Here is a 54,550-nt window from a genome sequence, read left to right as displayed (position 1 = left end):
TGTTTGGCAAGTTCTAATAATCCTAACTTTGGTTTGATGATCTTTTCTTCTGTACTCATCTGACAAATCTAATTTAAGGGTTAAACTAATTTATTAAGATTGTCAGATTAAGTCTTAACTATTACAGTTCATTTCAGATGATTTAAGTTTATGCTTATGTGAGGCCACCCTTTCAGTTCCTATTTATCCAAAATAGCACCCTCTATATCGAAATATTTTAATCACGAGCACTGTAACCTTTTTCTTTACTCCATATTTAACCAAATCTTTTATCTAATGGGGATGCTGTTTAAAATATTCAATTGGAAAAGAGTGAACATCATTACTTTCGCCATTTTATTGGTGTTAATTGTTCTCAACTTTTACGGTGTTTACACGAATAGATTCTATTTTTTAAAGCCTTATAATTATATTATTCCCGTTTTGGCCGTGATACACGCCCTGTACCTTTACGTTATATGGTTTAAAATCAAGGAAAACGAGCTTCCTGATCCGAAGATGCGAAATTTGGAATATATTGTCTACGTAATTCTTTTAGTATATCTGTTCAAAATATATGATAGTGTCAATGTTGTCAATTCTTATTCCCAATTTCAAGAACATGTATTACCCTCATCATTTCGGTTTATAAGTATTTTGAACCTTGTTTTGTACTGTTCAATGCCGCTGCTGACCCTATTGTCCTTTTGGTATAGAAAAAAACTTATAGGCGAATACAACTTTGAGAATTACAACAACAATCTTAACATTTGGCAGGAATAATCTTAGAGTCCTCGAATATAACTTCCATATAAATCTTTAAACTGAATTCCCTGAACAAAGCGATGTTTGCTCAGTTTTTTATGGGCGACAAGTCCCCAAAGCAGAAGTTCTTTCATAAAATATGAATCTTCTTTTGGGATATCCGGTAGATTGTCATCCAGAAGTGTATTTAAGGGCAATATGGAATCCAATTTCTTTCGGTATTCGTCATCGGTGTCTTCATCAAGCAATTCGAAGCCCTGCCCTTCAAAGAACCAGCTTACTAAATCATCATAAACCGTAACCGCATCCTTCCGCTGTAACTTGTCAATTTTAGGAAAATAGTTTGAGAACAATGTTTTTATTGCTTCCTCTATTAGATTTTCGGCAACGGAACCAGCTCCCTCCTGCTCTCCTTCATAAACCAATTCAATTTTTCCCGTTATCGAAGGGATAACACCGATGAAATCAGTCAAACGGACTGTTGTTTTTTTATCGCCAGACTTTATGATTCGCCTTTCGGCAGTACTCAGTAGGTTTTCAAAAGCCGTAATGCTCATTCTAGCACTTACTCCACTTTTTGCATCCACATATTCACTGTTTCTTGCCTCAAAACTGATTTGCTCCAAAACATCCAATGCAATTTCAGGTATATAAACCACATCGGATTGCCTTTTATCCAGGAGAGCTTCCTGCTTTGTGATTTTTTTTGCAGTTTCAATATTTTCCGGATAATGGGTCAAAATCTGAGACCCAATCCTGTCCTTCAACGGAGTAACGATACTTCCTCTATTGGTGTAATCCTCTGGATTGGCGGTAAAAACAAATTGAAGGTCCAGCGGTAATCTCAATTTAAATCCTCGAATCTGTATATCTCCTTCTTGCAGTATATTAAATAAGGCTACTTGAATTCTTGCTTGAAGGTCGGGAAGTTCGTTGATCACGAAAATACATCGGTTTGCTCGGGGAATCATTCCGAAGTGAATTACCCTGTCATCAGCATACGAAAGTTTAAGATTAGCGGCTTTAATAGGGTCTACATCCCCTATTAAATCTGCTACGGTAACATCTGGTGTGGCCAGTTTTTCATAAAACCGTTCATCCCTATGTATCCAATCTATTGGAGTTTCTTCGCCTTTTTCTTTAATTAGCTCAGTAGCATAACGTGATATGGGCTTCAGAGGATTATCATGTACTTCTGATCCAGCTACCATGGGAATCCATTCATCCAACAGTTGAACCATTAACCGGGCCAATCGCGTTTTGGCTTGTCCCCGAAGTCCTAATAGATTGATATTATGTCTGGAAAGTATTGCTCTTTCCAATTCTGGAATCACCGAGTTTTCATATCCCCAAACTCCTGGGAAAGTTTCTTCATCATTCGACAGCTTTTTAAGCAGATTATCCCGAAGTTCATCTTTGATGCTTTTACTTTCATATCCTGCCGCCTTTAACTGACCTAATGTGCTAATCTTAGTAGGGTTCAATTTCATTATACCAATACTATCCTTTGATGCGTTTCTTTCTATTTTGTTCGTAATCTTCAAAAATCATTTCACCCAAGCCTTTTAAACCTGTGTAGAAAGCTTTTCCTTTATTTGCTTGGGTAAACTCCCTTACAAATTGCATTAGATAAGGGTCTTGGGCAATCATAAAAGTGGTTATGGGAATATGCAATTTTCTGGCTTGCTGTGCCATAGCATAACATTTCTCTACAATGTAATCATCGAGTCCTACACTGTTTTTATAGTAATCTCCATTTGGGAGTCGTAAACAGGAAGGTTTCCCATCTGTTATCATAAAAATTTGTTTGTTGGTATTCCGTTTGCGTCGTAACATATCCATGGCAAGCTGTAGACCAGCCACCGTATTGGTGTGATAGGGTCCCACCTTTAAGTACGGTAAATCTTTTATCGGAATAGGCCATGCATCATTTCCAAAAACCAAAATGTCCAAGGTGTCCTTTGGATATCTTGTCGTAATCAACTCCGCTAAAGCCATAGCCACTTTTTTGGCGGGTGTGATTCGGTCCTCGCCATACAGAATCATGCTGTGGCTGATGTCTATCATCAATACTGTGCTCATTTGGGCCTTGTATTGAGTGTCCTCGACTACTAAATCTTCCTCACTCAAGGAAAAATTTCCAATTCCATGATTGATTTGGGCATTTTTCAGGCTTTCGGTCATGGAAATATGTTCTAAGGCATCACCAAAACGATATTCCCTGAATTCTCCTGTGTGTTCATCTCCCCTGCCCGACTTGCCGGTTTTGTGATTTCCTGCACCGCTTCGTTTTAACTTTCCGAAAATTTGATCCAACGCCCTTTGTCTTAGCATGCATTCCAGTTTTGCCGTGATGGAAAGATTGCCACTACCTTCACCATCTCCTTCTTCTCCCTCGCCTTGTTGTCCATCCGTATCAAATTCTTCACGAATAAAACCTTTGGCTTTTAAATCTTCGATAAAATCATCGATGGTGTAGTCCTCATCGGTAAGCTCATATTCTTTGTCGAGTTCCCGAAGCCAATCCAAAGCTTCCTCAACATCACCGGAAGTATGTGTAATGAGTTCTTGAAAAATCTCAAAGAGCTTTTCAAATGGAGTCTGATCAGGAGCTTCGTATGTAGTGAAACGAAACCCTTTTCTTGTATTCATAGCCATCACATAAAGTTAAGCTATTTCACTTTAAAGGCTACGTATTTAAATAAAAGTTAACGGTCTTGTTCAACGATTACTTGTGTCGATCTTTCAGCGTTTTTATGATATCTTCCAATCGAAAGCCCTTGGCCTGCAAAAGAATAAGATAATGGAAAAGTAGATCGGCACTTTCGTTGAGAAAGAGCTCGTCGTTGGAATCCTTGGCTTCGATAACGGTCTCTACGGCCTCTTCACCAACCTTTTGGGCTATTTTATTGATTCCTTTTCTAAACAGGGAAGCCACATAACTCTTTTGGTTTTCCATGTCATTTTTTCTGGAAGTTATTACCTCTTCCAACTGGGACAGAAAACCGTATTCTTGCTTGTTTGATTCTCCCCAGCAAGTATCTGTTCCCTTATGACAGGTTGGGCCGATGGGCTTCACAAAAACCAACAGGGTATCGTTGTCACAATCGTTTTTTATGTTTACCAATTCCAGAAAGTTTCCGCTTTCCTCACCCTTTGTCCATAAACGTTGTTTGCTCCGGCTATAAAAAGTTACTTTTTTGGTTTGCTGCGTAACATCAAAGGCCTCTTGATTCATATAGCCTAACATCAAAACGGTTTTGGTCTTCGCATCTTGAACAATTGCAGGTACCAGACCGTCTTGGTTTTTATTGAAGTCTATTTTCATTTTATAATCTGACGGGAATCCCATCTTTTTTTAGTTCTTCTTTCAATTGCTTTATTTCTATCTCCTTAAAGTGAAAAATGCTTGCGGCCAGAGCTGCGTCCGCTTTTCCGTCCATAAAGGTATCGGTAAAATGGGATACCGTACCTGCCCCACCTGAAGCGATGATAGGAATATTGAGTTCAGTGGACAGCCTTGCCAAAGCCTTATTGGCAAATCCGTTTTTGGTGCCATCATGGTCCATAGATGTGAACAAAATCTCTCCTGCACCCCTTTCCTCAACTTCCTTGGCCCATTCAAAAAGATCAATTTCTGTAGGAACTTTACCCCCTACCAGGTGCACTTTCCATTTTCCGTCTATCTGTTTTGCATCAATCGCCACAACAATGCATTGGGAGCCAAATTTAGCAACCAATTCATTGATCAATCCTGGTCTTTTTACTGCTGAAGAGTTAATGGAAACTTTATCCGCGCCATTTTTTAACAAAATATCGACATCTTCAACCGATGAAATCCCGCCACCTACTGTAAAGGGAATATTTACCTTTTCAGCCACATGATAGACCAAATCGGCAAGCGTCTTTCTTCGTTCTTCCGTTGCAGAGATATCCAAAAAAACCAATTCATCTGCGCCTTCTCTAGCATATATTTCTGCCAATTCAACTGGGTCACCGGCATCACGTAGATCCACAAAGTTCACCCCTTTAACGGTTCTTCCGTTTTTAATGTCCAAGCAAGGTATGATTCGTTTTGTCAACATAAGCTAAAGTCAGATGTACAAAGTTAAAGGTTGGAAGTTTTTGTTTTTTGATTTTTTCGTGCTGTATTGATAGATGCAACAATTATGGCCAAAATTTCATTGGCTTCTTTATGTAATTCTTTTATCTCAGATTGATTTACGTCAGATACCTCTAAAAATATTTCCAACCAATATGCAGATTCATCTATTTCTTCTTCAACAATCTTTAATTTATTAATGAAGTCTGCAGTCGATTTTGCTCGTTGAGAAGCTCTATAGTTTGCACCGACAGAACTAGAACTTCGTAACAGTTGATTGACATAATTAGAGAATTCTCTTGTTTTTGGAAATTTTGTGCAAAGATTCCAACATGAAATGGCGAATACCTTGGTTCTTGACTTTAAATCTTGCATAATAACACTTCGTACTTTTAACCTTGTACTTCTCTAACTTATCAGTTTTTGTTTTTGGCATTAAGGTTTACACCATCATAAAATCCCAAACCTGTGTTGTTCAACAGTTTCGTCCAAAGTGCAATTTGCCCTGTATGATAGGAAAAATGCTCTACTACATGAAGAATATTTCCAATTCCGGAGAATTTAAACCCTTGTACTTCTCTTTTACGAATTAATTCGTTTTCAGGTGTATTGGAAAAACTTGCTTTTGCTTTTTCAACAGTTTCTTTAAGTTTCAAAAAAAGCTCTTGTTTCGAATATCCTGAAAGGGTTTCAAATTCTTTATCTCGATTTCTATTATCTTCCAAACCTTCCAATGATGCAATACCATATTGGGTAATATTACCACAGAGGTGCAAAATCAAGTTCCCTATACTGTTGGAAGACGCATTGGGCTTTTGCCAAACAACAGTTTCTTCCAATTTATCCAGGCATATTTTTATCATACGCAGGCTCTCGTCCATACGATAGCAGGCGTTTTGAATGAATTCGTCTTTGAAAATGTTATCACTGGCCATTTTCCAAAATATAATTTTCCAGTTGCTTTAGACTAATTCTGTCTTCATAAATGGCTTTACCAATTATAGTTCCTTCACAACCCAATTCTGCTAGTTTAGGCAGTTCGTCAAAACTGGATATGCCGCCACTGGCTATCAAATTGATTCCCAAAACCTCCTTGTCCTCTACTCCGCTACCAGTTACCAAAGTCTCTATTTTCTTGGTCTTGTCCAATATTCTTTTGTAGAGTTGAAAAGAAGGCCCTTCAAGCATCCCATCTTTGCTGATATCGGTACAAATCACATATTTAACACCCTTTTTCTGAAAAGATCCAATGAAGGGTAACAATGCTTGGTCCGATTCCTCCAACCACCCCGAAACAGCAACTTTTTCATCCTTGGCATCCGCACCCAAAATGATTTTATCAGCACCGTATGTATTTAACCAACCCAAAAATGTATCCCTATCTTTTACAGCAATACTTCCACCAGTTATTTGGCTAGCTCCACTTTCGAATGCGACATGTAAATCTTCATCTGTTTTTAATCCTCCCCCAAAATCAATCTTTAGATTGGTTTTTGTTGCAATAGTTTCCAATATCCTATGATTTACAATATGTTTGGATTTTGCGCCATCTAAATCAACCAAATGTAAGTGTTGGATACCATGATCTTCAAATTGTTTGGCTACTTCCAAGGGGTTTTCATTATACACTTTTTTGGTATCGTAATCTCCCTTTGAAAGTCGCACGCATTTTCCTTCAATAATATCTATGGCGGGAATAATTCTCATTTTCAATTGTATTTTGCTTTATCTTTTGCCATCCACATATCTGAATTGCCCACCTTTTGAAATCCGAACGTTTCATATAACCCATGAGCATCTTTTGTTTTTAAGGCTACGGTTTGTACTTGTTTGATCTCTGGATACTCCAAAATATGTTGCATCAGTCTTTTTCCAAGTCCTTTGCCCTTAAAAGGGTCAAAAATAATAACATCCATAATGTAGGCGAAAACCAGTTTATCCGTTATTAATCTTGCAAATCCGATTTGTCCTTCCTTTTCCGAATACATTCCAAAACACCATGAATTCTCAATGGTCATCAACGTCATTTCTTTGGTTCGATAGTCGCCCCAATAAGAATTTTTGACTTCTTTGTGAACTCTGTCAATATCCAACAAACTTTTATCGTCAGAGATATAAAAATCCATATTAAACTTTTTCAAGAAAGTTCTGCAAAATTTTCGCTCCTACTACTCCACTTTTCTCTGGATGGAATTGTGTCCCATAAAAATTGCCCTTTTGTAAAGCTGCGCTATAGGGTAAAGCATATTTACTTGTTGCAATCGTATCCTCTCCTTTAGGAGCATAATAACTATGAACCAAATAGATATGGGATTTGTCTTCAACTTCTCCAAATAAGTCCGATTTTAAGCCTTCTATTTGGTTCCATCCTATTTGAGGGACTTTGACTGTGTTTGGAAATCTCACGACATCCAAGTCAAAAATACCAAGGCCATCGGTATTTCCTTCTTCGGAAGAGTTGCACATTAGCTGCATACCCAAACAGATGCCCAAAACAGATTGTTTTAACTTCGGAATGAGTTTATCCAACCCACTATCTTTCAGCTTTCGCATGGCAGAACTGGCCTCGCCAACTCCTGGGAATATGACTTTATCTGCGTTTCGGATTTCTTCAACCCGGTCACTCAATATAGCCTCATATCCCAAGCGCTTTATGGCAAATTTGATACTTTGAATATTGCCAGCTCCATAATCGATAATCACTATCTTCATCTACAACATACCTTTAGTGGATGGTAACACCATTTTCTCTGGATCTCGTTTTACAGCCATTTTTATGGATTTGGCAAAAGCCTTGAATATTGCCTCAATCTTATGATGCTCGTTGATTCCTTCTGCTTTGATGTTCAAATTTGCTTTTGCTCCATCTGAAAATGATTTAAAGAAGTGTAAGAACATCTCGGTGGGCATATCCCCTACTTTCTCACGTTTGAAATCAGCATCCCATACCAACCAGTTCCGCCCTCCAAAATCTATGGCCACTTGAGCCAGGCAATCATCCATGGGTAGACTGAAACCATAACGCTCCATTCCAAGTTTGTTTCCCAGTGTATTTGAGAATACTTCACCCAAGGCAATAGCCGTGTCTTCAATAGTGTGGTGTTCATCTACATTCAGATCACCATCGACCTTAATGTCCAAATCCATCTGGCCGTGTCGTGCCAGTTGGTCAAGCATATGGTCAAAAAAGGATAAGCCTGTGTTGATATTGCTCTTTCCCGTTCCGTCGAGATTGAGTTTAATTTTAATATCGGTTTCATTGGTTTTCCTTGAAATTTCGGAAACTCGGGACTCCAATTTTAAAAACTCGTATATCTTTTCCCAATCGTTACTTTCCACAGCGATAAAACTATCAAGCTCCTCTCGTTTAACCGTAATCTCACTGGTTCCCAAATGGGTCTCATCATTGATAAAAATGCCTTTTGAGCCTAAGTTTTTGGCAAGCTCAATATCGGTTAATCGGTCACCTATTACGAACGAATTTTTCAAGTCATATGCATCAGAAAAGAATTCGGTAAGCATCCCTGTACCTGGTTTTCGGGTATCTGCATTCTCCTTTGGGAAGGTTTTATCAATAAATACCTTATCAAAAACTACCCCTTCATTTTCAAAGGATTTAAGAATGAAATTATGAACAGGCCAAAAGGTGTCTTCTGGATAAACATCCGTACCTAATCCATCCTGATTGGTTATCATGACCAGCTCAAAATCCAGTTCTTGGGCAATTTTACCCAAAAAGGTAAATGCCTTGGGATAGAACTCCAATTTGTTAAATGAATCAATTTGCTCGTCGGCCGGTTCTTTGATGATCGTGCCATCACGGTCAATAAAAAGTACTTTTTTGCCCATTAGTTCATTTCTTTTAAAATGGCTATCAATTTTTGATTTTCTTTAGAGGTTCCAACCGTAAAACGTAGGGTGTTTTCACATAACGGTTGGTTAGTTCTGTTCCGAACGACAATTTGAGCCTTTAATAACTCATTATATCGCTTATCTGCATTGTCTACTTTCGCTAACACAAAATTGGCATCACTGGGATACACTGTTTCAACAAAATCTAGCTTGTTCAAAACCTTAACAAGTGAATCTCTCTCTTCCAAAATCCGTTCAACCTCCGACTGAACCATTTTTTGGGCCACAACCCTATCCATGGCTCTATCTTGGGTCAATTGGTTTATGTTGTAGGGCGGTTTTATTTTATTGAGGATTGTTATTATTTCTTTGGAAGCATAACAAATTCCCAGACGAATTCCCGCCATACCGTAAGCTTTGGAAAGTGTTTGCGTTACCAATAAATTTGGATATTTGGATAAGGAAGCCACCCAACTTTCGATTCCTGAAAAATCAATATAGGCTTCATCAATTACAACTAGCCCATTGAATGCCTTCAATAAAGCTTCAATATTCCGTTTGGAAAAAGCATTTCCCGTGGGGTTGTTAGGAGAACAAATGAACATTATTTTAGATTTTGTATCCACTGCCTCTAAAATTTTGGCGACATCCAATTCAAAATCAGCTGTCAGCAAAACTTCACGGTTTTCCACGTCATTTATTCCACACAAGACCTTATACATGCCATAGGTTGGTGGCATTGTAATAACATTGTCCTGTCCAGGCTCACAAAATGCCCTAAAAATCAAATCAAGAACTTCATCGCTTCCATTGCCTAATAAGATATTTTCCTCTTTAACATTGTTCTGCTGGGTTAAAATCAATTTCAGGCTTCTCTGTTGAGGGTCAGGATAACGGTTTACCCCATTCTCAAAAGGATTTTCATTGGCATCCAAAAAGATCATTTCAGAACCGTCGGAGACATACTCATCTCTAGCTGAAGAATAAGGTTTGAGGGCTTTTACCGTTTCCCGAACCAAGTTTTCCAGATTAAATTCTTTCATGGTTATAATTGATGTCTTGACTTTGCTCGACATGATATTCAATTTTCTTTTAAACTGTCCAGCCGCAACGTCATGGCATTTTTATGCGCTTGCAATCCCTCAGCCTCTGCCATTACCTCGACCGCTTTGCCAATACTGACAATACCTTCCTTGCTAATTTTTTGAAAGGTCATGCTTTTCATGAAACTGTCTAGGTTAACACCGCTATATTGTTTGGCATAACCATTTGTAGGCAATGTATGATTGGTCCCAGAGGCATAGTCACCAGCGCTTTCAGGGGTATAATTCCCTAAAAATACGGAACCTGCATTTTGGATATTGTTTATGTAAAAATCTTCATTCTTGGTGCAGATGATGTAGTGCTCAGGACCATATTCATTAATCAGGTCAACTGCGGTCTTATCGTCTTTGACCAAAATCAATCTACTATTAGCGATTGCCTTTTCTGCAATCTCCTTTCGGGGAAGTTCCGCAATTTGAACTTCAACCTCCTTTTCAACTACATTGAGTAAATTTTCTGAAGTGGAGACCAAAATGACCTGGCTATCCACTCCATGTTCCGCTTGACTCAATAAATCTGAGGCTACAAAAGAAGGTTCTGCAGAATCATCTGCCATAACTAATAGTTCACTTGGACCGGCAGGCATATCAATAGCTACACTATATTTTGTTGCCAATTGCTTTGCAACGGTTACATATTGATTACCTGGGCCAAAAATCTTATAGACATTAGGAATGGTTTCTGTGCCAAAGGTCATCCCTGCAATGGCTTGAATTCCTCCAACTTTAAAGATTCGCGTTACTCCACATAGCGTTGCAGTATATAAAATGGCGGGATTCACTTCTCCATTCGCATCTGGTGGTGTACACAGTATGATTTCTTGACACCCCGCCAATTTTGCCGGAACGGCCAGCATCAAAATGGTTGAAAATAATGGGGCAGTTCCTCCCGGGATGTACAGCCCTACTTTTTGAATGGCCCTTTTTTCTTGCCAGCATAGCACTCCAGGTAAAGTTTCGGTTTTTATCCTTTCCGTTTTCTGTGCGGCATGAAACTTTTCAATATTGTTTTTGGCCAAGGAAATGGCTTTCTTCAGATCATCGGATACTTTTTCTGATGCGTTTTCCAACTCCTCTTTTGAAACCAATAATGAGCCTAGTCGTACTTTGTCAAATTTTTCAGTGTATTTCTGAATGGCTTCATCTCCTTTATTTTTGATCTCTTCAAAAATGGATGTAACGGTGGCTTCAATATCGGCAACGGTTGATGTAGGCCTCTTTAAAATCTTAGCCCAGTCCTCATTTGATGGATAATCTATCCGTTTCATTATAGTACCATTTTTTCAATTGGACACACCAAAATTCCCTCTGCACCCGCTTGTTTAAGTTCATCAATAACTTCCCAAAAAGTATCTCTGTTGATGACCGTATGTACCGAACTCCACCCTTCTTCTGCCAATGGCAAAACCGTAGGACTGCGCATCCCAGGTAAAATGGCTATGATCTCCTCCAATTTTTCATTAGGAGCATTGAGCAGGACATATTTGTTTTGCCTTGCCTGTAAAACGGATTTGATTCGAAATTGAAGGCGCTCAAGAATTGCTCTTCTTTCTTCTGAAATTGTAGGGGAGACAGCAAGCACCGCTTCACTTTTAAGCATTATCTCTACCTCCTTAAGGTTATTTTTGAACAAGGTACTTCCACTGGAAACAATATCACAAATGCCATCAGCTAATCCAATATTTGGTGCAATTTCAACAGAACCATTGATGATGTGAAGATCCGCAGTAACTCCCTTCGATTTTAAGTAATCATTAACCGTATTGGGGTACGAAGTTGCGATGCGCTTTCCTTCAAAATATTCCACAGACTCATACTTTACTGACTTAGGTACAGCCAATGAAACCTTGCATTTTGAAAAGTTGAGTTTTTCGCTAATGGAAATATCCTTGCCTTTTTCTACCAAAACGTTTTCTCCAATAATGGCAATGTCTACTACCCCATCTCTCAAGTACTGCGGAATGTCCCCGTTTCTGAGATAAAACACCTCTAATGGGAAGTTGCGTGCCGTGGCTTTGAGCTGATCCTTACCATTATCTATGGAAATGCCACAATCCTTTAAAATTTTGAGTGAATCTTCGTTTAAACGTCCGCTTTTTTGAACCGCTATGCGAATCTTGGTCATTTTAATCTTAAATTTTGTTTGGAAACCAAACCGATTTAAAAACAAAACCCGTTTGATTTCTCAAACGGGTTAGAATATATTTTACAAACAACAATACATCTCTATCTCGCTTGAGGGCAAGTATAAAAATGGTGATGATGTGTGTTTTTGTTTATCATTTCGATGTCAAAAGTAGAATTTATTTTTATATCAAAAAAGAGGAAATTAGTTATTTCCTAAAATCAGGGGTAATCCATCTCCACTTGACCCTACCACAACCACTTTAGAATTAGGCGATTCAGAAAGTTTTAACGTAGCCTCGATACCCTTGTCCTGAAGGATTTTATCTGTTAAAGACGCACTCAAAATTCTGTTAGCATCAGCTTTACCCTGTGCCTCAATCCGTTGTCTTTCTGCTTCCTTCGAAGCTTTGTCAAGCCGAAACTCATATTCCAGGGCTTCCTGTTCTTGCCTTAGCTTTCTTTCTATCGCTTCCTTTATCGTGGTCGGTAATTTAACATCTTCAACCAATATTCGTTTTACATTTAAGTATTGGCCTTTTAGTTCTTTTTTTACTTCAATCAAAATTTCTTGTTCTATGGCATCTCGTTTGCTAGAGTATAACTGTTCTGGGGTATACCTACCCACTACACTCCGTGCTGCTGAGTTAATTGCTGGGTCAAGTAATTCCACAACAAAATCCTGTCCTTTGGTTTTTATCAAATTTCCAAGGTTCTCATATTCTGGCTCAAACCAAATGGTTCCGTTTACAGTTACTTGAAGTCCATCCACGGATAGAACATTCATTTCATCTGTAATGGACTGTTGCCTTACTTTATGAATCAACATGTCATTCCATGGTGCCACAATATGCCATCCTTCGCCGTAGGTTTGATCGGTAACAACCCCTCCGGCAGCAGGCCTAAACAAAACGCCGCCCTCACCTGGGCCAATCCGTACAATTGTTTTTGTTATTAAAATGATTAAAACTATTGCAATAAAAACTGCGGGTAATGCAATTCTAGGTAATCTATCCATTATCTAATATTTTATATTAATCCGTTATATTTTCTCAAGAACCATTCCAGTGCAAGTGTTACTGCTATTAGACCCAATAAAACCCTGAAATCGATTAAAGATACAACATTTTGTCTGCTCTTTTGAACAGGAATGAATTGAGTTGAAGCGACCAGTTTTTCACGTAGGGGCGCTAAGTTATCAAAGTAAAAAACTTCACCATTAGCCCTTTTTGATAAACGCTGTAGTTTTTTATAATTGGCTGAAAACAATAGATTCTCAGGATTGTACTCTAAAATTCTAAAAGAACCTGAATGACTGGTATTTTCTATTTTTTTTGTCACGGTAAAGCTATATTCCCCGGACGGGAAGTCACTCAAGTCTGCCTCAAAATATCCACCTTTCAATAACATGGGAAGTTCTCTGGTAAAACTACCATTTTTGGCGCTACATTGAATTGTTAAGCTGGAGTTCGGGTCAAAATTATAGCTTTCATCAAAACTATAAGCACGAATTTTTGCATCACTTGAATTCTCAAAAATGAGTTTATGCTCTACCTCTAACCTACTTTTTCGGCCATCGCTGGTCAAAAACACCATGAGCTTTCCGATAAGTTCATCAAATATTTCAAAATTTTGTGTGTTTCTATAGGTTTGGACCCTCCACCTCCATATGTTTTCTCCAAAAACCACTGCTTCCTTTTTTGAGGATTCGTTAAAGACTGAGAACAATGGTTTGTCCAAATCCACCCCCTTAATTCTTTGAAACATCAAGATGTCATGTGTTGCCTTGAGTTCAATATCTCCAAGATTGTCCATAAGAGGCGGAAAATTTTCTATGGAAAAATCAGAAATCCCAAAAACACGAAACGCCTTGTTAAGAACAGGTAAAATATCTTCCGTTTGATTGAAATTTTCCTTGGAAAATTTATCTTGAATGTTATTTAAAAAATTCCAATCTGTCTTTGTACCTGCTATCGTTAGCACGCCTACTCCGCTCTTATTAATCCTATTGTATAACGGTCTGAAATTACCAGTTGGTTGATAAAGAATGAACAAGTCAGTGTCATCAATTTCTTTTAGTGCCTTATCAGGTGTTTTTATAGAAACTTGGCGCTGCTCATTGGACTCAATGGATTTTTTTAAAGCCCCAATATCAGGATGAGGCATATTGGAAACAATGGCTACCTTGGTTTTCTCATCGATTACCTCAATAGCGACTTCTCTTTTATTATTAAATGTGTTCTTTTCTGTTGGGAGGTTTTCAATTTGAACTACGATATTTTTAACTCCAACCGACTTCGCTTCCAATAATGCATTAATGGTTTGGGAGTTGTTATCACCATCAAAGTCTAACCGTTGACGGAATATGGTTTTACCATTCATTGAGATTGTGACATTTTTTGAAATCTCACCCTGCCCTGTATAATTAATCGAAGCTTCAACTGGAAACTGGTTGTTGAGAAAAGCATATAAATTACAGTTGATGTAACTAATGGCAATATCTTCATACTGTGTTGTATCACCGACAACAACCGAGTTTACTGAAATTTCTGAATCTAAATCAAGAAATTCATAGTCTCTTCCCAAAGTTTGGTTTCCGTCGCTAAACATCACAATGGCGGTAGCTCCATTTGAATAGATTTCATCAATTTTTTCTAAAGCCACTGCTAGGTTGGAATTCTTTTTATCAAAATTTAAGGAATCATTGTAATCCAATTGAGAACCGAAAGAATACTGTGCAATGTCGAAACGATCAATAAGGTCTTGGTCATTCACAAGGTTCTGTAGCTTAGATAAAAAAGCATCTTGGTCAACTACATTGCCTATAGAAGAAGAATTATCTGTTAAGAGAACAAGATTTGCCTTTTCTAAAAAGTATTCATTGGTGGTGAACTTGGGATTAATAAGCAACAAAAAAGCAGCTAACAAGGTACAGAAGCGCAACCCTGCTAAAATTTTATGCGTTGAACCTTTACGGGAATTTTTATAAAAATACTGATAGTATACAATGGCTGAAGCCGCTAAAATGGCCAAAACAATCCAAAGTACCGTCAATATTTCCATTCAGTTTTAGGTTAACATGCCTCCATCAACGTTAAGTACTTGACCGGTTATATAGGCAGACATATCCGAGGCCAAGAATATACATGCGTTGGCCACATCTTCGGGCTGCCCCCCTCTTTTTAATGGAATGGCGTCTCTCCAACCCTGAACTGTATTTTCATCCAATTTATCGGTCATTTCGGTTTCGATAAATCCAGGGGCAATGGCATTACAACGAATGCTTCGAGAACCCAATTCAAGAGCAACAGATTTTGTGAAGCCAATCATACCAGCTTTGGAAGCAGCATAATTTGTTTGTCCAGCGTTTCCTTTTACACCTACAACACTGCTCATATTAATAATGGATCCTTTTCTTTGCTTAAGCATTGTTCGCTGTACCGCCTTGGTCATGTTGAAAACGGACTTCAAGTTGATTTCAATAACCTTATCGAAATCTTCTTCACCCATACGCATTAGGAGGTTGTCTTTGGTAATTCCAGCATTGTTAATCAACACATCGATGGAATCAAAATTCTCCAAAACCTGTTTCACCAATTCTTCGGATTCCGAAAAACTTGCCGCATTGCTTTTAAAGGCTTTTGCTTTAACACCCATGTCTAAAAGCTCCTTTTCAAGTTCAAGTGCTGGTGCTTCGCTCGAGCTATAGGTAAAGGCCACATTGGCTCCGTGTTGTCCGAATACCTGTGCTATTCCTCTTCCAATCCCCCTACTTGCTCCTGTTATGATTACATTTTTGCCTTCTAAAAGTTTCATGCTCTTCAGTATTTGTTGTTTGGTTATTCAACCAAATATAGTTTTTGTTTTATGTTTCAACACAAAAAAATCCCGTATAAAACGGGATTTAAAATAGTTTTAACGAATGGCTACGCCATTACTTCTTTTACTTTGGCTCCAATTTCTGCAGGAGAATCCACAACATGGATTCCACATTCGCTCATTATGCGTTTTTTGGCCTGAGCTGTATCATCGCTTCCTCCAACAATTGCACCAGCATGACCCATAGTACGTCCAGCAGGTGCAGTTTCACCGGCGATGAAACCAACAATTGGTTTTGTACTGCCACTTTCTTTGTACCATTTAGCTGCATCAGCCTCCAATTGACCACCAATTTCCCCAATCATTACCACACATTCGGTCTCTGGGTCGTTAATCAATAACTCTACAGCTTTTTTCGTTGTTGTTCCAATGATAGGATCACCGCCAATTCCAATTGCGGTTGTAATTCCCATGCCTTGTCGTACTACCTGATCAGCGGCTTCATAAGTCAGTGTTCCGGATTTAGAAACAATACCTACGTTTCCTTTCTTGAAAACAAAACCGGGCATGATGCCCACTTTAGCCTCTTCCGGAGTGATAACCCCAGGACAGTTTGGTCCAACCAAGGTACAATCCAAATCTTTAATATAGTCATTAGCCTTGACCATGTCCGCTACGGGAATTCCTTCTGTAATGGTAATGACAACTTTAATACCAGCACTTGCAGCTTCCATGATAGCGTCTGCAGCAAAAGCTGGCGGCACAAAAATAATCGTAGTATCAGCACCAACCTGCGTTACCGCTTCTTCAACTGTATTGAAAACAGGTTTTCCCAAATGTTCTTGCCCTCCTTTACCTGGAGTTACTCCGCCAACAACATTGGTTCCATACTCAATCATTTGAGTGGCATGGAAAGTCCCTTCACTTCCCGTGAATCCCTGGACAATTATCTTTGAATCTTTGTTTACTAAGACGCTCATATTTTTTATTTAATAGCCAAGACAAAAGTATGCCATTGACTCTAAAAGTTAAAAGATTTTATTAGCTATTTCTTGTATTCTTTTTAAGTATTTCGGGTAGGTTTTTAAGTGCAGTTATTTCTCTCATTTTGGTTCTTGCTTCTTCAGCGGGGCTTCCAAAATAGGTTTTTCCACCTTCCAAGCTCTTGGCTACACCAGATTGGGCGTAAACTATTGCGCCTTTACCTATGGTAATGGCACTTATAACACCTACTTGTCCCCATAATACAACTTCATCTTCGATAACCACGCAACCTGCGATTCCTGTATGGGAGGCGATTTGGCACTTTCTACCAATTACCGTATCATGCCCCACCTGAATTTGATTATCCAGCTTGGTCCATTCTTTAATAGTTGTGTCACCTGTGACTCCACGATCTATTGTGCAAGAGGCACCAATATCAACATTGTCCTCTATGACTACCCGACCACTTGAAATCAACTTTTCAAAACCTTCCGGTCTTTTTTTGTAGTAAAAAGCATCAGAACCTAATACGCTACCACTGTGGATGGTAACATTATCACCGATGATACAGTTGTCATAAATGGAAACATTGGCATGAATCAGGCAATTTTCACCTATCTGAACGTCGTTTCCTATAAAAACATTAGGTTGAATAATCGTACCTTCTCCTATAATGGCTGATTCTGAAATGGGTGAACTCGAACTTTTAAATGGTGAAAAGAAACGGGTCAGTTTGTTGAAGTCGCTAAAAGGATTATCTGAAATTAGAAGCGCTTTGCCTTCAGGGCATTCGACATTTTTATTGATGAGTACGACTGAAGCGGCACAATTTAACGCCTTGTCATAATATTTAGGGTGGTCAACAAACACGATATCACCCTCCTCCACTACATGGATTTCATTCATTCCCAATACAGGAAAATCATCACTCCCTACATATTCGGAACCAATTATGCCAGCAATCTCCTTAAGGGTATAAGGTTTTGGGAATTTCATCCTTGGCTATTCTTTTGCCCGTTCGATATAACTACCTTTTTCCGTGTCGACCTTTATTTTGTCTCCTTCGTTTATAAAAAGTGGCACATTTATTCTAGCTCCGGTTTCAACGGTAGCCGGTTTGGTCGCATTAGTGGCGGTATTTCCTTTTACTCCAGGTTCGGTATGTGTCACTTCAAGAATGACACTGGCTGGCATTTCAACGGATAAAGGCATACTGTCCTCAGTGTTAAAGAGAATGGTAACAACTTCTCCTTCTTTCAATAAATCAGGAGCATCCAATGAGCTTTTCTGCAACGAAATCTGGTTGTAGTCATCAGTGTTCATGAAATGAAAAGTGTCCCCTTCAGGATACAGGTATTGATACGATCGAGTTTCGACTCTTACATCTTCAATTTTATGTCCAGCAGAAAAAGTGTTGTCAATAACCTTTCCTGTTGTTACGCTCTTCAATTTAGTACGAACAAATGCTGGTCCCTTGCCTGGTTTTACATGAAGAAACTCCACAATTTTATAAATATCGTGATTGAACTTGATGCACAATCCTTTTCGTATGTCCGAAGTATTTGCCATAGTCTTAGTTTGAACTGAAATAACCTTTCATGATTCCACGCTGGGAGTCCCTGATGAACTGAAGAATTTCATCCCGTTCAGGGGTCGCTTCCATTTCAGCTTCTATTATTGAAGCGGCCTGGGAATTGTTATAGTTTTTCTGATAAAGTATTCTATATATATTCTGAATTTCTCTGATTTTATGCGATTCAAATCCGCGACGTCTTAATCCAATCGAGTTAATCCCAACATAAGAAAGTGGTTCGCGAGCAGCTTTCACATAGGGAGGTACATCCTTTCTTACTAAAGAACCACCTGTAACGAATGCATGATTTCCTATAGAAACGAATTGATGCACGGCCACCATTCCTGCTAAAACTACATTTTCACCTATAGTCACGTGACCTGCAAGTGTAGAATCATTACTGAAAATACAGCCATCTCCTACCAAACAATCGTGTGCTACGTGACAATAAGCCATAATCAAACAATTGTTTCCGATTACGGTTTTCATTCGATCCGCGGTTCCTTTATTGATGGTGGCACATTCACGAATAGTAGTATTATCACCAATGTGTACCGTAGTCTCTTCACCTTGATATTTAAGGTCTTGTGGCATGGCAGAAATAACGGCACCTGGAAATATGTTGCAATTTTTTCCAATACGGGCACCCTCCATAATGGTAACGTTGGAACCTATCCAAGTACCTTCACCTATGGTAACATTATTATGTATAGTGGTAAATGGTTCAATGACCACATTTTTCGCAATTTTGGCACCTGGGTGCACATATGCAAGGGGTTGATTCATGTTACAATCCTTTTACTTTAGTAATTTGAGCCATAATTTCTGCCTCCGAAACCAACTTGCCGTTGGCATAAGCACGCCCCTGCATTTGACAGATACCTCTCCGAATGGGAGCCAACAAATCCAATTTAAAAATTAGCGTGTCGCCTGGTACTACCTGATGTTTGTACCTTACATTGTCTATCTTTAAAAGATAGGTGAGGTAATTTTCCGGATCTGGCACTGTGCTCAACACCAATATTCCACCGGTTTGAGCCATCGCTTCTATCTGAAGAACCCCTGGCATTACGGGCGCACCGGGAAAGTGTCCTACGAAAAATGGTTCGTTCATGGTAACGTTTTTGATACCAATCACATGTTGCTTTGATAATTCCAGAATCTTGTCAACCAAAAGAAATGGTGGTCTATGCGGAAGCATATCCATAATTTGGTTTATATCCTTGACCGGAGTCGCTGCCAAATCAACATCAGGAACATAATTGCGCTTTTCTTGCTTAATGATTTTCTGGATTTTCTTGGCGAACTGTGTGTTGACAAAATGACCTGGCTTATTGGCAATCACTTTTCCCCTGATACGTGTACCGGCCAATGCCAAATCTCCAATGACATCCAATAATTTATGACGAGCAGCCTCGTTTGGGTGATGCAATGTGAGATTATCCAATATGCCATTTGGTTTTACGGATAGCTTCTCTTTTTTGAATGCCTTCTCCAGCTTTTTCATGGTGGATTCAGAAATCTCCTTATCCACATAAACAATTGCATTGTTTAAATCACCTCCCTTGATCAGACCGTGCTCCAACAGCATTTCCAATTCATGTAAAAAACTGAATGTACGCGCATCGGCTATTTCAGTCTTAAAATTAGAAATCTCTTCCAGCGAAGCATTTTGAGTTCCCAGTACCTTGGTTCCAAAATCTACCATGGTAGTAACTTGGTAGGTGTCAGATGGAATAACTGTGATTTCACTCCCTGTAGCCTCATCCTTATAAGTGATGACATCCTTGACCACGTATTCTTCGCGATCCTGTTCTTGTTCAACGATTCCAGCTTTTTCCAAAGCCTCAACGAAGAATTTCGAGGAACCATCCATGATTGGAGGTTCGGGAGCATCAAGCTCTATCAGGACATTGTCAATATCCAAACCGACCAGTGCTGCAAGAACATGCTCTGAAGTTTGAATCTTGACCCCATTTTTTTCTAGATTGGTACCACGTTGGGTGTTTACCACATAGTTGGCATCCGCCTCAATGATGGGTTCACCTTCCAAATCCACTCTTTTAAAAGCAAATCCGTGGTTTTCCTTTGCAGGTACAAATGTCATCGTAACATTTTCTCCTGTATGCAACCCTACACCCGTTAGTGTCACATTTTCCTTGATTGTACGTTGTTTCGTGCTAGTTTTGCTCACCTTCGACCTTTTTTTCTATGTCGTTGATTTTGTTTACCAGTTTTGGTAAGTTTTTAAAATGAACATATGATTTGTTGTAGTCACCATAATTCAATGCTGGAGACCCCTGAAGTACTTCACCATCCTTTACATTACGTCCAATTCCTGATTGCGCTTGTATTTTAACCCTATCACCTATAGTAATATGACCAACAATACCTACCTGTCCACCTATCAAGCAATGTTTTCCAATTTTTGTGGAACCTGCTATTCCAGTTTGGGCTGCAATTGCCGTATGTTCCCCAATTTCCACATTATGGGCTATTTGAATTTGGTTGTCCAACTTAACCCCTTTTCTTAGAATGGTTGAACCAAGGGTAGCTCTATCAATGGTTGTTCCGGCGCCAACGTCTACATTGTCCTCCAAAATAACATTTCCGGTCTGTGGCACCTTACTGTATTCTCCATTGGCGTTGGGGGTAAACCCAAAACCATCAGCTCCAATAATGGCACCACTGTGAATAACACATCCCTTACCTATGATGGATTCTGAATAAATTTTTGCTCCTGCAAAAATGAGGACATTGTCACCAATGGTCACATTGTCACCAATGTACACGTTGGGATAAACCTTTACATCCTTGCCAATCTTAACATTATCTGCCAAATAGGAAAATGCACCTAAATAAAAACCTTCTCCATATTCGGCCGTTTCTGAAACATAGGATGGGTTTTCGATACCCACCTTATTGTTTTTGACCTGATTATAGTACTCTAGTAGCTTGGAAAAAGATTTATACGCATCATCTACCTTTATCAGGGTTGTGGACAAAGATTGTTCGGGAACAAAATCTTTGTTGACAATAGTAATGGATGCTTTTGTGGAATAGATATAAGAGGTGTATTTCGGGTTTGACAAAAACGTCAGTGAACCTTTTTCTCCTTCTTCAATCTTAGATAATTTATGAACAGCAATTTGAGGATTACCCTCAACTTCTCCCTCTAAAATTCCGGCAATTTGGGTGGCTGTAAACTTCATTTGTGCAAAAGTAACAAAATTTGTTAAACGGCTTCTTTAGGGAAGCAGCAATAATATTTGATCACTGTTTTAGAAAGTGCTTTTAGGCTCAGTTGGTCTGATTCTTTCAATACATCCGTTACCTTTCCACTCTTTTTAAGAATATTTATAGCTTGATGTTCTTGATTGTAAGCCTTGTTTGAAATTTCTCCTTTGAAAACAAAGTAGCAAGCTTCCAACTCTGATATGCCCAGTTCTATTGCCAGAGCCATCAATCTTTCATTCATTTTTTCATCGGAAATGGGTTTGTTCTTAATCTTGACGTGCAATAACTTTCTATTCAGAAGCATTTGGCAGAGTTTTGAGAGCACAAAATCGTCGTGGAACTGCCAAGTTTTGACCGCTCCCAGAACATCAATATCATCCAACGATGCAAAATCTTGTAACAGCCTTGAATCAACCACAACTTCATCTGCCAACTTCATAAAAGATAAAATTGTTTGACCTCCATTTATCTCATTGTTTTCTTGGAGTAATTGTTGGGCTCTCTTCATAATCCTGACGAGTAATTGTTCTGCCATAAGGCCAGTTTTGTGAAGATAAGCCTGCCAATACATAAATCGTCGCGCCATCAAAAACTTCTCTACCGCATAGATTCCTTTCTCCTCAACCACCAAATTACCCTCTACCACGTTCAGCATCGAAATCAATCTTTCCGAATTGATATTTCCTTCGGTCACTCCAGCATAAAAACTATCACGCTTGAGATAATCCAAACGATCCATATCCAATTGACTGGAGACTAATTGATTCATAAAAGGTTTATCGTACTCTCCTTTGAAAATAGAAATTGCGACATCTAGTTTGCCATCGAACTCTTTATTAAGGTACTCCATAAATTTCAAGGACAACTTTTCATGCGAGATTCCTTTTATAAAAAACCCTTCAAGGGCGTGGGAAAAAGGACCATGTCCTATATCGTGTAAAAGAATAGCGCAAAGCAGTCCAGTTTCTTCATCTTCGGTAATTTCAACATGTTTCCATCGTAACACTTGAATCGCCTTGGTCATTAGATGCATGCTACCCAACGCATGGTGAAACCTAGTATGGTGAGCCCCAGGATACACCAAGTACGACATGCCCATTTGGGAAATTCTTCTCAAGCGTTGAAAATAGGGATGGGCAATCAGATCAAAAATAAGTTGATTTGGTGTTCCAATAAAACCGTAAATTGGATCGTTAAATACTTTGAGCTTATTGGTGTTGGCCAAGGAAGTCTGTTTTTAGTAGCGCAAAGATAACCACTATATGAACAAGATCACAATTCTTTGGGTCGATGACGAGATCGACCTATTAAAACCCCATATACTTTTTCTTGAAAACAAGGATTATAAGGTAGTTACCAGCCAGAGTGGACAGGATGCCTTAGAGGAAATGCAAAATTCTTTTTTTGATATCATTTTTCTGGACGAGAACATGCCAGGAATCTCAGGTTTGGAAACATTGAATGAAATTAAAAAGATAGATGCCTCCATACCTGTGGTAATGATTACAAAAAGTGAGGAAGAATATATAATGGATGAGGCCATAGGCTCCAAAATAGCAGACTATTTGATCAAACCTGTGAATCCCAACCAAATTCTTCTGTCTTTAAAAAAGAGTCTGGATAACTCACGTTTGGTTTCAGAAAAAACGGCTTCAAATTATCAGCAAGAATTCAGAAAAATTGCCATGGACCTTTCTATGGTAAATAGTCACGAAGAATGGGCGGATTTATATAAAAAACTGATTTATTGGGAGCTTCAATTAGAAGAAATTGAGGATACCGGTATGACAGAAATATTGGAATCCCAAAAAGTTGAAGCCAACTCACAGTTTAGTAAGTTCATCGACAAAAATTATCCTGACTGGTTTCAAAATGGAGATGGTCCTGTGATGTCACATACCTTATTCCGAAAAAAAATTCAACCTGAACTGGAAGGAAATAAAACGCTGTTGGTTGTAATTGATAATCTTCGCTATGACCAATGGTTGGCTTTTGAAGAAACCTTGAACATGCATTATAAGAAAAAGCAAGAATGTTCTTTTTATAGCATTTTACCCACCGCAACACAGTATGCCAGAAATGCAATCTTTTCAGGTTTGATGCCACTTGACATGGAAAAAAAACACCCTGAATGGTGGAAGAATGACACTGACGAAGGTGGTAAGAATTTGTTTGAAGCAGAGTTTTTGGGATCGCAATTGAAACGGCTTGGGTTGAACTTAAAGTGGGAATACCACAAAATCAGTAATTTAAAACAAGGCAAGCAACTTGCACAAAACTTCCGCTCACAAAAAGACAATGATCTTACGGTGCTAGTTTATAATTTTGTGGATATGCTTTCCCACTCCAAAACAGAAATGGAGGTAATCAAAGAACTGGCTTCGAATGACAAGGCCTATCGTTCCCTTACCCTAAGTTGGTTTAAGAACTCTCCATTGTTGGAAATAATTCAGTCTGCCCAAAATATGGGAATGAAATTGATTTTGACAACCGATCATGGCACCATAAATGTAAAACAACCTTCAAAAGTAATTGGTGATCGAGACACCAGTCTTAATTTAAGGTATAAAACAGGAAGAAGTCTTACCTATGAAAAAAAGGAAGTTCTTGCTGCTGAAAACCCGCAAACTCTACATTTGCCCAATATCAATTTGAGCAGTTGTTTCATCTTTGCCAAAAATGATATGTTCTTTGCCTATCCGAACAACTACAACCATTACGTCAGTTACTACAGAAATACTTACCAACACGGAGGTGTTTCCCTTGAAGAAATGATCGTTCCTTTTGTAGTTTTGGAGCCTAAGTAGATTTTGATATGACCTTTCGTAAAGAAGAGCTCCATTTGGCTGCCAGTCATGTTCTCGAAAACGCTCCAGGAAAAATGTTATGTTTTTTTGGAGATATGGGTGCAGGCAAGACTACCCTTATCAAATCGATAGTAAAAGAATTGGGAGCATCGGATGAAGCCAATAGCCCCACTTTTGGTTTGGTAAATGAATACCATGACAATTCTGGGAATCTTCTAGCGTATCATTTCGATTTTTACCGCTTGGAAAATGAGCTGGAAGCTCTAGATCTGGGACTGGACGATTATTTAAGTTCGGGAGCTTGGATTTTTATAGAATGGCCAGAAAAAATACAGTCATTATTACCTCAAGATTCGGTTTCCATTTTCTTACACTTTATCGATGAAAATACTCGTTCAATCGATTTTAGTACCGATTGAAAGTATTTACGGCTATCTTTTTTCAAGTTTCGATAAACGGCAATGAAGTCGATAAAAAGCATTTGTTTTAGGATGAAATGCAAATTTTATCGATGAAATGCATGTAGGGTAAGGAAAATTTCCTACATTTGTTATTGAAATGAATTCATTTATTAACCAAAAACTCTTTTACGATGAACACTAAAAGATTATTTTTTGGAGTACTTGCTGTAGCTTTTTTAGCGATGACCGCTGTATCTACAACGTTAGTTAACACTGATGATGTTCAGACTGATACGCAAATCAAAAAGCGTAAGCTTGTAAAACTGTAAAACAAAAATCATTTTGTTAACCCCCTTTCGAAGGGGGTTTTTTTATACAATAAATTTTGGTCTTGTGAGTTAACACTAGTATGAGATCAAAATTACAGATAAGGAAAAGACTTGTTATCGAAGGCTTGATCACGCTCTTTATTGCCCTATCCCCAGTTCTGTTCTATTCATATAAATACACCCCAACTGGAACCAAAACCTTAGATTTCATTTTATTCGAACTTGGTTCCAATGGTTTTGAAGATGCTAGTACTTTTTATTGGTATATCCTTTCCAAAGGAACTCCACTTGCACTGCTTGTTATATGGTTTATCACTACTAAGCAATGGTGGTATCATGCCATTTTGATACCTATTGCCATGTATAGTTTTCAATTATTTACAGTAATCAACTATGATTCTGATGCTGTTGACGAAAATGAAATCTTTTATATCATCGCGGTTACTATGGTTGTTGTACCTGTGGTCTATTTCATCAGGGTTAAGCTAGTTGACAAACATGTGCACGGTATAGATTTGGACGCTATGGATACGGAGCTTCAAATATTAAAGGAGAAAGAAGAGCTCCGTAAGGAACGTGAGAAACTAGAACAGCGCCAAGAAACCCTTGCGAAAAAAATGTAAATTTGTTCCCACACCTAGGGATTATCAACAGATTTACATTGTATGAGTCAACCGTCCTCTCCTTTTAGCAAACAACAACTTTTACCCCAAGAAGAAACTTTAGAAATCCTAAAACAAAAAGGAGAGCTTTTTATAGGCATTCCAAAAGAAAACCAATATCAGGAAAAACGAATCTGTCTTACCCCAGATGCAGTCAATGCCATAACCGCCCATGGACATAGGGTCTTGATTGAATCTGGTGCCGGTGAGGGGGCAAATTTTTCCGATACCGATTACACCAACGCCGGAGCTGAGATAACTCGAGATACAAAAAAGGTTTTCTCATGCCCTCTAATTCTTAAGGTAGAACCACCTACCCTCTTTGAAATAGATTTGCTAAACCCGCAGACAACAGTAATTTCGGCGTTACAAATTAAAACACAGAGTAAGGAATATTTTGAGGCAATGGCCAAAAAACGGCTTACGGCAATTGCTTTTGAATATATTCGGGATGAAGATGGAAAATATCCCGCGGTTCGTTCATTAAGTGAAATTGCAGGAATCTCTTCTATTCTCATTGCTTCTGAACTTATGGCCACAACTAACAAGGGAAATGGTTTAATGTTCGGGAATATAAGTGGAGTCCCTCCTGTTGAAGTAGTCATTATTGGAGCGGGCACCGTAGGCGAGTTTGCTGCACGTTCGGCCATCGGACTTGGAGCTAACATTAAAGTTTTTGACAATTCGATCACCAAATTGCGAAACATTCAAACCAATTTGAATCAGACCGTCTATACCTCCACCATACAACCTAAAAATTTATTAAAAGCTCTTAAAAGGTGTGATGTAGCAATCGGCGCAACCAGAGGCAAAGACAGATCTCCAGTAGTAGTTTCGAGTACTATGGTGGAAAACATGAAAAAAGGTGCCGTAATCATCGATGTCAGTATTGACATGGGTGGATGTTTCGAAACTTCGGAGATCACAAGCCATGACAAACCCACTGTGGAAAAATATGATGTGATTCATTATGGAGTTCCCAACATTCCATCACGATATCCTAGGACTTCATCCATTTCAATAAGTAATATTTTCACCCCGTATCTGTTAAAACTAGGCGAAGATGGTGGTCTTGAAAACTCGTTACGTTTTGATAAAGGACTACGTAACGGATTGTACATGTATCATGGCATTTTAACCAATAAATCCGTGGGAGATTGGTTTGGGCTTACGTACAACGATATTAACTTTCTTATTTTTTAATCTTAATGGCCTTTTTAAAACGCTTAGGGTGGTACCTAGTTGGACTATCCATCGGAATTGTTTTTCTTGTTTTCTTCTTAAAAAAGAAATCCGGGGACAAAGGAATTGAATTTTGCTATTTTCCCAATTGTAGAGTACTCAAAGATATGCGCTCCAAACCGCTGCATTTCTCAGAAGATTTCCAATTTAAAAAAGATACCATCTTAATTAAGACATTTTTGACTGATGGGGATATTGATTTTGGAAAAAGCGACACCAAGTCAGAACCGTGCAAAACGTATTTTATAAGTAATGAAACCGAAAACGGTGAAATCGTACTAAAAGCCCAAAATTGCCCTAATAAAGTATTGATAGTTGCTATCGAAGATAATTAAAGGTCCAATTTTCTTCTTTTCTTTTCTTTTTGCAATAAAGAAAGTTCCCGGGTAGTCTGCCCAGCAACCGAGGTATTTTCCTCTGCTCGGCGAATCAAATATGGCATTACGTCTTTCACAGGTCCATAGGGAACATACTTGGCCGCATTAAATCCCTCTGCTGTGAGATTATAGGTGATATGGTCACTCATTCCATAAAGCTGCCCAAACCAAATATTTTCCTGATTGGCGGTCAAGCCCTTTTCTTGCATCAATTTGATCAACTTTAGGCAACTATCTTCGTTATGTGTTCCAGCAAATATGGAGATAGTATCCAAGTTATCCATCATGTAGGCAATCGCCATATTAAAGTTTTTGTCGGTTGACTTTTTGGAAACACAAATAGGGCTTTTATACTTCATTTCCTCAGCTCTTTCATTTTCCTTCTCCATATAAGCTCCCCTTACCACTTTGAGCCCAATTTTAAATCCTTCCAATCTGGCAGTTTCATGAAGTTGCTTTAAATAATCCATTCGATCCCAACGGTACATTTGTAGGGTATTGAAAACTACGGCCTTCTGCTTGTTGTATTTGCGCATCATATCTAAAACAACATTGTCAGCAGCATCCTGCATCCAACTCTCTTCAGCATCAATAAGCAAAGACACTTCCAAATCATGTGCCTTTTTGCAGACTTGATTAAAGCGGTCGATCACCCTTTCCCATTCCTTAGATTCCAATTCATTTAGGTTTTTTCCCGAGCTTACTTTCTCATAAAGTTCAAATCGACCAAAACCTGTAGGCTTGAATACCGCAAAAGGAATTGCATCTTTTTCTTTCACAAAATCCAAAACCTCAAGTGTTTTGGCAAGTGCAAAGTCAAATTGACCCTCCACTTCCTTACCTTCCACAGAATAATCCAAGATAGAGCAGACTCCTTTTTCATACATTTTATCTATAATGGAAATGCAATCTTCTTCGTTGACCCCTCCACAGAAATGATCAAATACGGTTGCTCTGATCAGACCTTCAATGGGCAGGTGCGCTTTAATGGCGAAATTGGTGACCGCGGTACCAATCCTAACTAAAGGTTCGTTGGCAATGAGCTTGAACAAAAAGTACGCACGTTCCAACTCGGAGTCCGTTTTCAATTGAAATGCTATTGCAGTATTCTCAAAATTTGGATGCATTATTAGGAATCTTTTAAAGATTCAAATATAAGTCGGTCTTTGGGAAGATTATCAATTAAAATAGTCTTTATTTTGTGTGTCAAATCAAATTATGAAATCCATTAAATCGCATTCTTACGAGGTACATATGGAGGAGTTGGCAGAAGCTTCCCTTAGCCAACACATCAACAAAACGGATTACTCTAAAATATTTGTTTTGGTTGATGAAAATACGAAGGAACACTGCCTTTCCATATTTGTTTCGAAACTTGGTCTGGAACCGGATGCGGTTTATATAATAAGACCTGGGGAAGAGCATAAACATATTGGCACATGTTCCTTGGTTTGGGAATGGTTATCTGACCAAGGTGCAGACCGTAACAGCCTTTTGATCAATCTAGGAGGCGGTGTATTGACCGACCTTGGGGGGTTTGTCGCATCAACATTTAAAAGGGGAATTGATTTTATAAATGTACCTACGACCCTCTTGTCTATGGTAGATGCATCCGTTGGTGGAAAAACAGGGGTTGATCTTGGCCCTCTTAAAAACCAAATTGGTGTAATCAACCAACCTGTAATGGTTTTGATATTTCCCATTTTCCTGAAAACCCTGGAAGCAAGACAGGTGAAAAGTGGATTTGCCGAAATGTTAAAGCACGGGCTTATCATGGATTTGGATTACTGGAAAGCTCTTCAAAATACCGAGGACTTTGCAAACACAGCATGTATTCAAAAATCCATCGCCATTAAAAATGATGTGGTAACCCAAGATCCAACAGAGAAAGGTCTACGGAAAATTTTAAACTTTGGGCATACTTTGGGCCACGCTATTGAATCATACTTTCTTGATAGTGTTGACAAGCCCACCTTGCTTCACGGTGAGGCCATAGCCATAGGGATGATTTTGGAAGGTTACCTTTCACACGAACTAAAAGGACTATCCAAACTATCACTCGAAGAAATCAAAAAGACCTTCCTAAAGCACTTTAAACGTGTGAAATTCAGTCAGGAGGATATCGACATCGTTCAAGAATTGTTGATTTATGACAAGAAGAATTCTCATGGTCAAGTAAATTTTGTGTTGCTTCAAACCATTGGAAAAGCTGTCACAGATGTAAAGGTTCCAGAAAATCTTTTGCGAAAGGCCTTCGCTTACTACAAAGAACCTTAAGTACATATACTAAAACACTTCGTTTACAACTCTTTGAACCCATCGAGTTCAAAAATTTATAGCTTAGGATAAGAAATCAAAAACCTAATCTATCATGAAACGAATCCTAATCGATTACAAAAAGTTAGATCGAGATGCTGCTGCAGCACTCATAGATTCATATCCCTATGGTTATGGGGATGAAGACATTATAACACTAAAAAAGCCTAATGGTGAAATTATTGAAGCGGTTGAGGTGAAGATGTCAAATACCATTTATCTGGTTAAAATCAGTAAGAGCCTATCCAATTTTATTTCAAACTTTGAAGAAAACATCGAGAAAGAACTCGACAAAAACCCTAGTTTAGAAATGGCCTTAGACTCTGAGGAAGAAAATCAATTGCAAAAGGAAGTTGAGCCAGATGATAATTCGGGAAATGAAGGAGCCTAGTATTGCGGTAATTTGAATCCCATATGCTTTAGGTTATAAATCAGAATAAATAACTGATTGCTGATGCAATTGTTCAGGAAGGTAACAGGTAATCAATACTTCTCGCTAAAACTTCCTGAAAATTTCATTCCTCAATTGAAAAGGTGTATTCCTCAATTGAGATGAACAAGAAGTGTCTCAATTCTTAATTTTTGAAATAAAATTATAAAGTCGACTTTCATCTCATTAAAGCAATTGTCTTTAGAGTTCTATAAAAACTTCTTGAGATTTCTTTTGAAATAGTTTGCACTATGTGTGATGCTCTGGATTGAATTGTGGGCAAAATTTCCTCCTTGCTCCAAATAATAAAATTCCAAGCCCGACTTATCCAATTCAGGAAGCATCTTAACGTAATCAATAGATCCATTGCCTAGCTCAGAATAATCCTGGGTGACTTTATCCATATCTTTAATATGCCACATTACAAAGCGCTCAGGTTGTTCTGCTATTATCTCAATTGGACTTTTTTGTGCTGAATGCATTACCCAATAAAGGTCTATTTGCAATTTGACCAAAAAAGGGTCTGTTCCACTAATTATAATGTCATAACCATTCTCCCCACCTAGGTCTTCAAATTCGAATCCGTGATTGTGATAGGCAAAACGCAATCCACTCTGGATTACACGCTCCCCTATCCTATTCAATTTTTCAGCCAACGTTTTAAAGCCGTCCTTATTTCTATACATTGAATCCAGCCATGGCCAGGTAATAAAATCTTGTTTTAGTTTATGGGCACCTTCAATGCATTGATCCACATATCGTATTAAATCCGATTCTGGTTTATCAAAGAAGTTCATCAGTCCATAATGTCCGCTTGATGTAGTTAAATTATGGTCTTCCAATATCTTTTTAAAATCTGAGGTTTTGTATCCATAATATGTGTCTTTTTCTCCATCATATCCATAAATCTCTAAGTCTTGATATCCCAGATTTTGTACTGTCTTCAAACTTCCAATTGGATCCTTTTCCATTGCATCACGAATTGTGAACAATTGAAGTCCCATTTTATATTTCCGTTTGGTCTCAAGGGAAATTCCGGATACGGAAAGTGGAATTGCTGAACTGGCCATTACTAAGGAGGTTTGTTTTATAAAATTTCTTCTTTGCATGAGTTTATTTATAGAATGTGAGATTCAATTATAGGTCACACGATAAATGGCGTCTGCAAAATCATCAGAGATAAGCATGGAACCGTCTTCTAAAAACAACATATCCACTGGCCGTCCAAAAGCTTCTTGTTTTTCCTCATTAAGCCACCCATCTATAAAGGTTTCATAACCAACCGTTTTGTTGCCGTCAAGTTTTACCAAAGAAATACGATACCCAACTTTTGAAGACCTGTTCCATGAGCCATGTTCAGCCACAAAGGCATAATCTTTATATTTCTCTGGGAACATTTTACCGCTATAAAATTTTACTGCTAAAGGAGCGACATGTGCTCCCATTTGCTGCGCAGGTGGCACAAAATCCGAGCATGGGTATTGATCTCCGAATTCGGGGTCTTTGATTGTTCCTCCATGGCAATATGGATATCCGAAATGCTGACCTGCTTCTGAAACTCTGTTCAGTTCGCATGGTGGGATATCATCTCCCATCATATCACGACCATTATCTGTGAACCATAACTCCTCCGTTTCCGGGTGCCATGTAAAACCTACCGTGTTCCTCACCCCTTTCGCGTATATTTCTCTGTTGCTTCCGTCTTGGTCCATTCGCGTTATGGTTGCAAAACGTTCATCTTCCGATGAGCGCTCACAAATATTACAAGGTGCTCCGACCGGGACATATAGTTTATCGTCTGGCCCAAAGGCAATATACTTCCATCCGTGATGGAATTCAGTTGGGTAATCATCATAAATCACTTCAGGTTCTGGTATATCAGATAGTTGATTTTCGATATTGGGATATTTTAAAAGTCGACTTACTTCCGCAACATATAATGCGCCATCTTTAAATGCAACCCCGTTTGGTGCCTCTAGAGTTGTATCTAAAACCATTATTTTTTCGGCCCAAAAATCACCATCTAAATCTTGAAGAGCGTAAATGGTATTTTCGTTTCGTGTACCTACAAATAGTGTCCCATCATCCCCCATGGCCATAGAGCGGGCTCCGTCAATTCCTTCGGCAAATACGCTTATTTTGAATCCGTCAGGAAGATTTAAACTATCAAGAGGTAAATCGGTCGGGTGCTCTACAATTACGGGTTTTTCTATCGGTTCTTTTGATTCTTCCCTTTTCTCCTTGCAAGAGAATACCAAGAAAGATAATGCAGTAAAGAGCAATGTTTTTTTAATCATGTTCTATAGCTGGGTTATTTGGTTAGCCATTTTGTCGACATATTTTGAATACTTTACAGCAGAAGTATTGTTTATCGATTTCTAAAATACTGAAAAACTTAAGTTAATTGAATAATAACATTGGGACTATTAGTACAATTTTAACTATTTAGCAAAGTAAAAGAAGTTGGCCATGAGAAACAGCCCATTATGGATACTCAACGGAGTCATATTTTGAGACCAGTCCATTGTACCAAATAGCCGTTCTATGAGAACTGTTCACATTAATAGCGCTTGACAAGTCAGGAAGCAATCTAACCGTGACATTAAAGGATTCGGTTGCATTATTGATGATGAAGTTTACGATATACCCAGAAGTTTTGGCATTAGGTATAACCTCAAATTTTTGGGGCACACCCTTAAATAAGATTCCCGCTCTATCCTGGTTATAAGGAGCTCCCATTTGTCTTTCTCCATAATAAGGAAGGTCAGCTGCGACGCTATCGTTAAAAACCCTTAAGTAGCTGGCAGTATCCACAAGATTAATTCGGCCAACATTACTTCCTCGAGGCAACAAACCTGAATTCGCAATTCTATTAATTGATCCAGTTGCCAAAGGTCTGGCGGTATTAACGTTGATTCTATACGAACCTTCAGAAACCAAAGCATTCAGGTCTTCTATTTGATCCTGAGTTGCCAAAGGTTGACGATTGGCCCCGCAAGCGAACAACAGCAGTGCCAGTGGTAATAAAGTGATTTTCTTTAAAAAGGACATCTTTTTTATATTTCACCTGTATACAAGATAAATGAATTTCAAACAGTTTTCTAATTAGAAGCCTTCTTTAACTTTTAAATCTTAACTGAAAAAAAGAAAATCTGAATACAAGAGAGACTCCAAATATTAGGGCAAGCTCATTTCTTGAACCGTTCAAAAATGGCCAAAGTCTTTTTGGTGTTTATAAAATAAACCCCCGTAAGCAATATCACTGCAGCAATGATAGATTGCAAGGTGATTTTTTCATCCAAAAAGTACCATCCCAAAATCAAGGCCACAATAGGATTGACGTAGGTAGAAGTTGCAACTTTTTCTGGAGAAACCGACTTTAATAAATAATTGAAAGAGGTGAATGCCAGAATACTTCCAAAAACCACGAGTAAAGCCATTGACAATTGTACTTCTGTACTCCACTTTAGTGGAGATGCCCATTCCTCACCAAATCCCAGACTCATTAAAGCCAAAATAATTCCAGCGGTAAACATTTGGTAACCCGTGTTGACAAAGTAATTGGAAGGAAGATCTGCTTTGGCCACGAAAAGACTCCCATAGCCCCAACTAAGCATACAGGCAAAGATCATTATCATTCCCAAAATCGAGTTCTCTTTTGTGATGATTTCTTTTTGACTGACCAATAGATAAATACCTATGACACCAAAAATCACCCCGATTATTGACATAGGTTGAATCTTTTTTCCTTGCAATACCCACATCATCAATAAAATAATAAGTGGCTGGGCGGATATTTCCAAAGCTGCAAAACCAGTATCCACAAACTTAAGGGCCCATACCACTACTCCATTTCCAAAGCTTAAAAACAGAAAACCAGCTATTACAGTATTTATTAACTGCTTTCGAGTAATTGTTATTTTTTTTCCCATCATCCTCGCCAGAACAAAAATCAGTATCCCTGCAGTGGTAAACCGAAATGAAGCCAACATGAATGGAGGAAGCTCCAAAACAGCAATCTTATTTAGCAAATAGGTAGATCCCCATATCACGTAGATAGCAAAGAATGCGAGAATGGTCAAGGTGGTTTTGGAAGATTTGCCCATAGCCTTTTAAGGTATCGCTTGCAATATTACGGATGTTTGAAAGAGTAAAAAAGTTTTGAAAGCTTGTAAGCGAGTCGTTTGGAAAATTAAAAATGCTTATTCGTAGAAAGTAAATAGGATGCGATATCTGTCTCCAATTGGAGGAATCTCGCAAATTGTTTCTTCATTTCCGCATCCAACAATTTGGGATTGGCATTTTTCTCTTTGAGCAAAGTTTCGATATGGTTTTGATGGGTTGTAAAGAGTCTAAAACTTTGTTTTAAGTTATAGAACTTTTCAAAACAAGATGAATCGTGAGGTTCACAGGTATAGGAATTCAGTTTTTTAAAGAGAGATTTGACCGTAGTGTTCCTGCGTTGCAAGCGAATCCAAGCTTCTTGAATCTGAGAATCCTCTTTATGTGTTAAACTGCCCATAGTTTCGGTTTGAAGTTTATCAAAACACCACTATTAAGTTACTAATTATCTTACAACTCTACACAGATTCAACTACATTTTTGACTATTTTATAAAACCTTAATATGAAGATTGAATGTTACGATGATTTCGTAATCAAAAATTTACATTGATACTTTCGAAAAACGTGAACAACTTATTATCAAGCGTAAAATACCACAAGAATGAAATAGTAAGTATTTTACGGTGGCAAAGACAAAATGATTGTCCAAAACACCTCAAAACATGAAACTTCCTTCAGTTGTGTTCTTCCTTCTAATTGCATTGTGTCCCTTATTGTCATTTGCACAGGAAATGTCCATTGTGCAGAGTGAGGTTTCTTTTGTTTTTGTATCCAAAGATGTTCACGGCACAATTTCAGGATTTGAATCATCTTCCAAAATTGATTGGGACAATCCAGAGAATTCTATTTTTCAGGGTTCCGTAAGGTCCAAAACCCTGGATACCACAATGGACTTCGCAATTGGTCATTAAGAAATGGGAAGTACTTTGATGTTGATGATTTTCCAAAAATCTTATTCAATAGCAACGAGGTCAAACTAGAAAATGGGAAATTTATTGTCAAGGGAGATTTGACAATCAAAGAGACCACCAAAGAAATTGTCATAGTTTTTGCGAAAAACCAGAATCAATTGATTGGAACCACTTCTTTATATTCCATTGATTATGGAATCAAAATCAAGAAGAAAAGGGAAGATAACCTAGTACAAGTTAAAATGGTATTCGACTTGAAATAGTTAATTGTTTTTGAAAAGAAGATCATAGATTTTCCCAACTCCCCAATTACCTACAGGGAAATAGAGGGCAAAAAACAAAGCCATTCCCAGGCTAAAATTTCTGATGTTGAAAAATTGATCCAAAATGTTATCTGGAAACGCATAGGAAGTTTGAAGTGCATAACCCCCAAATTCCAACAATCCCATAGCAACTAGGCCATAAGCGTACTGCGCATGAAATGGTAATCCTCGAAGCAGCAATGAGATGGGAACCATATATAAGATGTAACAGGTAATCACCTGCCACCAATAGGTGAATTTGGCAATCTCTACCTGAGTGCCAAACCAGTCCATTCCTGTCCCCCATAAAAAATAAACGATGCAATAAATTAAAATCAAGCGTTTATCCACATTCAATTTCTGTCTGGCATAGTTTAAAAACTCTTTCATCGCGTATCAGGTTTACGGGTTGGCAATCTTGCTATCTATAATTTTAAGCGCGTCCTCCATGGTTTCCATACCATCCATATCTTCATTTTCCAACATAATATCAAAGGCATCTTCCACATCCAAAACAATATCCACCAAATTGGCCGAATTAATGTTGAGCTCCTGCGTGAAATTGCTTTGTATGGTTATGGAATCCGCGGAAACATCATCCGGCAAATAGGTCTGTACAATCTCCTTTAATTTTTGGTATCGTTCTTCCAAGGTCAATTTTTATTTAGCAATTAAGTATATCTTTTAAAAATAACGCAAGCATTTACATCTCCAAAACCAAAACTGGCCTTGGCCATTATTTTAGGAGTGAAGTTTATTGTTTTTCCGGGTATTCGGGATTCATCCACAATGCGAGTTATTTCAGGGTGTGTGTCCTCACAATTGGCATTGCCAAAAACCTCATCTTCTCTGAACTGGAGTAAGGTTCCCACACATTCGATACTACCTGCAGCAGCCAAACAATGTCCCATCAATCCTTTAAATGAATTGATATATGGAAAGTTTTTTCCTGAAAGATTCAATGCGGCACTCCAATTTTCAATTTCGATTGGATCCTTGGCGGTAGCCGTTAGATGTCCATTTATAGCGTCAATTTGAGAGGATTCAATGCTTGCATCCGTCATAGCTTCCCGGATACATTTAATTACAGCTTTGTTATTTGGAGCCGTCATTGTCCCACTTGCTCTTTGTCCTCCACTATTTATATTACCTCCAATAATTTCCCCGTAGATTTTGGCACCTCTTTGCAATGCGCTGTCCAGAGATTCCAAAACCAATGCTCCCGCTCCACTCCCTGGAACGAACCCTGTTGCTGAAGCACTCATAGGTCTGCTTGCAGCTTCTGGATTCTCATTATAATTTCGGGGAAGAATACGCATGGCATCAAAGCCTCCCCAGATATAAGGGCCACTATCACTACAGCTTCCTGCCAACATTCTAGTTGCCTTTTTTTGTTTGATCCGCTCATAAGCCATAATTATGGCTTCCGTACCGGTAGTGCAGGCAGAAGAATTTGTGGTTACTTGATTTCCACACCCCAACATTCCACCTAAATACGCACTTATGCCACTGGCCATGGTTTGCACAACGGATGTGCTTCCCAAGCGCCTTACGTTGCCCTCATCTACTTTGTAGATAGATTCTCTGAACTTATCAACACCCAAAATACCAGTGCCGAAAATGATTCCACTTTCCCAATCTGGATTATCGTCTGTTGGAATAGGCAATCCTGCATCTTTCCAAGCATCTTTGCCTGCAATTACTCCATAAATTAAACCATTTGCACTAAGCCCTTTTAACTGAACATTGGTGAAGTAATCATTTAAATTGAATTTATTAATGTTCGGTTTTCCAGATATTTGACATCCAAATTTTAACTCTTTGAGTTTAAAATCAAATTCAATGCCACTTACCTGTTCTTTTAGGCTTTTGGTAAATTCATTCAGCCCAACACCATTCGGAGCACATACACCCATGCCTGTCACCACTACCCTATCTCCCATTCTTATCCATTTTAATCATACCGGATAAAACTCCTCTACAAACCAATTTCCTCTCAGTATTGTACATTTTGACCTTACACTTTAGCTTGTTAAATCGGAAATATACCTTCTCTGAAATCACTTGGACCTTTTCTTCTGGAAAAACTGGCAGGTAAAAATCCATTTCCGAACTGGAAAGGGCTATGGAAGCGTTCGAATCTTGATTTTGTCCGGCTTCATTGCTCAAAAGAAAGATGCCCAGACAAACCAACCCTATTTGGGCACAACATTCGGTCAAAATCACCCCTGGCGTAACAGGTAGTTTCTTAAAATGCCCTTTATAAAACTCAAGGTGTTTATGGAATGTGAACGCGCCCGCTACTCCATTCTCATCAATACTGGTTAATTCATCCACAAAAAGAAAAGGTTGGGAATAGGGAAGCTTGCTAAGAATGGTATCTTGACTTATCATTTATCGTAAACTTTCACCTCCATCTGCTTTAACAACGGTGCCCGTGATCCATTTAGCTTCATCCAAGGTGAGCAAATAGGCCACATTGGCTATATCCTCGGGCCGTGTCAGTCTTTTATTCGGATTTCGCTTAAGTGCTTCATCCTTTAATATTTCATTGTTGGGAATCATACGGAAAGATTTGGTGTCGGTAACCCCAGCTTGGATACAATTGGCTTTAAGGCCCAAATGCGCAAACTCTAAGGCTATATTTCGCACAATGGCTTCCAATGATGCCTTAGCGGCAGAAACGGCGGCATAACTTTTCCAAGCTTTGCTGCTGCCTTCGCTTGTATAGGCTATTATTCTGGTATCTCTGGCAAACAAATTATAGTCAGCTAAACCCTTTACCCAATCGTACAAACTGATGGCCATGGCGTCAATGGTCAATTGGAAATCGGAATTATTCAAGGTAATGTTTTCGCTGTCCTGCATGGGTTTCAGATTACCTTTCGCAATACTGTGAACAAGAATATCAATTTTATCTTCTCGGGTACATTCCGTTATTTTTACTAGCAATTCCCTTCTTTTTTCAGGATTGGTCGCGTCAGCGTTAAAATGATGAAGTATTGTCGTTTGGGAAATCTTTTGAAATTCTTGGTGGATTTGCTCCAGCTCAATCTTCCGATCTCTATGTAGTATGATAAGTTTATAGTTGTGACGAGCAAATTTTTTGGCCGTTGCCAGTCCAAGTCCATTGCTGCCACCAATTATTAAAGCCCATTTTGACATATTACTTTTTCATTCTGTTTACCATTCCAATAACACCCTTTGTGCTGAAAATCCTGGGCCAAAACTTAAAACCAAACCTTGCTCACCCGCTTTTATTTCTTTCTCCAGGAATCTTTCGAGCACGTAAAGTACAGTTACACTGCTCATGTTTCCATAGGCTCGAAGCACTTCGCGGGTATCATCGATATTCTTTCCCAATTTACCAAACAATTCCTCAACGGTTCGGACAATCTTCTTGCCACCTGGATGAAAAATCAGATGATCCACCTTTTGAATGGATGTCCCCAATTTTCCCAGAAAAGGATGGACAATGTTTGGGAAATGGTCTGCAATCACTTCAGGTACAGCAGGGTCAAGAATCATCTTGAGTCCAGTATTGGTCAAATCAAAACCCATTAGGTGGGTTGCATTGGTAAAGTGATACATTTCTTCCCCTAAAATCTTGGGGCCGGAAGATGATTTTTCTGAAGATAATAGCGCACACGCGGCTCCGTCTCCAAAAATAGCTGCACTTACCATGTTCGCCATGGAAAAATCATCCAATTGAAAAGTTGCTGTAGGGCTCTCAACGGCTACAATAGCAGCTCGTTTCCCAACGTTGGCCCTTAAAAAGTTGGCGGCATAGATTAAACCAGAAACCCCTGCTGCGCAGCCCATTTCGGTAACCGGAAGGCGTATAATATCCTGTCTCAACCCAAGAGCATTGACCAGATAGGCGTCCAGTGAAGGAATCATGATGCCCGTACAGCTTACAGTAATAACAAAATCCAAGGATTCAGGACTCCAATCGGCTTCTTTTAACGCTTTTTGAAGTGCTTTCTCTCCTAATTCCTTGACTTCCCTGATATAGATATCGTTCTTATCCTCAAAAGAGGTAGCTGTAAATACTTCTTCGATATCCATTATCCCATAGCGATGGTCAACCCCTGCTCCTTCGAAAATCTTAACCACCTTTCTTCGAAAACGATCTTCTTGTCCTTCCAGCCAAAGGTTCACAAATGGAATAATATCCGAGGTCTTCCGATTGTATTTTGGAAGTTGTTTGGAAACAGCTGATATGTGCACATCTACCATTATGTTCTCTGTCGGTTGAATTTCATAACCCATACATACCTGAAGGCCCATTTCCACTTGATCTCGTGCATAACACCTGGTATTTTTTTTGAAAGACGCACCAAATCTTTCTTTTTAAAACCTTTCAGTATGGATACAAGCCCGTCATATTTAGCCACTTGAGTTTGAATGAAAAAGACACTGAAAAGTTTGAACAGGTAATACGCCAACCTACTTCGGTGCAGATCATTTATGACCACGCCAATGTTGGCCAATCGCACAAATTGATTCAAAAAGGCTTCAATACGTTCTTCCTCAAAATGGTGCATGGTCAAGGTGTTGATTAAAATGTCACATTCGAAACTGGAATCCGCCTTTAGGATATCCATTTTCTTGAATGAGATGTTGGGAAAAGCAGCTGTATTCTCTGCCGCAATTTTTAAAACATCGTCCCTCAAATCTATTCCGACCATAGTGTGTGAAACATGATGTTTGCTGAGAAACTTCGATAACTTGAGCAACATACTTCCATCTCCACATCCCATATCTAAAATCGTATACGATTTTTCGGGTTCATTCTTTACTAATTTCCAGACCTCTCGTATTGTATTAGATTCTCCTCCCAGCCAAAGGTTACATTTGTTGATATCCTTATAAGCATTTTTCAACACCTCAAACTCCATGTTTGGGTCGTCCATTAATTCAAGGTCACGACTTCTAACTGATAAATCCATTAGCTATAAATTGGAGTTCCATGAGTGGTCCTTATCAAATTTCTCAGTAAGAATTTGGATTGGGCCAATGTCCGGATGCCAAAATCAAACCATTTGGTATGCATAAATATACCTTGTAATCTCCTACCCGCCCATAAGCGTTTTTCAAAATTCATTTTCCAGGCAGTCGCGTAATTCATCTCCATTTCTTTTCTGGTATAGCTAGGGTTTTTCAAAAACAAATTGACCTGCGTGGAAGCTAATTTGGCACTATGAATTGCCATGGCCATACCATTGCCACACAAGGGATGAATCAACCCTGCGGAATCTCCACACATCAACATGTGATTTTCAATAGGATGTTTCTTTGCGAACGAAATTTGACCTATGGCCATGGGTTTTGTGAACACGGCATGTGCATTAGAAAGAAAATCTCTTAAAAAGGGATTTTGGGACACTACATTTTTATTAAAACTATCTATATCCCTTTCTTTTTTAAAATCACTATAGCGAACCAAATAACAAAAATTCACATTTCCATTTTCAATTTGGGAAAGTCCTCCATATCCTCCCGGAAAGTTATGCAATGCAACCAAATTCGGAGGATATCCTGGATTATCAAAATGACTTTTAACAGCCAACCAGGGGGATTTTCTTGTCATGAAATGGCGCTCCAATTTTGAATCCAATTGTGAACGCTTTCCATGCGCTCCAATCACCATTCGCGCCTCTATTCCATCATTGCGCCCTAATTCAATTCGAAAATCACTTCCTTGGAAATTCACTTGGGTCACCGCATCATGCAGAAAAACAACTCCCTTTCTTTTAGCAAGATTGTACAATTGATTGTCAAAGGTATATCGGCTGATTCCAAAACCACCCAGTGGTAGCTCGACCTCCACAGAATTGCCTTTGGACGTGCTAATTTGTAAAGTGTCGATTTGCGGAAGCTGCCCGTTATCAACGGTTAATCCCAAACTTTGTAAATAGGGTTTCACTTCGTTGGAGACATATTCTCCACACACCTTATGGTTTGGATAGGTGTTTTTTTCTATCACCAGCACTTGTTTGCCCTTACTGACCAAATCAAGCGCAGCTGTAAGCCCTGCCAAACCACCTCCAATGATGACTACCTCAAATCTATTCACAGTTTGAAGATAGTCGTTTGGAAATAAAAAAACCGACATTAAAATGCCGGTTTTTAAAATCTTATGATAAAAAGATATTATCCCTTTGTTTTATCGTAGGCTTCTTCTTTAAGTTCATCACTTGCAACGATGGCTAGCTCTACTCTTCTATTTTTTGCTTTTCCTTCTGAAGTCTCGTTGCTTTCCCTTGGTTGAGTTTCACCATACCACTTGGTTGTAAACCTTCCGGGAGAAACACCTTTGCTGATTAAATAATTGGTAACCGACTCCGCTCTTTGCTGGGATAATTTCCAATTGTATTCGTCACTACCGGCGCTATCTGTATGACCTTCCACTAGAATGTTTGATTTTGGATATTCTTTAAAGATTCCGGCCAATTTGTCCAATGTGCTAGCTGAAGTACCCTTTACATCAGATTTGTTGGTGTCAAAGTAAACACCAGCGTCTTCATTAAAGGTAACATTGATTCCCTCTCCTACTCTTTTCACTTCTGCACCTGGAATCTCTTCTTCAATTCGTTCCGCTTGACGGTCCATTCTGTTTCCGATATAACCTCCTGCAGCACCACCAACTACGGCACCTATAATGGCGCCAAGAGCTGTATTACCTTTCTTTCCAACATTGTTTCCGATAATTCCTCCGATAACAGCACCTCCAGCAGCTCCTATTGCAGCTCCTTTTTGGGTGTTATTGGCATTTTTGACAGTGTTACAGCTAATGATTAAACTGAGCGCCATTACAAATGCCGCACTTCTTGTAAATATTTTTTTCATTTTTTATTTTTTAGTGAATTCGTAAACGATGGTCACAGGTTCTCCATCAACTGAGACATTTGATTTTAAGGTCATGGATTGTTCGTTGATACTAGCAATGTTCAAACGATAACCGTAACCTCCGGAAATGTCTTTTCTTTTATCATCGATGAATTTAAATTGCAATTGGCTGCTGTAGTTTTGGGAAGGTTCAACCACGGACCATCTAAAAAAGCGATCTCCCCCTTGACAAAGCGTGCTTTGAGAAATGGTATACCTCCCAGTACTATTATTATCTCGAAAGAACCAGTCACTGCCTTCAAAGCAGATGTCCTCTGCATCGTTAAAGATTACGGATTTGAAATTTCCTGTGTTGTTTTCATAAGAAACATTGTCTAAAGTCCAAGAACCACTAAATAGATTTCGTTGTGTTCTCGCACTTTTAGAAACTGAGCAAGACATCAGTAAAACACTGACTAATGCTGTAAAAAAAAGTGTTTGTTTTGCCATAAGAATTTGGTATTAGATTTCAGTATATACGAGTAAGACACCTTATCTATCTTTTTGAGTTGTTAAATTTTTGTTAAATCAAAAAGATCAATAGGCGTTTAGCTCCAATAATGTGGTTTCGAATCTTTTCTTGGGAAGGTAATTTTCCTCCAATCCCTTTGCGAAAGGAACCGGTGTTTCCAAACTTCCAACCCGCTTGATCGGTGCATCCAAGTATTCAAAGCAGTTTTCTATGACCATTGCAGAGATATCGCTTGCGATACCACCAAACAATGTGTCTTCATGTAAAACGATTAATTTTCCTGTCTTTTTAACCGAAGCATAGACAGTTTCTATATCAAGAGGTTGAAGTGTGCGCAAATCTATCAGATCCGCGTCAATTTCTGGATGTTTTTCTAAAGTTTCAACGGCCCAGTGCACCCCAGCGCCATAAGTAACAACTGATATGGACTCACCTTCTTTTATAAGACTTGCTTTTCCCAGCGGCAAAGTGTAATAATCGCTGGGAACATCCCCATATACGCTTCGATACAGCCCTTTATGCTCAAAGAAAAGCACCGGGTTTGGGTCGTTGATTGCAGTAGACAAGAGTCCTTTGGCATCTACCGGAAATGCCGGGTAGACCACCTTTAACCCTGGAGTTTTGGTAAACCATGCTTCGTTGGTCTGGGAATGGAATGGACCTGCTCCTACTCCACCTCCACAAGGCATGCGAATCACTACATCGGCATTTTGACCCCATCTGTAATGGGTTTTGGCCAAGTAGTTCACGATAGGGTTAAAGCCTGAACTTACAAAATCCGCAAATTGCATTTCTACCACTGCTTTCATTCCGTTGATGGAAAGTCCCATGGCGGCCGACACTACGGCAGATTCGCAAATAGGGGTATTTCTTACGCGACTCTTGCCAAACTTGGAAACAAAGCCTTCGGTAATTTTAAAGACGCCACCATATTCTGCAACATCCTGCCCCATGATGACAAGCTCATTATAGCGTTCCATGGACTGCTCCAACCCTTGGGAAACCGCATCAACAAAACGAATATTTTTTACATTTTCATTATTTGTAATTTTTTGATATTCAAATTCTTGAAATATATCATTTAATTCTTTAGTTTTATTATAAACTACGGTAAGCTCGTCAAAAGCAAGCTTTAGATTCTCATTGATTTCTTTAGTGATATCCGCTTTTAGCCGCTCAATTTCTTCTTCTGAAACGACTTTCTCTTTGAGAAGAAAATCTTCAAAATTGGTTACAGGATCCTTTTTGGCCCATTTCTTCATTAGTTTTTCAGGAACGTATTTAGTACCACTTGCCTCTTCATGACCCCTCATGCGGAAGGTCTTAAACTCCAATAATATTGGCCGAGGTCTTTTTCTTATAGATTTACAAAGTTCATGTACCTTGGTATATACCTCAATTATATTGTTTCCTTCAATGATTCTGGATTCAATCCCATACCCTTTCGCTCTATCCGCTAGATGTTTACAATTATATTGTTCGCTTGTTGGAGTTGATAAACCATACCCATTGTTCTCAATACAGAATAATACAGGAAGATTCCAGACTGAAGCAATATTCAAGGCCTCATGAAAGTCTCCTTCGCTGGTAGCACCTTCTCCAGTAAAAACAGCGGTCACTCTCTTTTTTCTACGCAGCATGTCCGCAAGGGCAATGCCATCTGCCACTCCAAGTTGGGGTCCCAGATGTGAGATCATACCAACAATTTTATATTCTTGGGTTCCAAAATGAAAACTTCGGTCCCTGCCTTTTGTGAAGCCACCGTTTTTACCTTGCCACTGCTTAAACAGCCTATGTAATGGGATGTTCCTACTTGTGAACACACCAAGATTGCGGTGCATGGGTAAAATGTACTCATCTTCTTTCATGGCTTGGGTCACCCCTATTGATATGGCTTCCTGCCCTATTCCACTAAACCATTTGGAAATTTTGCCTTGTCGCAGTAATACCAGCATTTTTTCTTCTATCATTCTGGGCTTCAGCATGCCAGCATATAAATCTAGAAGTTTCTGATGGTCCAATCCACCAATATGATATCTCATTCGGTATAATTTCAGTAGGGTTAAATGTAGTAAAAAGAGCTCTAAAGTGTTATAAATATCACAAAGGTTCGGCTTAATTCAGTATTTTTGAAACATATTAAATTACATGGATTATGAGTGCTATACCAAGTGTAGATCTTAGGGATTTTGTCTCTGGAGATGCGTCAAGAAAAGAGAAGTTTATAAAGGAAATTGGAGCTGCTTTTGAAGATATTGGATTTGTGGCACTTAGCGGTCATTTTCTTTCCGATGAACTTGTGGAGCAGCTATATGCTGAAGTGAAAAATTTTTTCCAGCTACCCCAAGAAACCAAAGATAGTTATGAGATTAAAGGCATAGGGGGACAGCGTGGCTATACATCATTTGGAAAAGAACACGCAAAAGGAAGAAAAGAAGGAGACCTTAAAGAATTTTGGCATTTTGGACAATACGTTGAAAATGACCCTAAACTGGAAAAAGAATACCCGGACAATGTGACGGTCACAGAGCTTCCCGAATTCAATGTGGTAGGAAAGGAAACTTATAAAATGTTGGAGAAAACTGCGCAATACGTATTACGCGCATTGGCATTGCACCTTGATTTGGATGAGCTCTATTTTGATGAATGGATTAAAAACGGAAACTCCATTTTAAGGCCAATTCACTACCCTCCTATTACCAATGAACCTAAAAATGCAGTAAGAGCAGCTGCACATGGCGACATAAACCTGATTACACTTTTAATGGGCGCACATGGCAAAGGATTACAGGTAAAAAACCATCAAGGTGAATGGGTTGATGCTATTGCGCGACCCGACCAGTTAATGATCAATGTGGGTGACATGCTCTCCAGACTTTCTAATAATAAACTGAAATCTACCATACATCAAGTGGTCAATCCTCCGAGGGAATTGTGGGGGAGTTCTCGATATTCCATTCCATTCTTTATGCACCCTGTTAGCGAGATGCCACTCAATTGTTTAGATAATTGTGTGGACGAATCCCATCCTAAAGGTTTTGAGGACACAACAGCGGGGGAATACCTTCATGAAAGACTTATTGAACTTGGTTTGGTTAAAAAATAAAGATGGATTTGCAAGACCAATTAAAGAATCTTTTCCCGGACCATGTTCCAGAAGAGAGCGAGGAAACTACAGCACAAACCCCTAAATATTGGATGCAAGATGCCCCGATTATATGTAAATATGAAAAAAGGAAAGGGAAGCCTGTAACCATTTTGGAAGGGTATACGGGAGCCGATAGTGATTTCAAAAAACTTACCAAAGATCTTAAATCAATGTTAAGTGTTGGAGGGAGTTACAAAAATGACAGCATCATTATACAGGGTGATTATAGAGATAAAATCATGGAATTTTTGAGGAACTGTGGCTTTAATGTGAAAAGGGTTGGCGGATAATATAATATTTTCATCATTTTCCGCGTTTCTTTCAAACATTCTTAAAATTACAGGTTGATTGCCAATGTTTTGGAAAAAAATTTTTGTGTTCTTGGTATAAATCTTACTTTTAATTCTTCTAACCGACGAAAACTGAACTGAAAATGAAATCACTGTTGCATATTACCAACGGGGACAATTTCACGTCAAAACTTCAATCATTACATCTTAAGGGAGATATTATCACGTGGAGAGAAATGCTCTGTGAGGGCAAGACCCTTTGCAATGTGGGAAGTGAATCTTTTTGGAAAACACGTTTTGAGTTTTTGAACAAAAATTACAAGGTATCCAAATCCTGGTTTGTTGAAAAAACTTTAAAGGAATACAGGTCCCTATGTAACCATAAGCAACAGGATCAGATTGTGCTCTGGTTTGAATATGATCTCTTTTGCCAAATTAATATGCTTGCCGTCCTTAGTTGGCTCAAGACCCATAGAAGGCATGCTGAAATATCATTGGTTTGTAGCGGTAAAGAAGATGATAGCGATACACTCTACGGTCTTAGTGAGGTAAGTGACGAGCAACTTTTGGAGCTTTATGAAAACAGGACGATTTTATCCCAAGATGATATTGAATTTGCGGATTACGTGTGGCAATTGTATTGCAGTGATAATCCTATAAGGTTAGAAAACCTTGTGGCGCACAACAATTTCCAGTTCGAATATTTGTCTGACGCCCTTAAAACCCATTTGAAAAGATTCCCGACCATTAAAAATGGGCTCAATGAACTGGAGAATCGTGTTTTGGAAACAGCTATGAACCAAAGACCTGGATCGAGGAAAGAATTGCTAGGAGAAGTTTTAAAGAATCAAGGGTATTACGGTTTTTCCGACACTCAGTACAATCGCATCATAACCTCGCTCAAGCCGTTATTCAACTCTTTCAACCCGGTTAAACTGACCAAAAAAGGGAAGGATATATTGATAAATAAAGCTAATTTTTATTCTCAAATACGTGATAATCAATTATATCTAGGCGGTTCTTTAAAGTATAACTTCTTATACAATACAGATACAGACAGGATTTTAAAGCTTTGATATGGCGTCATCAATTAGTGACTCAGAATTAATTCTGAATCCCGATGGCAGCATCTACCATCTGAACCTTTTACCAAAAGACGTTGCTTCTACCATAATCACAGTTGGTGACCCCAACCGTGTTTCCCAAGTTACAAAGCACTTTGATTCAATCGAAGTTGAGAAGGGAAGACGTGAATTTCAGGCTCACACAGGGTATTATAAGCAAAAAAAAATCACAGTCATTTCAACAGGAATTGGAACCGATAATATTGATATCGTTTTCAACGAACTGGATGCGCTGGTCAATATTGATTTTCACACTAGGAAGGTTAAAAATGAGAAGAAACAGTTAGATTTTATACGGATTGGCACATCTGGAACCATCCAATCCAATATTCCAGTTGATTCTTTCCTAATGAGTGAACGGGCCGTTGGTTTTGATGGACTTTTACATTTTTATGATGCTGGACAAGTCAGAAATCAAAAGCTTGAGCGTGAGCTTAACCAATTTGTCGGTTGGAGAGCTCATGATGTTATCCCATATGCGGTGGATGCGGATGCGAAACTAAGAGAAAGATTTAGCTCAAATCGTATACGATTAGGAATAACAGCCACTAATTCAGGTTTTTACGGACCTCAAGGGCGAAGCTTAAGATTAAAGCCCAAGCTGTTGGATTTTAACGACCAACTTGCTGCCTTCCGCTATGAAAATGAGCTCATTACCAACCTAGAAATGGAGACTGCGGGCATATATGGTCTTGCTAAATTACATGGACATCGAGCGATTTCATTGAATGCTATTTTAGCCAATCGGGCTACGGGAGAATTTTCCAAAAATGCCTTCCTCACGGTTGAGAATCTTATAAAATACACCTTGGAAAAACTTGTTTCCTAATATCTTTGTTGCCTTTACCCATTTAGAGCATATATGAAAACAATTAGGATAGTAGGCGTACCCGAACATTTTAATTTGCCTTGGCACATGGCGATGGAAGATGGCGCATTTGAAGAAAGAGGAATTGGGTTGCAGTGGACAGATGTACCTGAGGGAACCGGAAAAATGTGTCAAATGCTTCAGGAAGAAGAGACTGATTTGGCAATCATCTTAACCGAAGGGCTTGTCAAAAGCATTTCTCACGGAAATCCATCCAAAATTATTCAAGTGTATGTTGCTTCGCCATTACTTTGGGGAATTCACGTAGCAGCTGACAACCCACGTTCTTCGGCAACTCAACTTGAAAATGATAAAGTAGCGGTAAGCAGAATGGGTAGTGGCAGTCACCTAATGTCCTATGTACATGCGCAAAATCAGGGCTGGGATACGCATTCACTGCAGTTCGAGGTTATAAATAACCTTGACGGTGCCATAGAAAACTTAAGTTCAGGGTCTGGAGCCTACTTTATGTGGGAACATTTCACGACAAAACCGCTCGTGGATAGTGGCATCTTTAAAAGAATCGGAGATTGTCCAACGCCTTGGCCTTGTTTTGTTATCGCCGCCACAGATGCTTTCTTAAGTTCAAAAAGCAATTGCCTTAACCACATACTTGACATCATAAATCGGTATACTTCCGAATTCAAACAAATTCCAAGTATAGACAGGACCCTTGTCAATAGATACGGACAGAAGCTCGAAGATATTCAGGATTGGCTAACCAAAACCACTTGGGGACAAACACAATTGCGTGAGGAGACCTTGGAGGATGTGCAGAAACGACTCCATAGTCTTGAATTAATCGAGCAAATCAAAATGTCAGAAGAATTTCTTGTTTAAGAAAAGTACTTGTTGATCAGTACCCTAAATTTTAAATCAGATAAGGGTTTTTGAGCAGTATCGGTAACATTCGGATTGGCCAATGCCAATGCAGTAGTTTCCTCAGTATCCAAAGCGGTCAACATTACAACCACGACCTTCTTTTTAAAATCCTCATCAAATTGCTTGTCGAATTCATCCAAAAATTGCCACCCATCCATTACCGGCATGTTGGTATCGAGAATTAGAAGACAAGGTGTATTTTCTTCATCTGGGATGGTCGACAAAAGCTCAATGGCCTCTTTTCCATTACAAGCCGTATTAACAGTTAATTTACTGTCCAACTGCCTTACGAAAAATCGATTCAAAAAGTTGGTAGTATCATCATCATCGACTAGCAATACTGATTTAAGTCTGCGCAAAATATAAGAATTTTCCTATACGGGGGTTACTTTACTAAACGTACGAATTCTTATTATATTTTAAGAATTTACTGGCGATAAGTAATTCACCAACTTATCAACGGTTTTCCCATTCTAGCAAGCAGTGAATTGGTTTTGCTAAAATGTTGATTACCAAACCACAAACCTCGATTGGCACTTAAAGGCGAAGGATGCCCCGAAGTAAGTATATGATGTTTTGAAGTATCTATTAACGTCGATTTCTTTTTGGCAAAACCTCCCCAGAGTAAAAAAACAACCCCATCAAGTTTTGACGAAACCATTTTTATGACTGCATCGGTGAACTGCTCCCAGCCTTTATTTTGATGACTTCCGGCTTGATGAGCCCTAACTGTTAAGGTTGCATTCAACAATAACACTCCTTGATCCGCCCAACGTTCTAGATTACCGCTTGCTGGGTATGGTTTTTCCTCATCAACCTTTAGTTCTTTAAAAATGTTGACCAGGGAAGGTGGATGTGGAATCCCATCTTGCACTGAAAAACAAAGCCCATTTGCTTGATTGGGCCCATGATAGGGATCTTGTCCAATAATCACAACCTTCGTCTCTTGAAACGGGCAATGATCAAATGCCGCAAAAATGTGTTTTCCTTTAGGATAACAAGTATGTTGCCGATACTCTTGCTTTACAAATTGAGTAAGTTTTTCAAAATAAGGCTTATCAAATTCCTGTTGTAAATGAGTTTTCCAACTTGGATCTATATTGACGTTCATTTATTTTAAGGTAAGTTCTGTCGATAAAGCTAAAAATAATATCTTGGAGTCCTTATAACCCAGCTATGATTCTTTTAGAAGTGCAGCTGTAATCAATAACCGAGTTGCCAAGGACAACTGTTGATAATAATAAGTACATACTATGAAAATCCTAATAATCGGAGGAAATGGGACCATTGGCAAAAGTGTAAGCAAACATTTTGGCGAAAACCATAAGGTTTTGATTGCTGGAAGAACTGGAGGAGATTATACCGTGGACATTTCTGATAGCAATTCCATTGAGAAAATGTTTCAACAAACAGGTAAGTTAGATGCGATTATCTGCATAGCAGGTGAGGCCAAATGGGCGGAATTTGACCAACTTTCAGAAGAAGATTACTATATCGGGATAAGGAGCAAGTTAATGGGACAGGTCAACTTGGTACGCATCGGACAATATTATTTAGCCGAGGGAGGCTCAATAACCTTATCTACTGGAGTGTTGGCGGATAACCCTGTCCCAAAAACAGCGAGTGCTGCAATGGTGAATGGAGCTTTGCACAGCTTTGTTCAAGCGGCTGCACTTGAAATTGAAAACGGAATTCGACTGAATGTGGTTTCATTGGAGCTCGTGATTGATGCTTATGAGAAGTATAAGGACTATTTCCCCGGACATAATCCCATATCTATGGAGAAAAGCGTCAATGCCTACGTAAGAAGTGTCATGGGCAGAAGAAATGGCGAGGTCATTCGGGTCTATAACTAAAATCGCTTCTTTATTTTGAGACAAAGGTTGCACATTGTTTGGGTTATATTGGCTATATTCTTTTTGTCCAATTGCAAAGGGCCAAAATCCGAGGAAATATCGCTAGTTGAAACTCCCAAACCCGTACCGGTCGTAACTGCCTTGCCTACACAGGTCATTTATCCAAAGGATAATCCACCATCTAAAGCCAAGGAAAATCTTGGTAAACTATTGTTTTATGACCCCATATCTCATGTGCCACCTGCCATCATCCAGAAATGGGGTACGCAGAATTCTTGGACATTTCCATAGGAACCAACGCCGCAGGTCTTGGTAGCAAAAGAAAGTTCAATGAACCGAACAACATTCCGTTTGTGAAAAGAAACGCCCAAACCATACTGAACACGGCTTACAATGGATTACAAAGCCATAAAGACTATGTTCCTGAGAATGCAACCATGTTTTGGGATGACCGGGTCAAAAGTCTGGAAAAACAAGCTTTGGAGCCTATAAAAGCGCTTGAAGAAATGAGAGGGCTTGACTTCACTGAAGAAGAAATCCTAAATGTGGTTGTGGAACGACTAAGGAATATCCCCGAGTATCAAATCTTATTTAAAAATGCTTTTGATGAGTCTAACGCGGTAAATATTGAAAACCTCGGAAAAGCAATAGCCGCTTTTGAACGGACCCTTGTGACCCCTAATTCTCGATTCGACAAATTCATTCAAGGTGATAGGGAGGCAATCTCGATTGGTGAAAGAGATGGTTTTGAACTCTTTAAAAAAGTGGGGTGCATCAATTGCCACAATGGACCTATGTTTTCCGATTTTAAAATGCACGTTTTGGGCGTTCCCGAAAATTCCAAGTTGTCAAAAATTGATTTTGGTGTAGCCGATGTTGGGGCAAAGGATAGTTTTGCTTTCAGGACCCCCACCCTAAGAAATCTGAGATTTACGGCTCCCTATATGCATAATGGCAATTTTGTGTCGCTCCGAAGGGTATTGGAGTTTTACGAGGACATTTCCAATAATGTGGTTCGAAATCCAAACGTAGACCCTACACAATTTGACCCTCTAGTTCGTGAATTACGACTATCGATAAAAGAAATTGCACCTATCATTTCATTTTTGAATACTTTGAATGATACGGAATTCGATAAGTCCATTCCCGAAAATGTACCAAGTGGTTTACCCGTGGGAGGACTTATAAATTGATTGCCACATTCCTTGTCACCTCAATTGAATACCTATCTTTGCCCCGCTAGCAAAGGAAAATGCAGAACATTCACCCCAAAACACTTCAAGATTTAGAGTTTCCAACGGTATTGGAGCAGGTTGCTGCGCGTTGCAATACGGAATTGGGAAAGGAGGTGGCTTTAGAAATCCGTCCGTATTCAGATAAAGAACTCTTGATGGATGCATTGGGGCAAACCTCCGAGTATCTGGCATCATTTGCGAATGAGAATCGTATTCCCAATCATGGCTTTGACAGCATCAATGCGGAATTAAAACTTCTGAAGATTGAAAACACTACTTTAGAAATCTCAGGTTTTCGAAGAATTGGGAATATTTGCAAGACCGTTGTATTGCATCAAAAATTCTTTAAAAAATTCAAGGAATATTATCCACTACTTTTTGCATGTTCAGCAGAGATAGAGCCTAATACCGAAATTCCCGAAGCTATAGATCAGGTAGTGGACAAGTTTGGAGAAATCAAAGATTCGGCCTCAGAACAATTGCGAAGCATTAGAATGCAAATCAATGAGGTTCGGGGAAAAATCAACCAAAGTTTTGGAGTGGCACTTGCTCGATGTCAATCCTCAGACTTTTTGGATGAAATCAGGGAATCCGTGGTGGAAAACAGAAGGGTTCTTGCCGTAAAGGCCATGCACCGGCGCAAGGTAAAGGGCACTGTCATGGGAACTTCCAAAACTGGAAGCATTGTTTACATTATTCCTGAAACTACACTATCCTACACTCGTGAATTGAGCAACCTTGAATTCGAAGAAAAGGAAGAGATACAACGGATTCTTAATCAACTAACAGATAGCATTCGGCCTTACGACTACTTACTGGCCTCTTATCAGGGCTTTCTGATTCATATTGATATCACAGCGGGCAAAGCTAAATATGCATCGGACATGAACGCTCTATTGCCAGAAATCAACAATGAGAAAGAACTAAATCTAAAAAATGCTTACCACCCCCTGCTCTACTTGACCAATAAACTAAAAAAGGAAAAGACTTGGCCGCAGACGATTCAACTACATGCTGAGAACCGAATTATTGTAATTTCCGGACCAAATGCAGGTGGAAAAAGTATAACACTGAAGACTATTGGGCTGCTTCAAGTAATGCTTCAATCAGGACTTCTAATTCCTGTTCATGAAAGGAGTTCCGTTTGTTTTTTTGATAAAATATTGACAGATATCGGGGATAATCAGTCCATAGAAAATCATTTGAGCACCTATAGTTATCGGTTGAAGAACATGAATCATTTCTTAAAGAAATGTAACAATAAAACCCTCTTTTTAATCGATGAATTTGGTACAGGAAGTGATCCCGAATTGGGTGGTGCATTGGCTGAAGCCTTTTTAGAAGTATTTTACGAGCGGGAAGCATACGGGGTAATTACTACCCATTATGCCAACCTAAAAGCATTGGCGAATGAACTCCCGTATGCCACCAATGCCAATATGCGATTCAATTCCAAGACCTTGGAACCTACATTCCAATTAATTTTGGGTGAAGCTGGTAGTTCTTTCACCTTTGAGGTCGCGCAAAAAAATGGAATTCCTTATTCCCTTATAAATAAAGCGAAGAAAAAGATTGAACGCGGCAAGGTGCGTTTCGATGCCACTATTGCCAAATTGCAAAAGGAACGGAACAAAATGGCCCAAACGGGTTCGCGATTACAGGAAGAAGAAATCAAAGCCAGGGAAGAATCGGAACGTCTTGAAAAACTGAATGCCAAGATTAAATCCAAACTGGAGAACTATCAAGAATTATATGACCATAACCAGCGTATGATTCAATTGGGTGATAAAGTAAATACAGCCGCAGAACGCTATTTTATTGATAACAAAAAGCGTCCATTGATTTCAGAATTGCTTCGTATTGTGGAAACCGAAAATAGCAAGCGAAAAAAGACAACTGCAAAGCAGGCCAGAGCTAAACAGGCTCAGAAAAAGCAGGTGGCCCAAGAGTTGGAAAAGAAGATTGTAAAAGTTCGTCAGGAGAAGAAAATCGAAAAGAAGAAGACCATCCAGAAGGAAAAGAATAAACCTAGACCTGTCTTCAAGGTTGGGGATCGTGTCCGCTTGCAAGACGGAAAAGCTGTAGGAAGTATCGATACCTTGGAAAAAAACAAAGCCGTAGTCAATTACGGCATGTTTACCACTAACGTCAGTGTAGATCAATTAGAACTTGTAGAAGCTAAAAAATAGCATTTGTTAATTTGCAGTGGACAGTTATAAATTGTACTAGCCACTACTTAACCTGACAGTTGTGGTTAATCTGACACTTGAAAAGAACCTTTAAGCTCATTGTATTCGATGAGCTTTTCTTTTGCTAAAAGTATGGAATCCTCAAAAGTCTGCAAA

The 54,550-nt window shown here is 38.9% G+C and carries 60 protein-coding genes; 18 read left to right on the top strand and 42 right to left on the bottom strand.

What is annotated here, in order from left to right; all coding sequences use genetic code 11:
- Window positions 1-276: 276 nt before the first annotated feature.
- The gene (locus tag E4661_RS17110) at window positions 277-762 is read left to right on the top strand and encodes a hypothetical protein (protein WP_136468683.1); all 486 of its coding nucleotides are present in this window, start codon (window positions 277-279) and stop codon (window positions 760-762) included.
- A 2-nt stretch (window positions 763-764) separates the two neighbouring features.
- Here the strand turns inward: E4661_RS17110 and E4661_RS17105 are convergent, their stop codons facing one another.
- From E4661_RS17105 to E4661_RS16995, 23 genes are all read right to left on the bottom strand, one after another.
- Window positions 765-2,234: a magnesium chelatase gene (locus E4661_RS17105; protein ID WP_136468682.1), complete on the bottom strand. Its 1,470-nt coding sequence runs from the start codon at window positions 2,232-2,234 to the stop codon at window positions 765-767.
- 10 nt (window positions 2,235-2,244) lie between these two features.
- On the bottom strand, window positions 2,245-3,402 hold the full coding sequence (locus E4661_RS17100) for a vWA domain-containing protein (RefSeq protein ID WP_136468681.1): 1,158 nt from the start codon (window positions 3,400-3,402) through the stop codon (window positions 2,245-2,247).
- 70 nt (window positions 3,403-3,472) lie between these two features.
- The gene (gene hisIE, locus E4661_RS17095; RefSeq protein ID WP_136468680.1) at window positions 3,473-4,072 is read right to left on the bottom strand and encodes a bifunctional phosphoribosyl-AMP cyclohydrolase/phosphoribosyl-ATP diphosphatase HisIE; all 600 of its coding nucleotides are present in this window, start codon (window positions 4,070-4,072) and stop codon (window positions 3,473-3,475) included.
- Between the two features lies 1 nt (window position 4,073).
- Window positions 4,074-4,829, bottom strand: coding sequence for an imidazole glycerol phosphate synthase subunit HisF (hisF, locus tag E4661_RS17090; protein ID WP_136468679.1), 756 nt, complete (start codon window positions 4,827-4,829; stop codon window positions 4,074-4,076).
- 23 nt (window positions 4,830-4,852) lie between these two features.
- A complete protein-coding gene (locus tag E4661_RS17085; RefSeq protein ID WP_136468678.1) occupies window positions 4,853-5,221 on the bottom strand; it encodes a four helix bundle protein in 369 nt (122 codons plus the stop codon).
- 41 nt (window positions 5,222-5,262) lie between these two features.
- Window positions 5,263-5,781: a DinB family protein gene (locus E4661_RS17080; RefSeq protein WP_136468677.1), complete on the bottom strand. Its 519-nt coding sequence runs from the start codon at window positions 5,779-5,781 to the stop codon at window positions 5,263-5,265.
- Window positions 5,771-6,553: a 1-(5-phosphoribosyl)-5-[(5-phosphoribosylamino)methylideneamino]imidazole-4-carboxamide isomerase gene (locus tag E4661_RS17075; protein ID WP_136468676.1), complete on the bottom strand. Its 783-nt coding sequence runs from the start codon at window positions 6,551-6,553 to the stop codon at window positions 5,771-5,773. The genes E4661_RS17080 and E4661_RS17075 overlap by 11 nt, the downstream gene beginning before the upstream one ends.
- A gap of 2 nt (window positions 6,554-6,555) precedes the next feature.
- The gene (locus tag E4661_RS17070; protein ID WP_136468675.1) at window positions 6,556-6,972 is read right to left on the bottom strand and encodes a GNAT family N-acetyltransferase; all 417 of its coding nucleotides are present in this window, start codon (window positions 6,970-6,972) and stop codon (window positions 6,556-6,558) included.
- Window position 6,973: 1 nt separating this feature from the next.
- On the bottom strand, window positions 6,974-7,558 hold the full coding sequence (gene hisH / locus E4661_RS17065; protein WP_136468674.1) for an imidazole glycerol phosphate synthase subunit HisH: 585 nt from the start codon (window positions 7,556-7,558) through the stop codon (window positions 6,974-6,976).
- A complete protein-coding gene (gene hisB, locus E4661_RS17060; RefSeq protein ID WP_136468673.1) occupies window positions 7,559-8,695 on the bottom strand; it encodes a bifunctional histidinol-phosphatase/imidazoleglycerol-phosphate dehydratase HisB in 1,137 nt (378 codons plus the stop codon). It lies immediately after the preceding gene.
- Window positions 8,695-9,741 carry a histidinol-phosphate transaminase gene (gene hisC / locus E4661_RS17055; RefSeq protein ID WP_136468688.1) on the bottom strand — a complete coding sequence of 349 codons (1,047 nt, stop codon included), beginning with the start codon at window positions 9,739-9,741 and terminating at the stop codon, window positions 8,695-8,697. The genes hisB and hisC overlap by 1 nt, the downstream gene beginning before the upstream one ends.
- A gap of 38 nt (window positions 9,742-9,779) precedes the next feature.
- A complete protein-coding gene (hisD, locus tag E4661_RS17050) occupies window positions 9,780-11,069 on the bottom strand; it encodes a histidinol dehydrogenase (RefSeq protein WP_136468672.1) in 1,290 nt (429 codons plus the stop codon).
- Window positions 11,069-11,926, bottom strand: a complete 858-nt coding sequence (gene hisG, locus E4661_RS17045) for an ATP phosphoribosyltransferase (RefSeq protein ID WP_136468671.1) — start codon at window positions 11,924-11,926, stop codon at window positions 11,069-11,071. The genes hisD and hisG overlap by 1 nt, the downstream gene beginning before the upstream one ends.
- A gap of 204 nt (window positions 11,927-12,130) precedes the next feature.
- Complete coding sequence (locus tag E4661_RS17040; protein WP_136468670.1) at window positions 12,131-12,943, bottom strand: prohibitin family protein; 813 nt, start codon at window positions 12,941-12,943, stop codon at window positions 12,131-12,133.
- Between the two features lie 11 nt (window positions 12,944-12,954).
- Window positions 12,955-14,988 carry a vWA domain-containing protein gene (locus tag E4661_RS17035; RefSeq protein WP_136468669.1) on the bottom strand — a complete coding sequence of 678 codons (2,034 nt, stop codon included), beginning with the start codon at window positions 14,986-14,988 and terminating at the stop codon, window positions 12,955-12,957.
- A 6-nt stretch (window positions 14,989-14,994) separates the two neighbouring features.
- The gene (fabG, locus tag E4661_RS17030) at window positions 14,995-15,741 is read right to left on the bottom strand and encodes a 3-oxoacyl-[acyl-carrier-protein] reductase (protein WP_136468668.1); all 747 of its coding nucleotides are present in this window, start codon (window positions 15,739-15,741) and stop codon (window positions 14,995-14,997) included.
- A gap of 110 nt (window positions 15,742-15,851) precedes the next feature.
- The gene (gene sucD, locus E4661_RS17025) at window positions 15,852-16,724 is read right to left on the bottom strand and encodes a succinate--CoA ligase subunit alpha (protein ID WP_136468667.1); all 873 of its coding nucleotides are present in this window, start codon (window positions 16,722-16,724) and stop codon (window positions 15,852-15,854) included.
- Window positions 16,725-16,785: 61 nt separating this feature from the next.
- Window positions 16,786-17,724 (bottom strand): UDP-3-O-(3-hydroxymyristoyl)glucosamine N-acyltransferase, encoded by a 939-nt coding sequence (locus E4661_RS17020; protein WP_136468666.1) that lies wholly within the window; start codon window positions 17,722-17,724, stop codon window positions 16,786-16,788.
- A 6-nt stretch (window positions 17,725-17,730) separates the two neighbouring features.
- A complete protein-coding gene (gene efp / locus E4661_RS17015; protein ID WP_136468665.1) occupies window positions 17,731-18,297 on the bottom strand; it encodes an elongation factor P in 567 nt (188 codons plus the stop codon).
- A gap of 4 nt (window positions 18,298-18,301) precedes the next feature.
- Entirely contained in the window at window positions 18,302-19,087 is a 786-nt protein-coding gene (gene lpxA / locus E4661_RS17010) for an acyl-ACP--UDP-N-acetylglucosamine O-acyltransferase (RefSeq protein WP_136468664.1), read from the bottom strand.
- A 1-nt stretch (window position 19,088) separates the two neighbouring features.
- Window positions 19,089-20,495 (bottom strand): bifunctional UDP-3-O-[3-hydroxymyristoyl] N-acetylglucosamine deacetylase/3-hydroxyacyl-ACP dehydratase, encoded by a 1,407-nt coding sequence (locus E4661_RS17005; RefSeq protein WP_136468663.1) that lies wholly within the window; start codon window positions 20,493-20,495, stop codon window positions 19,089-19,091.
- The gene (gene lpxD / locus E4661_RS17000; RefSeq protein WP_136468662.1) at window positions 20,482-21,513 is read right to left on the bottom strand and encodes a UDP-3-O-(3-hydroxymyristoyl)glucosamine N-acyltransferase; all 1,032 of its coding nucleotides are present in this window, start codon (window positions 21,511-21,513) and stop codon (window positions 20,482-20,484) included. Before lpxD ends, E4661_RS17005 begins: the two co-directional genes overlap by 14 nt.
- 23 nt (window positions 21,514-21,536) lie before the next feature.
- On the bottom strand, window positions 21,537-22,763 hold the full coding sequence (locus E4661_RS16995) for an HD domain-containing protein (protein WP_136468661.1): 1,227 nt from the start codon (window positions 22,761-22,763) through the stop codon (window positions 21,537-21,539).
- 37 nt (window positions 22,764-22,800) lie between these two features.
- On the opposite strand from E4661_RS16995, the gene porX reads away from it, so the two are divergent.
- From porX to E4661_RS16970, 6 genes are all read left to right on the top strand, one after another.
- Window positions 22,801-24,345, top strand: coding sequence for a T9SS response regulator signal transducer PorX (gene porX, locus E4661_RS16990; protein ID WP_136468660.1), 1,545 nt, complete (start codon window positions 22,801-22,803; stop codon window positions 24,343-24,345).
- An 8-nt stretch (window positions 24,346-24,353) separates the two neighbouring features.
- Window positions 24,354-24,764: a tRNA (adenosine(37)-N6)-threonylcarbamoyltransferase complex ATPase subunit type 1 TsaE gene (gene tsaE, locus E4661_RS16985; RefSeq protein WP_136468659.1), complete on the top strand. Its 411-nt coding sequence runs from the start codon at window positions 24,354-24,356 to the stop codon at window positions 24,762-24,764.
- 173 nt (window positions 24,765-24,937) lie between these two features.
- Window positions 24,938-25,075, top strand: coding sequence for a hypothetical protein (locus tag E4661_RS19150; RefSeq protein ID WP_168796410.1), 138 nt, complete (start codon window positions 24,938-24,940; stop codon window positions 25,073-25,075).
- A gap of 80 nt (window positions 25,076-25,155) precedes the next feature.
- Window positions 25,156-25,698, top strand: a complete 543-nt coding sequence (locus E4661_RS16980) for a hypothetical protein (RefSeq protein ID WP_136468658.1) — start codon at window positions 25,156-25,158, stop codon at window positions 25,696-25,698.
- 42 nt (window positions 25,699-25,740) lie between these two features.
- Complete coding sequence (locus E4661_RS16975; protein WP_136468657.1) at window positions 25,741-26,940, top strand: alanine dehydrogenase; 1,200 nt, start codon at window positions 25,741-25,743, stop codon at window positions 26,938-26,940.
- Window positions 26,941-26,945: 5 nt separating this feature from the next.
- Entirely contained in the window at window positions 26,946-27,314 is a 369-nt protein-coding gene (locus E4661_RS16970; RefSeq protein ID WP_136468656.1) for a DUF4258 domain-containing protein, read from the top strand.
- Here the strand turns inward: E4661_RS16970 and E4661_RS16965 are convergent.
- The gene (locus tag E4661_RS16965; RefSeq protein ID WP_136468655.1) at window positions 27,311-28,483 is read right to left on the bottom strand and encodes a proline dehydrogenase family protein; all 1,173 of its coding nucleotides are present in this window, start codon (window positions 28,481-28,483) and stop codon (window positions 27,311-27,313) included. The two genes, E4661_RS16970 and E4661_RS16965, sit on opposite strands and share 4 nt — an antisense overlap.
- 91 nt (window positions 28,484-28,574) lie before the next feature.
- Here E4661_RS16965 and aroB point away from each other — a divergent pair, with 91 nt between their 5' ends.
- Window positions 28,575-29,633, top strand: a complete 1,059-nt coding sequence (gene aroB / locus E4661_RS16960) for a 3-dehydroquinate synthase (RefSeq protein WP_136468654.1) — start codon at window positions 28,575-28,577, stop codon at window positions 29,631-29,633.
- Between the two features lie 94 nt (window positions 29,634-29,727).
- Window positions 29,728-30,063: a hypothetical protein gene (locus E4661_RS16955; protein WP_136468653.1), complete on the top strand. Its 336-nt coding sequence runs from the start codon at window positions 29,728-29,730 to the stop codon at window positions 30,061-30,063.
- A 248-nt stretch (window positions 30,064-30,311) separates the two neighbouring features.
- Here the strand turns inward: E4661_RS16955 and E4661_RS16950 are convergent, their stop codons facing one another.
- From E4661_RS16950 to E4661_RS16930, 5 genes are all read right to left on the bottom strand, one after another.
- Window positions 30,312-31,172 carry a sugar phosphate isomerase/epimerase family protein gene (locus tag E4661_RS16950; protein WP_136468687.1) on the bottom strand — a complete coding sequence of 287 codons (861 nt, stop codon included), beginning with the start codon at window positions 31,170-31,172 and terminating at the stop codon, window positions 30,312-30,314.
- Between the two features lie 63 nt (window positions 31,173-31,235).
- Window positions 31,236-32,399, bottom strand: a complete 1,164-nt coding sequence (locus E4661_RS16945) for a PQQ-dependent sugar dehydrogenase (RefSeq protein WP_136468652.1) — start codon at window positions 32,397-32,399, stop codon at window positions 31,236-31,238.
- A gap of 187 nt (window positions 32,400-32,586) precedes the next feature.
- Window positions 32,587-33,153, bottom strand: coding sequence for a DUF4251 domain-containing protein (locus E4661_RS16940; protein ID WP_136468651.1), 567 nt, complete (start codon window positions 33,151-33,153; stop codon window positions 32,587-32,589).
- 137 nt (window positions 33,154-33,290) lie between these two features.
- Window positions 33,291-34,208, bottom strand: a complete 918-nt coding sequence (locus tag E4661_RS16935) for an EamA family transporter (RefSeq protein WP_136468650.1) — start codon at window positions 34,206-34,208, stop codon at window positions 33,291-33,293.
- An 86-nt stretch (window positions 34,209-34,294) separates the two neighbouring features.
- Entirely contained in the window at window positions 34,295-34,624 is a 330-nt protein-coding gene (locus E4661_RS16930) for a hypothetical protein (protein WP_136468649.1), read from the bottom strand.
- A 425-nt stretch (window positions 34,625-35,049) separates the two neighbouring features.
- On the opposite strand from E4661_RS16930, the gene E4661_RS16925 reads away from it, so the two are divergent.
- Window positions 35,050-35,400 carry a YceI family protein gene (locus tag E4661_RS16925; RefSeq protein WP_136468648.1) on the top strand — a complete coding sequence of 117 codons (351 nt, stop codon included), beginning with the start codon at window positions 35,050-35,052 and terminating at the stop codon, window positions 35,398-35,400.
- Here the strand turns inward: E4661_RS16925 and E4661_RS16920 are convergent, their stop codons facing one another.
- The 11 genes from E4661_RS16920 to E4661_RS16870 all read right to left on the bottom strand — a co-directional run bounded on the left by E4661_RS16920 (window position 35,401) and on the right by E4661_RS16870 (window position 44,844).
- Window positions 35,401-35,829 carry a hypothetical protein gene (locus E4661_RS16920; RefSeq protein ID WP_136468647.1) on the bottom strand — a complete coding sequence of 143 codons (429 nt, stop codon included), beginning with the start codon at window positions 35,827-35,829 and terminating at the stop codon, window positions 35,401-35,403. It abuts the gene before it with no gap.
- 12 nt (window positions 35,830-35,841) lie between these two features.
- Complete coding sequence (locus E4661_RS16915) at window positions 35,842-36,090, bottom strand: acyl carrier protein (RefSeq protein ID WP_313779706.1); 249 nt, start codon at window positions 36,088-36,090, stop codon at window positions 35,842-35,844.
- Between the two features lie 20 nt (window positions 36,091-36,110).
- Complete coding sequence (locus tag E4661_RS16910; protein WP_136468645.1) at window positions 36,111-37,382, bottom strand: beta-ketoacyl-[acyl-carrier-protein] synthase family protein; 1,272 nt, start codon at window positions 37,380-37,382, stop codon at window positions 36,111-36,113.
- Window positions 37,372-37,830, bottom strand: a complete 459-nt coding sequence (locus tag E4661_RS16905) for a 3-hydroxyacyl-ACP dehydratase FabZ family protein (RefSeq protein ID WP_136468686.1) — start codon at window positions 37,828-37,830, stop codon at window positions 37,372-37,374. Before E4661_RS16905 ends, E4661_RS16910 begins: the two co-directional genes overlap by 11 nt.
- A 3-nt stretch (window positions 37,831-37,833) precedes the next feature.
- Window positions 37,834-38,604 (bottom strand): SDR family oxidoreductase, encoded by a 771-nt coding sequence (locus E4661_RS16900; RefSeq protein WP_136468644.1) that lies wholly within the window; start codon window positions 38,602-38,604, stop codon window positions 37,834-37,836.
- Window positions 38,605-38,622: 18 nt separating this feature from the next.
- Entirely contained in the window at window positions 38,623-39,678 is a 1,056-nt protein-coding gene (locus E4661_RS16895; protein ID WP_136468685.1) for a type III polyketide synthase, read from the bottom strand.
- On the bottom strand, window positions 39,678-40,391 hold the full coding sequence (locus tag E4661_RS16890) for a methyltransferase domain-containing protein (RefSeq protein WP_136468643.1): 714 nt from the start codon (window positions 40,389-40,391) through the stop codon (window positions 39,678-39,680). Before E4661_RS16890 ends, E4661_RS16895 begins: the two co-directional genes overlap by 1 nt.
- Window positions 40,391-41,557 carry an NAD(P)/FAD-dependent oxidoreductase gene (locus E4661_RS16885; protein ID WP_240751516.1) on the bottom strand — a complete coding sequence of 389 codons (1,167 nt, stop codon included), beginning with the start codon at window positions 41,555-41,557 and terminating at the stop codon, window positions 40,391-40,393. The genes E4661_RS16890 and E4661_RS16885 overlap by 1 nt, the downstream gene beginning before the upstream one ends.
- 38 nt (window positions 41,558-41,595) lie before the next feature.
- Window positions 41,596-42,291 (bottom strand): YiaD family glycine zipper/OmpA-like lipoprotein, encoded by a 696-nt coding sequence (locus E4661_RS16880; RefSeq protein ID WP_136468642.1) that lies wholly within the window; start codon window positions 42,289-42,291, stop codon window positions 41,596-41,598.
- A gap of 3 nt (window positions 42,292-42,294) precedes the next feature.
- On the bottom strand, window positions 42,295-42,780 hold the full coding sequence (locus E4661_RS16875; protein ID WP_136468641.1) for a lipocalin family protein: 486 nt from the start codon (window positions 42,778-42,780) through the stop codon (window positions 42,295-42,297).
- Between the two features lie 87 nt (window positions 42,781-42,867).
- Window positions 42,868-44,844, bottom strand: a complete 1,977-nt coding sequence (locus E4661_RS16870) for an alpha-ketoacid dehydrogenase subunit alpha/beta (protein WP_136468640.1) — start codon at window positions 44,842-44,844, stop codon at window positions 42,868-42,870.
- A gap of 113 nt (window positions 44,845-44,957) precedes the next feature.
- Between E4661_RS16870 and E4661_RS16865 the strand changes: the two genes are divergently transcribed.
- The 5 genes from E4661_RS16865 to E4661_RS16845 all read left to right on the top strand — a co-directional run bounded on the left by E4661_RS16865 (window position 44,958) and on the right by E4661_RS16845 (window position 49,072).
- Entirely contained in the window at window positions 44,958-45,908 is a 951-nt protein-coding gene (locus E4661_RS16865) for an isopenicillin N synthase family dioxygenase (RefSeq protein WP_136468639.1), read from the top strand.
- A 2-nt stretch (window positions 45,909-45,910) separates the two neighbouring features.
- Window positions 45,911-46,240: a translation initiation factor gene (locus E4661_RS16860; RefSeq protein WP_136468638.1), complete on the top strand. Its 330-nt coding sequence runs from the start codon at window positions 45,911-45,913 to the stop codon at window positions 46,238-46,240.
- 143 nt (window positions 46,241-46,383) lie between these two features.
- A complete protein-coding gene (locus E4661_RS16855; RefSeq protein WP_136468637.1) occupies window positions 46,384-47,316 on the top strand; it encodes a DUF1835 domain-containing protein in 933 nt (310 codons plus the stop codon).
- 1 nt (window position 47,317) lies between these two features.
- A complete protein-coding gene (locus tag E4661_RS16850; protein ID WP_136468636.1) occupies window positions 47,318-48,193 on the top strand; it encodes a nucleoside phosphorylase in 876 nt (291 codons plus the stop codon).
- Between the two features lie 33 nt (window positions 48,194-48,226).
- On the top strand, window positions 48,227-49,072 hold the full coding sequence (locus E4661_RS16845; RefSeq protein WP_136468635.1) for a substrate-binding domain-containing protein: 846 nt from the start codon (window positions 48,227-48,229) through the stop codon (window positions 49,070-49,072).
- Here E4661_RS16845 and E4661_RS16840 read toward each other — a convergent pair.
- Both E4661_RS16840 and E4661_RS16835 read right to left on the bottom strand, forming a co-directional pair.
- On the bottom strand, window positions 49,069-49,473 hold the full coding sequence (locus E4661_RS16840; protein WP_168796409.1) for a response regulator: 405 nt from the start codon (window positions 49,471-49,473) through the stop codon (window positions 49,069-49,071). The two genes, E4661_RS16845 and E4661_RS16840, sit on opposite strands and share 4 nt — an antisense overlap.
- 86 nt (window positions 49,474-49,559) lie before the next feature.
- Window positions 49,560-50,225 carry a uracil-DNA glycosylase gene (locus tag E4661_RS16835; protein WP_136468633.1) on the bottom strand — a complete coding sequence of 222 codons (666 nt, stop codon included), beginning with the start codon at window positions 50,223-50,225 and terminating at the stop codon, window positions 49,560-49,562.
- Window positions 50,226-50,367: 142 nt separating this feature from the next.
- Between E4661_RS16835 and E4661_RS16830 the strand changes: the two genes are divergently transcribed.
- The 3 genes from E4661_RS16830 (at window position 50,368) to E4661_RS16820 (ending at window position 54,394) form a co-directional block, all read left to right on the top strand.
- Window positions 50,368-50,970 (top strand): short chain dehydrogenase, encoded by a 603-nt coding sequence (locus E4661_RS16830; RefSeq protein ID WP_136468632.1) that lies wholly within the window; start codon window positions 50,368-50,370, stop codon window positions 50,968-50,970.
- Window positions 50,971-51,227: 257 nt separating this feature from the next.
- On the top strand, window positions 51,228-52,163 hold the full coding sequence (locus tag E4661_RS16825; RefSeq protein ID WP_240751515.1) for a cytochrome-c peroxidase: 936 nt from the start codon (window positions 51,228-51,230) through the stop codon (window positions 52,161-52,163).
- A gap of 59 nt (window positions 52,164-52,222) precedes the next feature.
- Window positions 52,223-54,394, top strand: coding sequence for an endonuclease MutS2 (locus E4661_RS16820; RefSeq protein WP_136468631.1), 2,172 nt, complete (start codon window positions 52,223-52,225; stop codon window positions 54,392-54,394).
- The last annotated feature ends 156 nt before the right edge of the window (window positions 54,395-54,550 follow it).

Origin of the sequence: Flagellimonas onchidii, from assembly GCF_004804315.1 — a bacterium.
Taxonomy (GTDB): domain Bacteria; phylum Bacteroidota; class Bacteroidia; order Flavobacteriales; family Flavobacteriaceae; genus Flagellimonas; species Flagellimonas onchidii.
The sequence above is the reverse complement of the archived record's forward strand: the minus strand, read 5'-3'. Positions and strand labels throughout refer to the sequence as shown.

Coding starts and splice junctions, on each gene's coding strand:
- E4661_RS17110 (WP_136468683.1), top strand. CDS start 277: ATGGGGATGCTGTTTAAAATATTCAATTGGAAAAGAGTGAACATCATT.
- E4661_RS17105 (WP_136468682.1), bottom strand. CDS start 2,234: ATGAAATTGAACCCTACTAAGATTAGCACATTAGGTCAGTTAAAGGCG.
- E4661_RS17100 (WP_136468681.1), bottom strand. CDS start 3,402: ATGGCTATGAATACAAGAAAAGGGTTTCGTTTCACTACATACGAAGCT.
- hisIE (WP_136468680.1), bottom strand. CDS start 4,072: ATGAAAATAGACTTCAATAAAAACCAAGACGGTCTGGTACCTGCAATT.
- hisF (WP_136468679.1), bottom strand. CDS start 4,829: ATGTTGACAAAACGAATCATACCTTGCTTGGACATTAAAAACGGAAGA.
- E4661_RS17085 (WP_136468678.1), bottom strand. CDS start 5,221: ATGCAAGATTTAAAGTCAAGAACCAAGGTATTCGCCATTTCATGTTGG.
- E4661_RS17080 (WP_136468677.1), bottom strand. CDS start 5,781: ATGGCCAGTGATAACATTTTCAAAGACGAATTCATTCAAAACGCCTGC.
- E4661_RS17075 (WP_136468676.1), bottom strand. CDS start 6,553: ATGAGAATTATTCCCGCCATAGATATTATTGAAGGAAAATGCGTGCGA.
- E4661_RS17070 (WP_136468675.1), bottom strand. CDS start 6,972: ATGGATTTTTATATCTCTGACGATAAAAGTTTGTTGGATATTGACAGA.
- hisH (WP_136468674.1), bottom strand. CDS start 7,558: ATGAAGATAGTGATTATCGATTATGGAGCTGGCAATATTCAAAGTATC.
- hisB (WP_136468673.1), bottom strand. CDS start 8,695: ATGGGCAAAAAAGTACTTTTTATTGACCGTGATGGCACGATCATCAAA.
- hisC (WP_136468688.1), bottom strand. CDS start 9,741: ATGAAAGAATTTAATCTGGAAAACTTGGTTCGGGAAACGGTAAAAGCC.
- hisD (WP_136468672.1), bottom strand. CDS start 11,069: ATGAAACGGATAGATTATCCATCAAATGAGGACTGGGCTAAGATTTTA.
- hisG (WP_136468671.1), bottom strand. CDS start 11,926: ATGACCAAGATTCGCATAGCGGTTCAAAAAAGCGGACGTTTAAACGAA.
- E4661_RS17040 (WP_136468670.1), bottom strand. CDS start 12,943: ATGGATAGATTACCTAGAATTGCATTACCCGCAGTTTTTATTGCAATA.
- E4661_RS17035 (WP_136468669.1), bottom strand. CDS start 14,988: ATGGAAATATTGACGGTACTTTGGATTGTTTTGGCCATTTTAGCGGCT.
- fabG (WP_136468668.1), bottom strand. CDS start 15,741: ATGAAACTTTTAGAAGGCAAAAATGTAATCATAACAGGAGCAAGTAGG.
- sucD (WP_136468667.1), bottom strand. CDS start 16,724: ATGAGCGTCTTAGTAAACAAAGATTCAAAGATAATTGTCCAGGGATTC.
- E4661_RS17020 (WP_136468666.1), bottom strand. CDS start 17,724: ATGAAATTCCCAAAACCTTATACCCTTAAGGAGATTGCTGGCATAATT.
- efp (WP_136468665.1), bottom strand. CDS start 18,297: ATGGCAAATACTTCGGACATACGAAAAGGATTGTGCATCAAGTTCAAT.
- lpxA (WP_136468664.1), bottom strand. CDS start 19,087: ATGAATCAACCCCTTGCATATGTGCACCCAGGTGCCAAAATTGCGAAA.
- lpxD (WP_136468662.1), bottom strand. CDS start 21,513: ATGAAGTTTACAGCCACCCAAATTGCCGGAATTTTAGAGGGAGAAGTT.
- porX (WP_136468660.1), top strand. CDS start 22,801: ATGAACAAGATCACAATTCTTTGGGTCGATGACGAGATCGACCTATTA.
- tsaE (WP_136468659.1), top strand. CDS start 24,354: ATGACCTTTCGTAAAGAAGAGCTCCATTTGGCTGCCAGTCATGTTCTC.
- E4661_RS19150 (WP_168796410.1), top strand. CDS start 24,938: ATGAACACTAAAAGATTATTTTTTGGAGTACTTGCTGTAGCTTTTTTA.
- E4661_RS16980 (WP_136468658.1), top strand. CDS start 25,156: ATGAGATCAAAATTACAGATAAGGAAAAGACTTGTTATCGAAGGCTTG.
- E4661_RS16975 (WP_136468657.1), top strand. CDS start 25,741: ATGAGTCAACCGTCCTCTCCTTTTAGCAAACAACAACTTTTACCCCAA.
- E4661_RS16970 (WP_136468656.1), top strand. CDS start 26,946: ATGGCCTTTTTAAAACGCTTAGGGTGGTACCTAGTTGGACTATCCATC.
- E4661_RS16965 (WP_136468655.1), bottom strand. CDS start 28,483: ATGCATCCAAATTTTGAGAATACTGCAATAGCATTTCAATTGAAAACG.
- aroB (WP_136468654.1), top strand. CDS start 28,575: ATGAAATCCATTAAATCGCATTCTTACGAGGTACATATGGAGGAGTTG.
- E4661_RS16955 (WP_136468653.1), top strand. CDS start 29,728: ATGAAACGAATCCTAATCGATTACAAAAAGTTAGATCGAGATGCTGCT.
- E4661_RS16950 (WP_136468687.1), bottom strand. CDS start 31,172: ATGGCCAGTTCAGCAATTCCACTTTCCGTATCCGGAATTTCCCTTGAG.
- E4661_RS16945 (WP_136468652.1), bottom strand. CDS start 32,399: ATGATTAAAAAAACATTGCTCTTTACTGCATTATCTTTCTTGGTATTC.
- E4661_RS16940 (WP_136468651.1), bottom strand. CDS start 33,153: ATGTCCTTTTTAAAGAAAATCACTTTATTACCACTGGCACTGCTGTTG.
- E4661_RS16935 (WP_136468650.1), bottom strand. CDS start 34,208: ATGGGCAAATCTTCCAAAACCACCTTGACCATTCTCGCATTCTTTGCT.
- E4661_RS16930 (WP_136468649.1), bottom strand. CDS start 34,624: ATGGGCAGTTTAACACATAAAGAGGATTCTCAGATTCAAGAAGCTTGG.
- E4661_RS16920 (WP_136468647.1), bottom strand. CDS start 35,829: ATGAAAGAGTTTTTAAACTATGCCAGACAGAAATTGAATGTGGATAAA.
- E4661_RS16910 (WP_136468645.1), bottom strand. CDS start 37,382: ATGGGAGATAGGGTAGTGGTGACAGGCATGGGTGTATGTGCTCCGAAT.
- E4661_RS16900 (WP_136468644.1), bottom strand. CDS start 38,604: ATGTCAAAATGGGCTTTAATAATTGGTGGCAGCAATGGACTTGGACTG.
- E4661_RS16895 (WP_136468685.1), bottom strand. CDS start 39,678: ATGGTAGATGTGCACATATCAGCTGTTTCCAAACAACTTCCAAAATAC.
- E4661_RS16890 (WP_136468643.1), bottom strand. CDS start 40,391: ATGGATTTATCAGTTAGAAGTCGTGACCTTGAATTAATGGACGACCCA.
- E4661_RS16885 (WP_240751516.1), bottom strand. CDS start 41,557: ATGTCGGTTTTTTTATTTCCAAACGACTATCTTCAAACTGTGAATAGA.
- E4661_RS16880 (WP_136468642.1), bottom strand. CDS start 42,291: ATGAAAAAAATATTTACAAGAAGTGCGGCATTTGTAATGGCGCTCAGT.
- E4661_RS16875 (WP_136468641.1), bottom strand. CDS start 42,780: ATGGCAAAACAAACACTTTTTTTTACAGCATTAGTCAGTGTTTTACTG.
- E4661_RS16870 (WP_136468640.1), bottom strand. CDS start 44,844: ATGAGATATCATATTGGTGGATTGGACCATCAGAAACTTCTAGATTTA.
- E4661_RS16865 (WP_136468639.1), top strand. CDS start 44,958: ATGAGTGCTATACCAAGTGTAGATCTTAGGGATTTTGTCTCTGGAGAT.
- E4661_RS16860 (WP_136468638.1), top strand. CDS start 45,911: ATGGATTTGCAAGACCAATTAAAGAATCTTTTCCCGGACCATGTTCCA.
- E4661_RS16855 (WP_136468637.1), top strand. CDS start 46,384: ATGAAATCACTGTTGCATATTACCAACGGGGACAATTTCACGTCAAAA.
- E4661_RS16850 (WP_136468636.1), top strand. CDS start 47,318: ATGGCGTCATCAATTAGTGACTCAGAATTAATTCTGAATCCCGATGGC.
- E4661_RS16845 (WP_136468635.1), top strand. CDS start 48,227: ATGAAAACAATTAGGATAGTAGGCGTACCCGAACATTTTAATTTGCCT.
- E4661_RS16835 (WP_136468633.1), bottom strand. CDS start 50,225: ATGAACGTCAATATAGATCCAAGTTGGAAAACTCATTTACAACAGGAA.
- E4661_RS16830 (WP_136468632.1), top strand. CDS start 50,368: ATGAAAATCCTAATAATCGGAGGAAATGGGACCATTGGCAAAAGTGTA.
- E4661_RS16825 (WP_240751515.1), top strand. CDS start 51,228: ATGGGGTACGCAGAATTCTTGGACATTTCCATAGGAACCAACGCCGCA.
- E4661_RS16820 (WP_136468631.1), top strand. CDS start 52,223: ATGCAGAACATTCACCCCAAAACACTTCAAGATTTAGAGTTTCCAACG.